Annotated in this window: 34 protein-coding genes and 7 pseudogenes; 18 read left to right on the top strand and 23 right to left on the bottom strand. The window is 68.3% G+C overall.

Annotation, left to right across the window (positions count from 1 at the left end):
• Nucleotides 1-362 precede the first annotated feature (362 nt).
• The 7 genes from tgmC to ACIHCQ_RS41140 form a co-directional block, all read right to left on the bottom strand.
• The gene (gene tgmC / locus ACIHCQ_RS41170) at nt 363-1,511 is read right to left on the bottom strand and encodes an ATP-grasp peptide maturase system methyltransferase (RefSeq protein ID WP_399674123.1); all 1,149 of its coding nucleotides are present in this window, start codon (nt 1,509-1,511) and stop codon (nt 363-365) included.
• A complete protein-coding gene (gene tgmB / locus ACIHCQ_RS41165) occupies nt 1,508-2,482 on the bottom strand; it encodes an ATP-grasp ribosomal peptide maturase (RefSeq protein WP_399674122.1) in 975 nt (324 codons plus the stop codon). The genes tgmC and tgmB overlap by 4 nt, the downstream gene beginning before the upstream one ends.
• Nucleotides 2,482-2,733: a putative ATP-grasp-modified RiPP gene (tgmA, locus tag ACIHCQ_RS41160; RefSeq protein WP_399674121.1), complete on the bottom strand. Its 252-nt coding sequence runs from the start codon at nt 2,731-2,733 to the stop codon at nt 2,482-2,484. The genes tgmB and tgmA overlap by 1 nt, the downstream gene beginning before the upstream one ends.
• Nucleotides 2,734-3,213: 480 nt before the next feature.
• Entirely contained in the window at nt 3,214-3,390 is a 177-nt protein-coding gene (locus tag ACIHCQ_RS41155) for a hypothetical protein (RefSeq protein WP_399674120.1), read from the bottom strand.
• A 9-nt stretch (nt 3,391-3,399) separates the two neighbouring features.
• Nucleotides 3,400-3,675, bottom strand: a complete 276-nt coding sequence (locus tag ACIHCQ_RS41150; protein WP_399674119.1) for a hypothetical protein — start codon at nt 3,673-3,675, stop codon at nt 3,400-3,402.
• A 135-nt stretch (nt 3,676-3,810) separates the two neighbouring features.
• Nucleotides 3,811-4,185, bottom strand: a complete 375-nt coding sequence (locus ACIHCQ_RS41145) for a hypothetical protein (RefSeq protein ID WP_399674118.1) — start codon at nt 4,183-4,185, stop codon at nt 3,811-3,813.
• Between the two features lie 292 nt (nt 4,186-4,477).
• Entirely contained in the window at nt 4,478-4,813 is a 336-nt protein-coding gene (locus ACIHCQ_RS41140; RefSeq protein ID WP_399674117.1) for a hypothetical protein, read from the bottom strand.
• Nucleotides 4,814-4,884: 71 nt separating this feature from the next.
• Here ACIHCQ_RS41140 and ACIHCQ_RS41135 point away from each other — a divergent pair, with 71 nt between their 5' ends.
• A complete protein-coding gene (locus ACIHCQ_RS41135) occupies nt 4,885-5,709 on the top strand; it encodes a VWA domain-containing protein (protein ID WP_399674116.1) in 825 nt (274 codons plus the stop codon).
• Nucleotides 5,710-5,742: 33 nt separating this feature from the next.
• On the opposite strand, the pseudogene ACIHCQ_RS41130 reads toward ACIHCQ_RS41135, so the two are convergent.
• The 8 genes and pseudogenes from ACIHCQ_RS41130 to ACIHCQ_RS41095 form a co-directional block, all read right to left on the bottom strand.
• A pseudogene (locus tag ACIHCQ_RS41130) lies at nt 5,743-6,091 on the bottom strand (hypothetical protein).
• A 65-nt stretch (nt 6,092-6,156) separates the two neighbouring features.
• The gene (locus ACIHCQ_RS41125) at nt 6,157-6,588 is read right to left on the bottom strand and encodes a hypothetical protein (protein WP_399674124.1); all 432 of its coding nucleotides are present in this window, start codon (nt 6,586-6,588) and stop codon (nt 6,157-6,159) included.
• 215 nt (nt 6,589-6,803) lie between these two features.
• Entirely contained in the window at nt 6,804-7,172 is a 369-nt protein-coding gene (locus ACIHCQ_RS41120; protein ID WP_399674115.1) for a RidA family protein, read from the bottom strand.
• Nucleotides 7,173-7,417: 245 nt separating this feature from the next.
• Nucleotides 7,418-8,544: pseudogene (locus tag ACIHCQ_RS41115) on the bottom strand (IS3 family transposase); the annotation flags it as partial.
• Between the two features lie 88 nt (nt 8,545-8,632).
• Nucleotides 8,633-8,926: pseudogene (locus ACIHCQ_RS41110) on the bottom strand (transposase); the annotation flags it as partial.
• Nucleotides 8,927-9,001: 75 nt separating this feature from the next.
• Nucleotides 9,002-9,202, bottom strand: a complete 201-nt coding sequence (locus ACIHCQ_RS41105; RefSeq protein ID WP_399674114.1) for a hypothetical protein — start codon at nt 9,200-9,202, stop codon at nt 9,002-9,004.
• Between the two features lie 274 nt (nt 9,203-9,476).
• Complete coding sequence (locus ACIHCQ_RS41100) at nt 9,477-10,163, bottom strand: hypothetical protein (RefSeq protein WP_399674113.1); 687 nt, start codon at nt 10,161-10,163, stop codon at nt 9,477-9,479.
• A 308-nt stretch (nt 10,164-10,471) separates the two neighbouring features.
• Entirely contained in the window at nt 10,472-14,557 is a 4,086-nt protein-coding gene (locus ACIHCQ_RS41095) for an HPC2 multi-domain protein (RefSeq protein ID WP_399674112.1), read from the bottom strand.
• 1,228 nt (nt 14,558-15,785) lie between these two features.
• On the opposite strand from ACIHCQ_RS41095, the gene ACIHCQ_RS41090 reads away from it, so the two are divergent.
• On the top strand, nt 15,786-16,430 hold the full coding sequence (locus ACIHCQ_RS41090; protein ID WP_399674111.1) for a dihydrofolate reductase family protein: 645 nt from the start codon (nt 15,786-15,788) through the stop codon (nt 16,428-16,430).
• A 100-nt stretch (nt 16,431-16,530) separates the two neighbouring features.
• Here ACIHCQ_RS41090 and ACIHCQ_RS41085 read toward each other — a convergent pair whose 3' ends face one another.
• Together ACIHCQ_RS41085 and ACIHCQ_RS41080 are read right to left on the bottom strand one after the other, a co-directional pair.
• On the bottom strand, nt 16,531-16,815 hold the full coding sequence (locus ACIHCQ_RS41085) for a transposase (protein ID WP_399674110.1): 285 nt from the start codon (nt 16,813-16,815) through the stop codon (nt 16,531-16,533).
• Nucleotides 16,816-17,078: 263 nt separating this feature from the next.
• Entirely contained in the window at nt 17,079-17,465 is a 387-nt protein-coding gene (locus tag ACIHCQ_RS41080) for a VOC family protein (RefSeq protein WP_267720470.1), read from the bottom strand.
• A gap of 63 nt (nt 17,466-17,528) precedes the next feature.
• On the opposite strand from ACIHCQ_RS41080, the gene ACIHCQ_RS41075 reads away from it, so the two are divergent.
• The 3 genes and pseudogenes from ACIHCQ_RS41075 to ACIHCQ_RS41065 form a co-directional block, all read left to right on the top strand.
• Nucleotides 17,529-18,494 (top strand): helix-turn-helix transcriptional regulator, encoded by a 966-nt coding sequence (locus tag ACIHCQ_RS41075; RefSeq protein WP_399674109.1) that lies wholly within the window; start codon nt 17,529-17,531, stop codon nt 18,492-18,494.
• A gap of 110 nt (nt 18,495-18,604) precedes the next feature.
• A complete protein-coding gene (locus tag ACIHCQ_RS41070) occupies nt 18,605-18,913 on the top strand; it encodes a hypothetical protein (protein ID WP_399674108.1) in 309 nt (102 codons plus the stop codon).
• A 121-nt stretch (nt 18,914-19,034) separates the two neighbouring features.
• A pseudogene (locus tag ACIHCQ_RS41065) lies at nt 19,035-19,643 on the top strand (IS6 family transposase); the annotation flags it as partial.
• Nucleotides 19,644-19,739: 96 nt separating this feature from the next.
• On the opposite strand, the pseudogene ACIHCQ_RS41060 reads toward ACIHCQ_RS41065, so the two are convergent.
• The 5 genes and pseudogenes from ACIHCQ_RS41060 to ACIHCQ_RS41040 form a co-directional block, all read right to left on the bottom strand.
• A pseudogene (locus ACIHCQ_RS41060) lies at nt 19,740-20,744 on the bottom strand (IS5 family transposase).
• On the bottom strand, nt 20,741-21,193 hold the full coding sequence (locus ACIHCQ_RS41055) for a CehA/McbA family metallohydrolase (RefSeq protein ID WP_399674107.1): 453 nt from the start codon (nt 21,191-21,193) through the stop codon (nt 20,741-20,743). The pseudogene ACIHCQ_RS41060 and the gene ACIHCQ_RS41055 overlap by 4 nt, the downstream one beginning before the upstream one ends.
• 291 nt (nt 21,194-21,484) lie before the next feature.
• Nucleotides 21,485-21,823: a rodlin gene (locus ACIHCQ_RS41050; protein WP_399674106.1), complete on the bottom strand. Its 339-nt coding sequence runs from the start codon at nt 21,821-21,823 to the stop codon at nt 21,485-21,487.
• A 179-nt stretch (nt 21,824-22,002) separates the two neighbouring features.
• A pseudogene (gene tpg / locus ACIHCQ_RS41045) lies at nt 22,003-22,308 on the bottom strand (telomere-protecting terminal protein Tpg); the annotation flags it as partial.
• A gap of 12 nt (nt 22,309-22,320) precedes the next feature.
• Nucleotides 22,321-22,548 (bottom strand): hypothetical protein, encoded by a 228-nt coding sequence (locus ACIHCQ_RS41040; protein WP_399674105.1) that lies wholly within the window; start codon nt 22,546-22,548, stop codon nt 22,321-22,323.
• Between the two features lie 83 nt (nt 22,549-22,631).
• On the opposite strand from ACIHCQ_RS41040, the gene ACIHCQ_RS41035 reads away from it, so the two are divergent.
• From ACIHCQ_RS41035 to ACIHCQ_RS40975, 13 genes and pseudogenes are all read left to right on the top strand, one after another.
• On the top strand, nt 22,632-22,913 hold the full coding sequence (locus ACIHCQ_RS41035) for a hypothetical protein (RefSeq protein WP_399674104.1): 282 nt from the start codon (nt 22,632-22,634) through the stop codon (nt 22,911-22,913).
• 280 nt (nt 22,914-23,193) lie between these two features.
• Nucleotides 23,194-23,352, top strand: coding sequence for a hypothetical protein (locus tag ACIHCQ_RS41030; RefSeq protein WP_399674103.1), 159 nt, complete (start codon nt 23,194-23,196; stop codon nt 23,350-23,352).
• A gap of 78 nt (nt 23,353-23,430) precedes the next feature.
• Nucleotides 23,431-24,285: an IS5 family transposase gene (locus ACIHCQ_RS41025; RefSeq protein ID WP_399674102.1), complete on the top strand. Its 855-nt coding sequence runs from the start codon at nt 23,431-23,433 to the stop codon at nt 24,283-24,285.
• A gap of 1,149 nt (nt 24,286-25,434) precedes the next feature.
• Nucleotides 25,435-25,674 (top strand): hypothetical protein, encoded by a 240-nt coding sequence (locus tag ACIHCQ_RS41020; protein WP_399674101.1) that lies wholly within the window; start codon nt 25,435-25,437, stop codon nt 25,672-25,674.
• A 204-nt stretch (nt 25,675-25,878) separates the two neighbouring features.
• Nucleotides 25,879-26,739, top strand: coding sequence for a LysR family transcriptional regulator (locus ACIHCQ_RS41015; protein ID WP_399674100.1), 861 nt, complete (start codon nt 25,879-25,881; stop codon nt 26,737-26,739).
• 541 nt (nt 26,740-27,280) lie between these two features.
• Nucleotides 27,281-36,709, top strand: coding sequence for a type I polyketide synthase (locus ACIHCQ_RS41010; RefSeq protein ID WP_399674099.1), 9,429 nt, complete (start codon nt 27,281-27,283; stop codon nt 36,707-36,709).
• Between the two features lie 55 nt (nt 36,710-36,764).
• Nucleotides 36,765-49,964, top strand: a complete 13,200-nt coding sequence (locus ACIHCQ_RS41005) for an amino acid adenylation domain-containing protein (protein WP_399674098.1) — start codon at nt 36,765-36,767, stop codon at nt 49,962-49,964.
• 311 nt (nt 49,965-50,275) lie between these two features.
• Nucleotides 50,276-50,836: an RNA polymerase sigma factor gene (locus ACIHCQ_RS41000; protein WP_399674097.1), complete on the top strand. Its 561-nt coding sequence runs from the start codon at nt 50,276-50,278 to the stop codon at nt 50,834-50,836.
• Nucleotides 50,829-51,140: a hypothetical protein gene (locus ACIHCQ_RS40995; protein WP_399674096.1), complete on the top strand. Its 312-nt coding sequence runs from the start codon at nt 50,829-50,831 to the stop codon at nt 51,138-51,140. Before ACIHCQ_RS41000 ends, ACIHCQ_RS40995 begins: the two co-directional genes overlap by 8 nt.
• Nucleotides 51,141-51,711: 571 nt before the next feature.
• On the top strand, nt 51,712-51,972 hold the full coding sequence (locus ACIHCQ_RS40990; RefSeq protein ID WP_399674095.1) for a DUF2617 family protein: 261 nt from the start codon (nt 51,712-51,714) through the stop codon (nt 51,970-51,972).
• Nucleotides 51,969-52,798, top strand: a pseudogene (locus ACIHCQ_RS40985) (IS5 family transposase). Before ACIHCQ_RS40990 ends, ACIHCQ_RS40985 begins: the two are co-directional and overlap by 4 nt.
• On the top strand, nt 52,795-53,103 hold the full coding sequence (locus tag ACIHCQ_RS40980; RefSeq protein WP_399674094.1) for a hypothetical protein: 309 nt from the start codon (nt 52,795-52,797) through the stop codon (nt 53,101-53,103). The pseudogene ACIHCQ_RS40985 and the gene ACIHCQ_RS40980 overlap by 4 nt, the downstream one beginning before the upstream one ends.
• Before the next feature lie 412 nt (nt 53,104-53,515).
• Nucleotides 53,516-54,355, top strand: coding sequence for an IS5 family transposase (locus ACIHCQ_RS40975; protein ID WP_399674093.1), 840 nt, complete (start codon nt 53,516-53,518; stop codon nt 54,353-54,355).
• A gap of 140 nt (nt 54,356-54,495) precedes the next feature.
• Here the strand turns inward: ACIHCQ_RS40975 and ACIHCQ_RS40970 are convergent, their stop codons facing one another.
• Nucleotides 54,496-55,011, bottom strand: coding sequence for a hypothetical protein (locus ACIHCQ_RS40970; protein WP_399674092.1), 516 nt, complete (start codon nt 55,009-55,011; stop codon nt 54,496-54,498).
• Nucleotides 55,012-55,265 lie beyond the last annotated feature (254 nt).

Here is a 55,265-nt window from a genome sequence, read left to right as displayed (position 1 = left end):
CCCGCCGCCACGGCGTGACCACAGCCCGGAACCGGGCTCCACCACGCCACGACGTGCCATCAGACACCTATCCACCCAACAACGTGACAGCGCCCGTTGGACGGTCAACGGACGGGAGAAGTCGGAGTCCTTCCTCACCAAGGGGCTTGCGGAGCGCTCCCCGCGAAGGCGGGGATGAACCACCGGTGGTGTCGGCGGAATGAGGAGTGCACGGCGCATGCTCCCCCGCGGGCATGGGGAGCAGCGGCTGGAACGCATCGCGTGCTCATACCCGTGTTGCCCGGATCAGCCGGGGCTCTGCCTCTGGGTGGTTCTGTGGCGCGGGGAGGGCCTGCGGCAGGGTTTGTACGCGCTGGCGGGCTTCAGGCGGGGAGTTGCCAGTTCGGTCCGTCCGGGTTGCCGAGCCAGACGGTTTGTGTCTCGTCGGTGACTGTCATGCCGAAGGCGGTCTGGTCGGGTGATCCGGCTGTCTGCCATGTGGTGAGGGCGTCTTCGACTTGGTCCCACAGGCGCAGTGGTCCGTGCTGGTGGACTTCGCCGGAGTTGGTCCATGCCTGGGACCCGGTGGCCACGTCGGCGAGGACGACGTCGCCCTTGTCGCCCGAGTTCCAGAATTCGGCGGACGGTGCGGCAAGCTGTGCGAGGAACAGTCCCGTCCAGTTCTGCAGGAGGCCGGGGTCGATGCGGCTGGCGCGGGCGTGTCCGGGGACGCGGTGGAACATGGGCCTGGGCGGGCGTTCGTGGGGGCGGGCGAGCATGTAGGAGATCTTGTCTCCCTCGAAGCGTCCGGTGGCGGTTCCTTCGTCGTCGAGGGTGAGGCGGATGAGGCCGGAGGCGAGCATCCAGCCGCTGAGGGTGGTGGTGATGGTGCCGCCGTCGCGTACCTGCCACAGCCAGTGGCGGGGGATGTGCCGCACCGCGCAGGTGGCTACGACGGCGTCGTACTCGGCTCCGTCGTGGTGGCCTTGCAGTCCGTCGCCGGTGACCAGGGTGGGGGCGTAGCCCGCGGCCCGCAGATGCTCGGCGGCGCTCGTGGCCAGACTGGGGTCGAACTCGACCGAGGTGACGTTCTTCTCCCCCAGGCGGTGGCACAGAACCGCCGTGGAGTAACCGGTGCCGGTGCCGATTTCCAGCACCCTGTCCCCGTCCTTGAGGCCGGCTACCTCAAGGGTGCGCACCACCAGTGAGGGAAGGGTGGAGGACGACGTGGGGTTGCCGACCAACGGAGCGGTGGCGTCGGTTGCATCGGTGCCGTCCACCTGGGTCACCCAGGTGGTGTCGGAGTAGACCAGGCGCAGCCACTCCTCCTTGCCGATATCGGCGCGGCGCACGGGGTCCCAGCTGGGTCCGAGGGGCCGGTAGAGGGCGGTGTCGACGAAGAGCTCCCGGGGGACGGCTTCGACGGCCGCACCCCATGCGGGGTCGGTCAGGGAGCCGCCGCCGCGGATCTGGTCGGCCAGGGCGCGGCGCAGTGCGGCGGTGTCAGCGGTGTCAGCGGTGTCAGCGGTCATACCGGTATCCCAGGGTGCTGGAGTTGGTCTGCGATGGCGGCGGTGATCTGATCCCTTATCTCATGGGGAAACCAGGCCCACTGGCCGTTCGGATTGCACTCGTAAAACCAGTACCGGCCGTCCACATCGAGCCCGAAGTCGAAGGCCGCGAAGACCAGACCGAAAGCATCCAGGTAGGCCCGGACTCCCTTGGCCACGTCCGGCGGGGTCTCGATCAGCGTGTACGACAGCGCTTCGTAGTCCCGGCGCCAGTCCAGCCCCGGCGCCCCGTCGATCCGCACCGCGAACAAGCGCTCGCCCACGGCGGTCATGCGAACGTCAGCGACTTTGTTCACGCGCTGCTGGAACAAATGAATGGTCTGCGCTACGCCCGCGTCGATGCTCAGCGGCTCCACCTCCTCGACCCATACCGTGAGCGCCCGGGAACCATCGCCGTGAAAGTCGGTGTTCCGTAACGGCTTGTAGACCACGGGGCCGTAGTCCTGGGCGAACTGGCGTGCCTGCTCGGTGTCGTTGGTGAGCAGGGTCGGCGGCACGGCCAGCCCGCACCGGGCGGCCGTGGCGAGCTGGGGCGGCTTGTATTCGGCGTCGCGGTTGCGCCAGGGGTGGTTGACGTAGTGCGCCGAGGGAAGCGCTCCCAGGATGCCGCCGAGCCCGTAGCGGGCCTGGTCCACACACCAGTGCGCGTCCTGTGCGGACAAGCCGTCGGGCGCGGCGTAGGGGCTGGGGCGCCGCCAGTAGACCGAACGAATCCGGGCCAGATCTGCGCGCCGGGTCGCGGTGCACAAGTTCCCGTCGAGTTCGTCGCCGCCCAGGCGCGCGGTCACGGCGACGCTGGCGGGAAAGTCGCCGGGATCCAGTCGCACAACGCAGACCCCACGGCTGTTCAACTCCTCGACGACGAGATCAGCGGTCACGTCATCCACCTTCGTAACGACGAGAACAACAGACTCGCGCCGCGCCTCGCCCATCAGTCGGTGTCCGATTCCTGATCGCTCCCTTCATCCGTATTGCCGTCCAGACTGGTCCTCGGCTTGGTCTCACTGCTGGTCCCGGACTTCTTGTGCTTGTCCATCACGGGCACCAGGACGCCGTCCTCACCGAGCCACCGACCCGTCTGCGTCTCAGGGTCAAGCACGATCGTGAGACCAGGCAGCTGCGGTCCACGAGTGAATGGCTTCATGCGCGTCAGTCCCCACGGCGTCACGGCACGGTCGGACATCTCCGCCTCCTCGTCAGCACACTTGGGAATGAGCAGTGTGGCGCTAACCAGCCCGGCCCGGTAGAGGACCCCGGCTGCTATCAGGGAGCACCCACACCCAGCAGGGGCAATCCTTCGGAAACCCACGCGGTGAATGACGCACCCGCAGTCGACCCCAGACGGACAAAGTAGCCACCGCCGCGCGCAGTCGATGCATCCGTTCCTGCGGCTCGGGCGACGCCGACCCGCGTCGGCGCTCCGCAGCGCACAGTCCGGGCGCCAGGTCCGGTTCTGCGGACATCCCGCAGCGTGGGAAGCAGCTGGCGGGTGCCGGCACGCACGAAGGGACCATCCCCGCGGGCGCGAAAAGCAGTCAGCTTGGAGCGCCGCGCGAGGGTGGACAGAGGGCCCATCCCCGCGGGTGCTGGAAGCAGCGAAAAGGAGGGACCCATGCGAACCGTGCCCGGGACCATCCCCGCGAAGGCGGGGGTGACCCAATCCTCACCGAGCACCGTGCCGAGGTACTGCGGTGGTCCCCGCGAAGGGGGGTGAACCGCCCCGTGGCGCCGTGGGCTTGGCTGCCTCGCGCGCCTGGTGCAGCGCGACCCGGGCCAGGTCGACGCCGGACAGTTCCGGCTCGCCGGTCTGCTGCTCGTTGGGGATGTTCGTTTCGGTCATCACGGCCTCCTACCGGCGTCCGATGGTCATCAGCGAGCTGCCGCCTGCCAATTTGCGTACGTGCTGCACCAGTTCAGCGCCGTAGATCCGCTCAGTGGCAGGGCGCCCGAGCGTGTTGAGCGTCATCACCACGTGCGTGGTGTCGCCCACCATGAACTCGCCCCAGGCTGTGGCGCGCAGCTGCGCGAGCTCCTGCTCGCCCGGGCCCTGCGTGCCGTCCGGGGCAGGCGTCGCGTCGCCCAGGTCCTCGTGCTGCTGTGGCTGGGGCGCGAACGCTTCGGCCACCAGGCGGCGAACCGACTCGCTGCGCGGCGGCGTCCAGTCGCCCTCCCACTCCTGGGGGTATTCACGAGTGGGCCTGATCAGGCATGACTCGCCAGCCTGAAGATCGTTTCCCGTGGAGCGGGTGATCGTTCCCCGTCAGGCCGCGGTTAGCCACCGCGTAGACACCAGTCGTCGAGATCGCGGTAGATGTGCGCCATTCGGCACCCCGCCGCGCGCCTTCCCGATCCCCCCGTCGGCGTCCCGGGCGGCCGCCTTCACCTTGTCCAGGCCGCCGCCGCCCTGAGTGGCGGAGGTCTTCAGCTTCCCGAGCAAGGCGTGCAGCTTGTCGGCGCCGCCCTTCATCTTCGTCAGCGCCGGATCAACCTGCCCGGCGGACGATTTGATTCTTCCCAAGGCGCTATTCGCCCCGCCGGAGGAAACCTCCAGCTTTCTGAATTCAGAACTTGCCTGTCCAAGGCCATTCCGGAATCTTCCTAGACTCCCAGTCACGCCGTCGAAGGATTGCTTCAAGCCCATAATTATCCCACTCCGGAGAAGTTTGATCCAACTGGCAGTACAAGGTCACCCAAGGGCCCTGATCAGTTTGTCGATCCTGCTGTGCAACTCGTTTAGCTCTATTCCGGGCTTTTGCATGCCACCCGAAGGGTCAACGGAGACTCGACTACCCTTCGGTTGATTATTGAGTGAAACCTTGCGCTTTTCCGTCTGCTTCTGTAGGTGCTCAATTTTGTCGCCGTAGTCTCGGAGCTTCTTTTCCACCCTTTCTATCGATTTCAGTTGATCAACTGCTCTTTTTTCTATGTCACCTATTCTCTTGGGGAGTTCCGTGAGAAACTTCTCGCGTTCTTCTCTTTTTGATCTCGTTGTCAACGTCTTTGGAGACCTTTTTCCATAGCCACGACTCTTCCTTTGCCCACGGCCAGGTCCTGGTTTGGATACCGCCAATTGATATCCCCTTCTCATCGATCTTCCACACACTGAGGTCAACCTTGATTATCTGGGCTGTCGCAGCCACGAGGGCCAAGCCAAGCTTCAGGCCGTCCAAGGTGTGGTTGATTCCGGTAAGGGATTTCTTGATGTCCTTTGTTTCTGCATGTGTGAAGTAAAGATTTTGGTCGATGTCAAAATCTTGCATCATTTACCTCTGATTCACCTCGGGTTCGAGGAGGTGCTGTTGACGCACGGGTTGGCGTGTGGAAGATTTGGCGTATGAGTGATAGCGAATTCCGTGATCAATCGCATGCAACTGGGCAACCCCAGGATGCGGTGCCTGCCTCGTTTCGGTATGTGCCCGAATCCATCGACGCGCGAGATGATGTGGCATTAGACAGAATACGCCAACGCGTCGCATGGAATATGAAAAGAAAGTCGATCAGGGAGATGGAGGTGAAGGTTGTTTCTGCATTCTCCGCATTCGATCAGAACTCCTATGAAATGGGTATAATGCGCCAAGCGGCACAGTTGATCTGTGCTATTTCTTTCGAATTTGAAAAGTCTTCGTCACTTGCATCTTGGATATTTGGGAGTCCCCCTATCGGGCTGCCTGAAGTTCGCGCCGGCACCACGCAGAATTGGCTGGACGACTGGTTTACACTCACCGACAAGAAGGGTCTTTTCGAGAGGTCGCTCAGGTTTAATCCGCTCCTGGAGGCGCGAAACTCGGACCTCCTGTTCCGTGGGCCCTGTCTCCTTGCGCCGGTCATGCGAAAAATTCATGAAACTGCAAAAAACTCCGCGTTGCCAACCGTCGCGTTCATCGCATTGGATGGCCTTCCTTGCGACGAAGACGAAATTGCAGACATGATCCTCATGACCAGCGGCGAGCCCATCATCTGGATATTTATCGGAGTCGAGTGGGAGAATGATAAGTACGGGTACTACGGAATTCTGGAGGATTTAATCGACACGAAGAGAGGTCGCGAGCTAAACGCTTGCCTCTTCAAGTCCTCTGGGTCGGTCCCGCAGCGCCGACTCGCAAGACGCATAGTGACCGCCATATCTCGTCGGTCAGCATTGCTGATGCCGGGTCACTGAGCTGAATGCTAGGGAGGCTGTGCGTCGCGGCCTTTAGGCGAAGAAGCGGGTGAGCTGGACGGCGCTGGGGTTCTGCGGGGCCGTTTCGGCAACCGGTGCTTCGGCAGGCGGCGCTTCGGCCGCAGCGGGGTCGGCGCCGGGGCGGGGGTGGGCTGGGGGTAGGCCAGCGGTTCGAAGTCCTCGTCGCGGTTGACGGTGGCGAACATCCAGTTGGATTCAGCCAAATGATCGACCGCGGTGGCGAGGAGGTAGTCCGTCACGGACCAGCCCGCTGCCTCGCCGTGGATCTCGTGCAGGGTCGCGCTGTCGCGTGGCAGGTGCTTGACCAGCACCGCGAGCCGGCGGGAGGTGAGCCGGCCCGGTGCCGGTCGAGCAGATCCACGCCGTAGTGGCGGAGCAGGTCCGCCTCGAGGGCCTCGGCGTGTTCGTCGATGAACGCGCCGAGGCTCAGCCTTCCCCCAGGCCGAGCCCGGTCTCCTTGCCGTAAGCCTCCAAGATGGCCGCGATGTCCTGCATCGTCACCTCGTGGCGGTCGAAGCGGTCGAACTGCCGCTCGCCGAGCAGCAGCCGCAGCAGGCCGTTCGCCCAGAGCGGGGCATGCTGGGCCAGGGCCAGGGATTCCACCCATCCGTCGATGCTGGCGTGCAGGGGTGTCCAGCGTTCGGCATGGATCCCGAACTCGCCTCGCGGTCCGATCATGAATCCATAGGCCATGGACACCCGCTCGTCGCCGGCCGAGAACCACCAGCCTTCGGCAGCGGAGCCTTCGGGCGTGTCTGTATCCAGGATTCGCGGGCCGCCTTCGTATGCGGGGGCCGGTGGCAGAGCGATGCCGCCCCAGCGTTGCTGGAATTCCGTGACACGGTCGATCTCGACCACGGGTATCCCGTGCCTCAGCCACTGTTCCCGGTGAGGCTGGACCTCCAGGCCCGGGACGCGAAGCCCGTGCACGCGAACGAAGCGCTGAGCTCTGCGGCTCAGGCCTTCAGGGGCACGAGGAGGCTGCGATGCATGTGTGGTCACGCAGTGTCCACGGCCCGATCGGATGTGTCCCTCTATCCAATCGGGCCCGAAAGAGGCAGGGAAGTCGACGCTCAGGCCGCCGCGACTGCTTCGATCTCCAGCAACCAGGCCCCGTCGTAGATACCCGTGATGATGACGGTCAGAGCGGGGCTGTGGTCGCCCAGGATTTCATGGCGGATCTGGGCGTTGGCCTCCCGGTAGCGCCGGTCGGACAGGAAGACGGTGACCTTCGCCAAATCGCGCACGGTCATGTCCGCTGCTTCCAGCACAGTCAGTACGTTGCGCCAGGCCAGCCGGCACTGACTGTCGAAGTCATCCGGGACGTGCCCGTCGGTGTCCTCCGGGACCTGGCCGCTGATGAACACCAGCCTCGCGGCGTCGGTGACCACAACGCCCTGGCCGTAGGACCGTTGCTGTGGATCGATCGTGGTGATCTGCATGGCAGGCACGATAAGCGGGTCGGTTGTATGAGTCGAATGGGTTTCCACACGGCCACCCCACGCAACCGAGGGTTCGGTGCTCAACAGAACCGGCAACCCGGTGAACCTTCGCGGTCACAGCACTAGGGCCTGTATCGAGTTGTGATCAAGGGGTGGTCCGGGTGAGGTCTTTGATCCAGATCATCGAGGCGCGCAGGTGAAGGCCGGCGAGGTAGCTGTCCGGGGTCTTGTCATACCGAGTGGCGATGCCTCGCCAGGGCGTTGTAGTAGGTGAGCCACTGGAAGATCTCCAGCCTCGCCTGCCGCATCGTCAAGAACAGCTTCCTGTGCATCGTCTCCCTTTTTAGCCCCTGCCAGAAACTCTCGGCCAGGGCGTTGTCATAGCTCGAGCCGACCCTGCCCATGCTCCTGCGGATGCTGTACCGGTCGCAGACCTGGGCGAACGCGGCCGAGGTGTACTGCGATCCGCGGTCCGCGTGGAAGATCACCCCGGCGACATTTCCGCCATGGGCGGCGACCGCGTTCTGGAGCGCGTCGATGACGAGTTCGGCTCGCATGTGCGGGGCCATCGACCAGCCGAGTACTCGGCGGGAACGGATGTCGATGACGCAGGCGAGGTAGAGCCACGTGGCTCCGACCTGCACGTATGTGATGTCTCCGCACCACTTCTCGTCCAGAGCGTCGGCGGTGAAGTCCCTTTGGACCAGGTCCGGTGCCGGTGGCGAGAGACGGTCCGCGATGGTAGTGCGCTTCTTCTTCCGCAGGTGGCGGCCGACGATGCGATGCTTGCGCATCAGGCGCGCGACCCGCTTGCGGTTGACCGTGTGGCCGAAGCCGCGCAGCTCGGCGTGGACCCGCAACGCGCCGCAGTTCTCGCGATGTTCGGCGTGGATCTCGCGGATCTCCGCGACCAGGGCGTCCTCGGCGGCCTGCCGCTCGGCCCGCGCTTCGGCGCCGGCGATCCACCGGTAGTAGCCCGAGCGGGAGACCTCCAGCACCCGGCATATCCGCTTGATGCCGTACATCTCGGCATGGGCGGAGACGAAGTCCCAAGCAGCGGTCTTCACTTCATCTCCCGGGCGAAATAGGCAGCCGCCCGGCGGAGGATCTCCCGCTCCAGCTGCCATTCCTTCTCGTTCTTCAGAAGCCGGGCGTTCTCTGCCCGCAGCCGGGCCAGCTCGCCCTCCATGCCCTGCGAGGCGCTGTCGAGGGCCGGACTGCCGTCGGCGTCACGCACCCAGGTGCGGAGCGTCTCGGGGTTCACGTTCAGATCGACCGCGACGTCATTGAACGTCCGCCTGCCCGCCGAGGCCCGCCACAACGCGATCGCGTCGGACCGGAACTCCGCACTGTACTTCGAGGGCCGTGCCATGTGGATCTACACCTTCCTGGACCATCAAGATCCATTGTCAGGTGTGTCCACGCCACGGGGATCACCTCAGGCAGCGCCGGCGGCGCAGCCGTAGCCGCCGGCGGAGCTGGTCAAGGATCCGCTTGAGTGCGCCGGCCTTTGCCCAGCGAGCGAAGTATCCGAACACGGTGCGCCACGGGATGCCGAAGTCGGCGGGCAGCGCGCGCCATTTCGCCCCGTTGTCGGTGATGTAGCGGATGGCGTCGACCACGCGGCGCCGAGGCCATTTCTCCGGAGCGCCCCCCTTGGGAGTCTGGCAGGCGGGAGTCGGGAGGAGCGCTTTGAGCAGGGCCCATTCGAGGTCGCTGGTGTCGGAGGGGTAGCGGTAGCGGGGCAGCAACATGACGGTGCCGGGCCGCGACCGGTGGATGGGGCCAACTGCGGGACGGCCGCGGCCCGTTGCCTCTCGTGCTCCGGTTCACTCCAGGCTGGCCAGCAGCTGAAGGGTGGACTCAATCGCACCCATCTGCGCCATGACCGTGCGGATGTAGGGATCGTTCGGGGTCTTCTTCTGGTGCGGGACAAGGGTCCCGGCGATGAAGTTCTCCACCCGGTGGTGGACGGCCTCGAAGAACGCCCGCTCGTAGCCGATCCACACCTCCGGCGCATCGTCCAGCATCCGGTATCCCCATCGTTTGTCCCAGGTCACGGGCGGAAGGCCCTTCGCCGCAGCGACCTTGCGCAGATGAGCAAGCCCGGTATGGACCTGCGCGCGGGTGCGCTCAGTAGGGTCGGGGACTGGAAACGGAGCGGCAGCCACCGCGCCAGTCCCGACCCTACTATGTTCCGGTTTCTGAACCTGGGTGCCATGATCGGGCGCACGTACTTCGGTACGGGCACCCGGTTTTTTGTTCCCTGTGTCCAGCTCGCGGGTGATGCGGGTCAGGCCGTCGTCACGCGATGAACGTCAAGAGTTCTCCACGCTCAGGTTCTTGAAAATGTTGTTCTATCGCCTGCCGAACCCGTTCAGGTGCGACGCCTGCGATGTCGCGAAGGACATGCTTCCGTCGCTCCGATCCAGTGCGTGCCATGACGTAGACCAGCATGCTGATCCATCTGCTGTTCGCGCGCACCAGACCAACCGCGTGAGTCAAGAGCCATTCGGGGTCGTGGTCGCTGAAGGTCAATGGAGTATGGCTGGGGCCGACGCCGGTGAGTGCGAGTTCCTTGGCCACCTCAAGCGCCGTCCGGTCGGCCGGGTTGCCGTTTTCGTCGGTGACCATGAGGCGGCGGTGCAGTAGCAGCGCCGCATGGTTGAGCAATGGGGATGAAGGCCGCTTCGGATCCGGGGTGGCGGTGAGCCACTTCTGACGGGCAGCCACCGATCCGGCCACCTCTTCGACACCCACAGCTTCTCGTTCGTTGCAGAAGAAATGGTACGCACCTTTTACGAGGCGCGGATTCTCGGCACTCAACAGACCGGCGACGGCGCGGCTCACAAGCGCGCGCTCGATGCCGAGGAGGCGGTAAAGCCGGGTGATCCACGCCGCGTTCAGCTCAACACCCGGCGGCTCGAAGGGCGGATCCAGGATCGCGTCGGCGGCCAGCGTGTCCCAGTCGGTGGCAGTGTCGAGCCGCACGCCGTCCAGTGTGGCGGGGAGTGTGAAATCCGGGTGTCCTGCGCAGCCCCACTCCGTGAGAGCCATCGGGTACAGGTCGTCCGACTCCCCACCTATCCGATAGGTCCCCCCCAGATCCTGCTGCCGGCACGCGCAGGCGTAGTGTCGGCGCTCCCCGTCTGCTGGCACCTCGGAACGCACCGGCTCGCCGCAGCGTTCGCAGCGCAGGTTGTTGCAGCCCACGGCGGCAGTCCAGCCGAACTCGAACGGCTCGGGTGGCAGCCAGTAGCGCGTTCCCACAAGCTCCGGAAACCGACGGCAGAACCTGGTCACGGTTTGGCCGCCGTGGTGCCCGGGGTCGGCTCGTCGGGGAACCTGCCGTTCTTGCCGCAGGCTCGCAATGTGGCCTCGTTGAGCGGTTTGACGTTCCGATAGATTTTCTGCCCCCGCGTGAAGTCACACCCGAATGGCTCGGCCGCGACCATGACCTCGATCAGGGTGTGGTGTTGCGCCCCGACCAGGAACGCGATGCACGCGAGGCGGGTGGAATATGTCTCCGCGCCGAGCGCCTCGGCCGCGCTCATCATCGTATTGGTCGTGCCGGACGGCCCGGCGCCGAGCGGGAGGCCGGACTGGAGCTGTTCCCGAACCCATTCGTTGTGTTCCACGATCATCCAGGTCTTCGCACCCGCGACCCACCGTAGTGGCTTGCTTCTGTCCCATTCCGGGGCGAGCTCTTTGTGCATCCGCACCTGGCGAGCGCTGAACCTGAAGCCGGTCTGCTCAAGCGTGAGGCCGAGTTCGCGGCTCTCGCCTTCGGGCCGCTTCTTCCTCGCCGGGTCTTGATGTTTCTCGACGGCGCCGCCCGGTGGAAGCGGCGCGATTGCGCGCGTTACCTGGCGTTGCGGTATATCGCTTTCCGGGTCCAGTCCTTGAGCTCGCATCTCCCCGCGTCGAGCCTCCAGGAAAACCATGTTCAAGTTGGACTGTACGATGTATTGCTCGATCTCGGCTTCCGCGTCTTGGTCCATCAGATCCTTGGCAAGGATGTTGGTGAAGAACTCCACGATATGAACAAACCGCTCGGTAAGGGTGCCCTTATCGAAGACGGCCATCACATCGGTGACCTTCTTCCCAACGTAGCCCGACTTCTTGAAATCGTCCTGGCCGATCTTCGTGAGGATCTCGGCCAGCATCGCATCGGCAGGATCCGGGGCGGTACCCGTCTTTTTGCCTACCTTCGCCCGAAGAATGTAGGCCTTGCGGTCCCATTCACGGCCCACCTTTGCCTGGATGTAGGTCTTCGCCTTCCTCGCCATGGTGGCCAAGGCGGAGTTGGAGGCCCGGTGTGTCGCCGCCTTCGCCGCGAGCTTGCGTTCGAATTCCTTGGCGTCGGCGGTGAAGTTGGGATTGGCGCCCGTCGACTGGTCGCCTTCCGTCCTCGCGTCCGAGTCGCGTGTTCCCTCCGGGTTGATCCGGCCGTACACCGTCCAGTGGTCGCCCTTGGCGACGGGCCGAAGCACGTCCAAGCCGTAGCGGACCCGGATCACCGCGAGCAGCGGTGTCAGGATCTTCCCGGCCACCGGGCGCCCTCGGAACCTATTGACCGCTGCCACCCCTGCCGCCAAGGCGGAGGAAAGCCGCTTACGTTGCCCGACCGGACTGTCGTCGCCACCGCGCAGCCTCGCCTTGGCGCGGGCCAACAAAGGCTTGCGTGGCTTCTTCGGTCCGGGCTTCTTCTTGGTCTTTGGCTTGGGTTTGATTTTGGCCCAGAGTTTTTTGACGAGGCCGGTGATTTTGTCGATGACCCAGTCGATGGCGCGGTTTACAGGGCGGGCGAGTTGCTGGAAGATCTGGCGGACTTTGCCCGCGATGCCGCCGATGCCCAGGATCGCTGCGAGGGCGCCGATGAGGACTGGGATGGCGCGGGCCAGGGCTTGTTCGACCATGGCGGGGACGCCGGCGGCGCCGCGGGCGATGGCGATGACGGCGTCGAGGACGGCGTTGACGAAGTCGATGATCTGGCGTGCCTGGGTGACGATGAACCGGACGATGTCGATGATCATCTTGCAGGCGCGGATGAACGCCGATGCGGGGTTGAGCAGGGACAGGATCCAGGTGATGCCCGCGATGACGATGGTCGGGGTGAGGTATTTGATCAGCCGGTCGACCAGGTCCTTCTTCAGGTCGCCCACACGGCTCTTGAGGTCCTCCCAGGCGCCGGCGACGCCTTGGCGTTTGACCGCGGCGACCAGCGGCACCGCGGTCTCGGCGGCGGTCAGGGCCTGTTCGGGGACCTTGCGTGCGAGGCGGGAGCGGATGTTTGCCCAGCTGATCCCGAGCAGGGAGGCGATCATGAGCAGGATTCCGCGGATGTCGAACTTGGCGGGGATCCGCACCCCGGCGGAGGAGCCGGTGCCCAGCAGCCAGGTCAGCACGCCCTGCTGCATGTGTTTGCCGATGTTCTTCATGAACAGTTTCAGTCCGCCGCCCACGGCGGTGACCAGCTTGCCCAGGAACCCGATCGGGTCGGTCAGGATCATCCCGATCGCCTGTACTGCCTTGCGCAACACGCCCATCAGCAGGTCTTTGAGCTCCATGATGGCCTGGATGGCGCCGGCGATGGCGTCCTTGGCCTTGGAGACCAGCCCCTTGTTCTTCTCCTTCTCCGCGGCGATTTCCTGGTCGACTTCCTTGACCGCGTCGGTATAGCGGGTGGCGAGGGTGTCGACGAGTTCGGTGCCCTTGTCGTTGACGGTGTCGCGCAGCTCGTCGAACCTGTCCGCGAACTCTCCCGCCGCCTGCTGCCCGATGGCCTGGAGGTCTTTGGGCAGCTTGTCCACCGCTGCCGTGAGTTCCTTGCGGCCGGTGGCGATGCGGTCTTTGGCGCGGCGCAGTTCGCGTTCCACGGTGCCGGCGATGTTGGTGATCACCTGCCGCATCGCGGTGAGGTAGTTGGCCTTGGCCCGCTCGTAGATGCGGTTGGCTTCCTCGGGCAGGTCGGCGAACAGGTCCTTGACCCAGCGGGCCTTCCCCGTAACCCCGGAGTAGCGCCGGTCCTTGTAGTCCTCCATCCCCTGGGTGTGCTCGCGGGTGAACTTCTCGCGGGCCAGCTTCTCTTCCCGGGTGAAGTCGGTGTCGACCGTGGTGTCCAGGTCGGTCAGGATCTTTTCGACATCGGCTTTGGTCTTGTCGAACACCTTCTGTAGCAACGCGGTGACCGTGGCCCGCTTCTCCTCGTCGCTGCCCTTGGCCCGCGTTTTGCCCGCGGTCACCTGCTGCCCGGCCGCGATCCGCGTACCGGCCATCGACGTCATGGCCGGTGGCCCGATCGCGGCCGCGTTGTTCTTGACGGACTTGAGTTCCTGGGCCTCGGCCCCGCGCAACGCGCGGGGGGCTGTCGCCGAGTGCTTGTCCATCGTCTTCTTGTCGGCGAGTGCGGCCTTGAACGTCGGCTCGTTGGATTTGGCCAGCTGCTGTTCGGTGACCTTTGCCTGGGACATCTGCTGGTTGACCTGGTCGGGTCCGGCGGACATGTCGGTGGCCGAGGCGGGCAGTGTGTCGGGCACCGCCTGGTTCGCGTTGGGCCCGGCGGGTTTGCCCGGGGGTCGGTCCGGTGCCATCGCCACCACGGTTTTGGCGTCGGGCGCGGGCTGGGGTACTTGGGCGGTGGTGTCGGCGATTGCCTGCGCCGAGGTCTGTTTGCCTTCGCCGACCTTGCCCTGGACTTCTTGTTTGACCTCCTCCGCCTTGCCCGAGTCGCCGAAATGGTCGGCCTCGTCAAGGTTCTTGGGAGCACGGTCGGCGATGGCCTTCTCCACCGCCGCGACGAAGGTCTCTTTGTTGAACTCCTTGGGCTGCGCGGCGTCCATGTCCTCGGCATGCGCCGCCTTGCCCCGCGCCTCCTGGTCATCGGCGGGCGGGACCGCCGCCGCCTGCGCCGCCACCGCCTCCGTGCGGGCGGGCGGATGAGTGGTGCCCACCACCCGCTTCTTGGCGGCCACATCCTTCTTCAACGCCTGAAACTTCGGATCGGCCCCCGGCGACCGACGCCCGCCTGCCTCCGCTTTGCCCTTGCCCTTGGTCTTCTCAGGCTGCTGCTCAGCAGGCTGCTCCGCCCGGCCCTGCTTCTCCACTTCGGGGGCGGGTGCGGCCGGCGCCTTCGCCTTGACCGCACCCGGCCCAGGCGCCGCTGCTGTGGGTCCTTTCGCGCCAGGCACCACCGGCCCCCGAGGCGCGGCGACGGCACCACTCGCGACCGCCGCGTTGCCCACTGTCCCCTGCCCGGCCAGGCCCTGCATGGCCAAGAACCCCTGCCCAGGTAACCCCGGCACACCCGGCACACCCGGCAGACCCGGCGGCAGGCTGTTCAGGGTCGCCGTCGTCGCCGCGTTTCCTGCCAGGGGAAGCACCATGTTCGCCTCTTGGTGCCGCCGCGTGTCCTTCACCGGTAGCGCCATCGCCAGAGCGGGGGGAGATGACAGTGGTCTGGGAGCTTTCGCTGGCAACGGCATCCGACGCTCGCCCTCCTGTCGCCAGGCAGCAACACACAACGTCCGAAGCAGGATGGCATCCGGCGCACCTCTACCGCGTGATCGAGGCGTCACAACCGCGTCACCGGCGGCAGCCTTCAGACCGTGTCCTATGTGGTGAAGCGTTCGATGGACTCGACCTCCTCAGGGGCGATACGCACTCTGCCGCGCTTGCCCCGCCACAGGGCTCGGGCCTCGGCGTTGCGATTGCACGTACCAGACGTCGCTCGCAGGCGACGCCATTCAGCGCCTGATCGACGCGGCCACCACATCCACAGAGACCACCATGGCCGGCCATCCGGAAGACATCCGGCAGCAATGAGTGATGTGCATCGTGAAGTCGCACGTCACGGGTGTGGTGTGAATGACGAGTTGGGCACTCGCGGTCGGCGGCCCATGACCATGGCGTAGGTCATCCGGCAGGATCGGCTCCGGCGGGAAGCCAGGTTGGGCTGCGCCCATGACCGGCCCCCGCCTACGATCCGTCTGCAGGCTGACACGCCATGAGAACGCGGGAGGGCGCGGGGATGCAGGAGCGGCAGTGGATCACCGCCCGCCGGAGCGAACTGGACGCCCTCGCCGAGCAGTTGAACAAGCAGCTTCAGGAGGTCCAGGTCTAGCGGGATGAGTGCTCCCCGCGAAGGCGGGGGTGAACCGTGGATCCTGTCCGCGCAGTCCCGTACCGGCGAGTGCTCCCCGCGAAGGCGGGGGTAAACCGGGATGTGACACTTCGTCAGGCGGGAAGGCGGCGTGCTCCCCGCGGGCGTGGGGAGTAACGGCTGGAGCGCTGTCGCGTGCTCCAGGTGGTGGGGCTCATCCCCCGCGTCGCCTGGATCGGTCGGCGCTCTGCCTCTCAGTGGTTCTGTGGGGCGGCGAGGGCCTGCGGCGGGGTTTGTACGCGGTGGTGATCCTGCTGGCTTATTCGGTCAGAACCCGTCTTTGAACCGCCGAGCCGTCCGCGTCCGTCACGGCCTCACGGCCAGCGGGGCTGCTTCCTGACGTGCCTTGGAAAAAGTTGCGGGCCACTGTCGATCCGGCCACGTCCCGTTCGACGTCATGATGTGCGGCGCCTCGCCACACGATGACGCGACAGGACCTGACGAGGAAACACGTGGATCAACTGCTGAGAGTCATGAACTTCAACGTCTCGAGTGACGGTATCGGTGCCGGTGAGCACCAGAGTCTCGAGCGGCCGTTCGGCCACGACCATCCCGAGAGGCTGTTCGCCTGGGCCGGAGCCACGGCGAGCTGGCCCATGCGCACGGATCCCGGCGGGAGCCGGGGCCTCGACGACTACTTCACGCGAGACTTCGCACGCAACATCGGTGCCGAAATCATGGGCCGCAACAAGTTCGGGCCCCAGCGCGGTCCCTGGCAGGACCATGAGTGGCGCGGCTGGTGGGGGGAGGAGCCCCCGTTCCGCACGCCGGTGTTCGTCATGACCCACCACGAGCGTCCGTCGTTCACGCTCTCCGACACCACGTTCCACTTCGTCGACGGCGGCTCGGCCTCGGTCCTCGAACGGGCGCGGGAAGCGGCGCAGGGCAAGGATGTCCGACTCGGTGGCGGGGTCACCACCATCCGGCAGTTCCTTGATGCTGACCTCGTCGACACCATGCATGTGGCGGTCTCGCCGGTAAAGCTCGGGTCCGGACTACGGCTGTGGGAGTCCCCTGATGAGCTGCTGGACCGGTTCCACCTGGAGGTCGTGCCCAGCCCGAGCGGCGTGACGCACCACCTGTTCTGGCGAAGGTGACGCCAGGGCCCACTCGGGTCGGCTGAAAAGGCTGGCCGGCACTCAACGAGGACCAGCCGTTCAGCTGATTCGCCCTGATCAAGGGTTCAAAGACGGGTTCTCACGCGGCGAGGGAGAGGTCGAGGCGGGCTAGGTGGCTGACGCGGGTGCGGTCGAGCGGGTGGCCGTTCCACCAGGCATCGAGGCGAATGAGGTTGAGCGCAACGGCGGAGAAGACGTGCTCCAGGTGGGTCTTCTGGAGACCGAGGTAGCGGGCACGTCTCATCCCGGTGACCGCGACGGCCTGGTGGATGGTTCCCTCGATGCCTGCGCGGGTTGCGTACTTGGCTCGCCACTGCTCGTCGCCCTGCTGGAGGCGGGCATGGTCGAGGACTTCTTGCGGCACTGCCGCAGTAAATGCGTACACCTCGCCTGCGACGGCCGGAGAAACCGCTGCAGGTCGTGGTGATCACGGTAGGGGCTCCGCCGCAGTAAATCCGGCATTTACTGCGGCGGCAAGCTGCGTCGGAGCCACGGACCGCTGACCAGGGGTTCCTACTCGCTATTGCCTGTTCCGGCCGCACTCCCGCCGCCCTCCTACTGAGGACAACGATGAGTTCGCCACCTTGCGTGGGCGCGCGGCCGTGGTCGTCGGCCGACCGCTGATGCTCAGTCCTGCGTGGAGATGCAGAAGGGGTGGCCTGCGGGGTCCAGCAGGACCCTCCGCTGATCGGGGTGCGGTTGGACAGGGGGTTCCATGGCGCCCAGTGCCAGCATCCGTGCGTGGGCGGCGTCCAGATCGTCGACGCCCAGTTCCATGTGAGCCTGCTTGCCCTGGGACGGGTCCGGCCAGGTCGGACGCCGGTAGTCGGCCACCCGGATGAAGCCCAGTCCAGGTGAACCCTCCCGGCCGAGCAGGATGAAGTCGTCGCTGGAGTAGACGACGGGCAAGCCGAGCGCGTCGCCGTAGAAGCGGGCCAGCTCGGCGGGGTCCGGGCAATCGAAGTCGACGGACAGCAAGCGGATTGCGGGTCCGGATGTGGGTTCGGTACTCATGGGGAGGACGCTATGACGGAACCAGGACAGTTCCGGTCCTGGTCATGGGGAACACTTCGGGATGTGATCAGCACCTCCGCCCGCCTGCTGCGACTGGTCTCGCTGCTGTCCACTCGACCGACGTGGACCTGCCGCGAGCTGGCCGAGCGAATGGCGGTCACCGACCGCACGGTCCGGCGGGACATCGCCCGGCTGAGGGAACTCGGCTACGGCATCGAGTCCGACCCCGGACCCTGGGGCGGCTACCGCCTCGGCGGTGGCACCCGAGTGCCACCGCTGATCCTCGACGACGAGGAGGCGCTTGCCGTGGCCGTCGCGCTGCGAGAGGCCGCGCTCAGCGGCGTCCTGGGCAGCGACCAGGCCGCGCTGTCGGCGCTGTTGAAACTACGGCAGGTCCTACCGCCCCGAATCGCGGACCGGCTGGGGGAGATGGATGCGACCTTCGTACACACTCCCAGGCCCGAGGGACGTCAGATCTCGCCCGGCGTGCTGCTGGAACTGGCCGCCGCCTGCCGTCGTGGCGAGCGCACCCGTCTTTCGTACCGCGACCATGCGGGGAAGGCCACTGTTCGGGACATCGACCCCTACCGCCTGGTACACACAGGCCGCCGCTGGTACTTCGTCGCCCGGGACGTGGCCCGGGACCAGTGGCGGACATTCCGGGCCGACCGGGTGGTACAGGTACAGCCGACCGGACATACCGTCGAACTCGTCGACCCGCCCGACCCGGCGCTCCTCGTCTCTCGATCCATCGCGGGCGTCGTGTACCCGCTCTATGTCACAGTCCGGCTAGCGCACCCCATGGACCAGGCGCTACGGCTGGTCCCGCCCACGATCGGCACCCATCACCCGGACGGCCCCGATGCCACCATCGTCGAAATCGGCGGCAGCAACGCCGACCAGCTCGCCACATACCTCCTCAGCCTGGGCACCACGCTACGGATCCTGTCACCGGACCACGTACGGGAGGCGCTGCTGCGCCGTACCCGAGACCTGTTCGAGGACAATGGGGGCGGTCAGCCCCGGTAGCGGGCGTTGCGCGGGACAGAAGGGTGCCCTTTCCGAGTGGTCTCCCCGAGGCTCCCCGCCCGTACGGGCCCGTGAATCGGTTCCACTTCGACCCGTTGGGGTCCTCCATCGTGCAGTCCTTCATGGGTGGGGTGCCCAGTGCCGTGCCGTCACGGTGGGACATCGAGGTAGAGGGGACGACTGTTGTCTTCCCAGCGGAGGACCTGAGGGTCGGGCTGTCTGAGGACATGGTGGCGTTCGTGGCCGTGACCGAACATCCGTTGTCAGGGACGCTGACGGTGCCCTGGACAGCCACGGCTACGAACATGGACGGAACCGCTCAAGGAACCCTGTCCCTGCCGATCGCCCCAAAGCGGTCGTTGTTCGCTCTAATCGCGGACGTGGACGGCACCGAGGACGGCTACCAAGACGAGGACTGAGCTTTGCCTCGAACCTGATGGACAGCCGCTGGCCGCCTGCTGGCGTACTCCCGCACTGCCAGCAGGTGGGCCGGGCGGCGCAGTTGCTGCAGGGCACTGTCACGTTGGCTGATGGCGTGGGATGATCTTCTGGTTGATCGGGCTGGAGGGGTCATCGTTCGTGGAGAGTGCGCCGCCGTCGTATAGGGGGTACCGACACCCGGCGGAGGTCATCGCGCACTGCGTGTGGCTGTACCACCGGTTCCCGCTGAGCTTCCGCGAGGTCGAGGAGTTGATGCTCGCCCGCGGCATCGCCGTCTCCTACGAGGCGGTGCGGCAGTGGTGTGCGAAGTTCGGCCCGGCCTACGCCGCCGGCCTGCGGCGCCGCCAACCTCGCCCGGGGGACAAGTGGCACCTGGACGAGGTCTTCGTCAAGATCGACGGCGAGCGGCGGTACCTGTGGCGGGCGGTGGACCAGGACGGCAACGTCCTGGACATCCTGGTGCAGAGCAGGCGGGACGCCAAGTCCGCGAAGCGGTTCTTCCGCAAGATTGTGAAGAGGTAGTGCCGAATGCCGCGGGTGCTGGTGACCGACCAGCTGCGCGGCTACGGGGTGGCGCACCGCGAGCTGATGCCCTCGGTGGAGCACCGGCAGTCCCGGTACCTGAACAACCGGGCGGAGAACTCCCACCAGCCCACCCGGCAACGCGAACGCGCTATGAAAGGCTTCCGCTCACCCGGTGCGGCTCAGGGTGAACCGGAGCTCTAGTACTCCAGCCGCCCGGTGAAACCCGCAGGTCAGACTCCGAAATCCTGCTGGAGCATTAGGGCCTGTATCGAGTTGTGATCAAGGGGTGGTCCGGGCGAGGTCTTTGATCCAGATCATCGAGGCGCGCAGGTGAAGGCCGGCGAGGTAGCTGTCCGGGGTCTTGTCATACCGAGTGGCGATGCCTCGCCAGGCCTTGAGCTTGTTGATCAGCCGCTCGACGGTGTTCCGCTCCTTGCAGAGGTCTGCGTCATGGCTGACGGGCCGACCGCCCCTGGAGCCCTTCTTCTTCCGGTTGGCAGCTTGGTCCTTCTTCTCGGGGATGACTGCCTTGATACGGCGTTTGCGCAGGTGGGCCCGGTTGCTGCGGGACGAGTAGGCCTTGTCCCCAGCGACCGCGTCCGGGCGGGTGCGGGGGCGGCCGACGGGCCCGCGGACCCGTATCTTCTTGAGCACGGGGATGAACTGCGGGCTGTCCCGCGGCCTGTCCCGCGGTCAGGACGAACGCCGGCGGGCGGCACTTTCGGTCGGCGACCAGGTGGACCTTGCTGGTCTGCCCACCCCTCGACCGACCGAGCAGGGCGGCCTTCAGCCGGAGTTTCCACCGACGCCGGATGCGTCGTCGCTCTTCCCACTCGGGATCATCTTTGGTGTCCTGCCCGATTTGTTCGTCGCAGCCGCCCCCTTTGACCTGGCCTTCTCCTCCTCTGCGGCAGCCTTCTCCAGGGCGGTGAGGACGTCCTGGTCCAGGTGCATCCCGGCAGCGTCGTGATGGGCCCGCGCGGTGGTGGAGTCGATACTGACCAGGGACAGGTCCACCTCGCCCCGCTTCGCGGCCTGCGCGATCAGCCCCTCCAGCAGTGCCTCGAAGACGCCCGCGTCACGCCACTGCCGGAAGCGGTTGTGGACGGTCGACCAGGCACCGAACTCCCGCGGCATCTCCCGCCACTGCCCGCCCGTCCTGAACCGCCAGATCACACCCTCGAACTGCTGCCGCAGCCGCTCGGGGTACGGGCCGTACTCGCCGATCGGCAGGTACGGCCCGATGAACTCCCACTCCGCATCCGTCAGTTGCACTCGCGTCACACAAGAAGATCTACCGGTCCAGGCCCCGCCGCGAGGGCGATTCCCACAAATTGATCACGACTCGATACAGGCCCTAGATGCCGGTCGACCACGTTGTCTCGCACGCCATAGCGCCAGTCAACTATCTGACCTGGGCGGACCCCCAGCGCGAGCCAGTGTCCGGTCCGCGTGGCGACCTCTTGGCCCAAGATCACCAGCAGATCGTCGCCGATGTGCTGGCTCCAGGCGCCATGCGTCTCGGCAGTGTTGTGCTCCGTGGTCGCAAGGAAGTCAAGTCCTGCCGCACGGGCACCTGCCACAAGCTGTGCCGGCGTCAGCTCGCCGCTGTCTGAGGGCACCGAATGCACATGGCAGTCACCTCGGTACCAACCACGCCCGCGATCGGCCACCCGCGTCGGCGGGAACTGAGACACCTGAAAACCTCTTCCCGCTTTGTCACCCGTATCCATTCCAGCAGCCTAGTTCTGCCAGCGGGCACCTTGGCCACGCGTCCACCACCAGAAGCCGTAACGCCGTGACCTGCAGAAAGAGGATGTGACACAGCTTCTCAGCACCCGCTGACCATCCCACCCGCCGGTGCTGCGGCCCGCCACCACATGGCAGGCCGTAGGACCGGGGCAGCCCGTGGGAGTTGACGCCAACGTCTGGCGCGACGGCGCGAAGCCCCGCCCTCCAGCGTGATCTTGAGTTCTAGCGGTCGTCGCAACACCCCAGCTCAAGGGGTGCGATGGACTTCGAGGTCAGTGGTTGTCCATACCGTTGCCCGACAGGACGGGAATCTGGTCCAAGATGTGCTGGATCGGCTCGTCGTCCTTGGGCGGGAAGGGGTTCTCGGTGCACAGCTGGATCTGCGGAGCCGACAGGATCGGGATGTCCTGGACGGCGATGTTGATGAGGCCGACGAGGGAACCGATGTTGGCCTTGACAGGAACACCGAGACAGGGCTTGTTCAGCGCGTCGTGCTCGGCACGGGTGTCGTTGAGACTCGTTGTGCCGCCGTGCTCGCCGACGGCCATCGCCTGAGGAGCGATGCCCAGGAAGCAGACTGCGAGCACAGTTACGACGATCATTTTCTTCATCATGATCTGTTTAACGCCCTTCCGGGGCCTCCGTCACGGTGGGGCGCGCTGTCCTTGACCATGGTGACCTTCGGTTCCAGGGCCACAACCAGGTCTTGGAACCGAAGGTCACGCGACGTAGCGAATTGACCAACTGCATCGCTTCAATGCCGGGGACGAGGCGTCTGCGCTGATCGGGCCTACAGCTCGATGTCGAGCCATTCCACGTCGGTGAACTCCACCCCGAGGCCGTGCGCGCGGCTGTCGTTGGCGCGGAAGTACATCTGGGCGAGGCCGTCGGCCGCGAGCTGCTGGAGCTGCCGTTCGCCTGCGCCCTGCTCGCGGGCGGTGAACAAGCGGTCGGCCCACTGGGGCGGCAGGGCCTGGGTGATGTCGCGGATCCGGGCGTCGTCGGTCGTGCCCCCGGCGGCTTCGAATCCGAACCGGGCGCGGGTGGAGAGGACCAGGCCGTCCGTGGACGCCGCCTTCTTCCTCGCCTTCGCGCGGGTCTGCGGCTGCTACCGCTTCTTGACCTCGCGCTCCAGGCGGCCGCGCAGCTCCTGACGGGGCCGCTTGAGCTTGCCCGAGACGTACCGCTCCACCGTGCGCTGGGAGATCCCGAGCGCCTGGGCGGCGGCCTTGGTGCCCTTGAGCTGCTTGACCACACATGGATTGGCGGTGAAATGAGGCCGCCCGAGTGTGATGTGGCTGTCGGACGACGTCAGAACGTCAGTGGCTGGCGACACGGAATGAGACGCTGCCGGCATGGTGCGCATGGAAGAGCACCGAGTCGTCGAGGTCGGTGAGGACCGCAAGACTGGGAGACTGAATGATCATCGCCTGGAGCGGTTGGGGTTGGGTGACATTCCCGATCCTCATACTGGGGCTGGTAATCGGCAGCGCAGTTGGCGAGGACCTCGCCAACAACGAGAATCTAGGTGGAGCAGTAGGAGGCTTCGTCTCATGCCTGGTGCTCTGGTTTTGGGGCCGCCACCTCAACAGGTACGGCAGGGAACACACGATGTGGGCCGTGCCAATGCACTGGTGGGGCGTGACTTTCATTCTCTTTGGTGCTGGGACAGGCTTATTGGTCGCGCTGTATCCAACCTGAGCACAGGGAGTCCCGGGTGTCTTCGTCGCCGGGTCAATCGCCTGGGGCATGTCGCCGACGGCCACCGCCCCGACGGCTACGACGTCACCGGCTCCGTCATCTGCCTCATCGGGATGGGCGTCCTCATATACGAGCCCCACAGCCACTGACACTTCCGCTGTCGGAAGCACTGACACTCGCGTGTCGCCCGACATGGAGCTCATCGGCGCGGGCCGCGATCCGGGCGGCTTCGCACAGCTCGGCTTCCCGCGCGACGCCGCGGCCGCCGCCGAACGAGCGGGTGTTCTTCGAGACCGAGCGCCACCGCATCAAGAACTTCATCGAAGGGATCCTCCTCGCGCACCAGAAGAAGACCCCGGACGATCCCTACATCCGTACCGTCATGGCCCAGATCGGTGCGATCGAGTCCACCCCTGGGCTGCTGGCCAACCTGGAGTGAACCCGAAGAGGGAAGGCAACGGGCCGCGACCGCACCGCAGTTGGCTCCTGCCCCACCGGTCGCGGCCCAGACCTCCTCATGCTCCCTTGCTACCGCTACCCCTCCGACACCAGCGACCTGGAATGGTTCCTGCTGACACCGCTGCTGCCCGTTCCCGCATGTCAGACGCCAAAGGGCGGCGCACCCGAGAAGTGGCCCAGGCGTCGTGTGGTCGACGCGATTCGCTACATCACCGATAACGGGGCGAAGTGGCGCGCGCTGCCCGCCGACTTCGGCATCCCCTGGCGCACCTGCTTCGGCTACTTCGCCCGCTGGGCCAAGGCCGGCGCCCTCAAGCGGATCCTGGACCAGCTCCGCCGACGGCTGCGGCTGCGCCGTCGGCGTTGTCCGTGGCCGGTGCGGGTGATCGTGGACTCCCAGTCCGTCAAAGGTACGGAAACAGTGTCGAACGCGACGCGCGGATACGATCCAAATAAGCACATAAATGGGCGGAAACGACATCTGATCGTTGATCAGGACGGCTTGCTCGTCGACCTGCTCGTCACCCCCGCCGACGTCCAGGACCGCGACGCGGCCCGCATCCTGCTCACCCGCCTGAACGCCGAACACCCCGAAATCGTCCTGGTCTGGGCGGACAACGACTACGGCGGCGAGGAGTTCGCCACCTGGGCCCGGGACACCCTGGGCATCACGATCAAGGTCGTTCCCCGTCCCAAGGATGCCAAGGGCTTCGTTCTGTTGCCCAAGAGGTGGGTGGTGGAGCGGAGCAATTCGTGGACGATGCGGGCCCGGCGCAACGCGCGGGACTACGAACGGCTCATGTCCCACGCCGAAGCCCATAGCCAGTGGGCGTTCATCACGCTCATGTCACGCCGCCTGGCCCGGCCCCGACGCCAGGCCGAGACGTTGCCAGCCGCCCTCACTCTCGCCTGAAGACCAGGACGCTGCCCTGCCGTTCGGATGTCCGCCCATCGACGCCCAACCGAACGGCAAACAGGATCACCGCCACGGATCAAGCCCGTGACCTGCAAAAGGAGATGTGACACAGCTTCTGAATTTCGCCGCGTAATGTCGCAGACGAGGGCCGCTGTGAACTGCGGCGACCGGCGCCTGTGGTCCGACACCACGCAAAGATCCTCAGTAGTCCCTTCGGTCTCGCACGAGTAAGAGGCTCCGTACGGTGATCCCCGCGCCTACGGGTTGGTCCCGTGCCGGCGAACGGGTGAGCGCGCCCATATTGTGATCCCCGCGCATGCGGGGTTGATCCCACCCCCGAGCGCCGACCGGGATTCTCACCAGCCGCAGGCCGATCGAGAAGTGTCCGTCGCCGTTCATTCAGGGCGGACCATCGATGCATGATCACCAGCCCACACCACACCCTGACGCCCCGCATAGAACCGAAAGAGTAGCGGGAGGCGTGGGAGTCCCCTGGGACTTCCGGCTGCATCAACGGGCATGAGCGTGAAACACCCGAAAGACCATTCCTGCTGGTCAACGCGGTGCGACCACCCATCGCAGCAGGTTACGGAGCTGCCTGCTCTCTTCCGCGACAAGTGATCCCTGACGGGACGCCTGGTCATTCTGCGCGGTTCCTCACAAGATCCCGCAATAGCGCGGCAAAAGTCTCGACTACATCGGACCATCGAGTGGGCTTCTGATCTGGACCTTGCGGCTACCTGATGACGTATCAAAACGAGCGTCAAATGAGCGTCGCGAGCGTCATTTCAGCGTCAGGATATCGCCCGTAACGCCCACACCGCACATCATGCACACCAGAGAAACCGCAGGTCAGGAGGCCTTTGCGGCAGGCTCAAGGATCGCGATCCCTCGCGGGATTCGAGTCCCTCCCGACCTCGCTGCGGGAACTCGGCCAACGGGTGCCGTGCGTCACGGAGAGTAAAGGACCTGCCGGGCAGCACGACGAAACGGGCGGGCGCAGCGAATGCCGCGCCCGCCCGTGTACGCGGTGCGGCCGGACGAGTTCGTGGCGGCCCGCAAGCCGCGCAGAGGATCGCCGCGCTGCGCCGGCCGACGCTCGCTGCCTGGGTCTCAAACCGGTTCGTCCGTGACCAGCCTGCCGAAGTGCAGCAGCTCCTGGCCCTGGGAGAGACGCTCCGGGAGGCGCGCCGCACTCTCGACGCGGGCAAGATGCGGGAGGCCGGCAGGCAACAGGTGATGGAAGCGACGGACTACTGGCGCGGGGCCTTCTGCCTGCTGGAAGACGACCTGAACGTGACCTGGTCAACGCCGCGCGCCAAGGGCGTGCCCGGCCGCAAGACGGATGTGGCCGGCGCCGCATGGCTGTGCCGCCTGGGCGAATAGTTGGCCGGCCGTCACGGACGCGCCTCGCGGCTTACTGGTGCGCGGACTTGACGCGCTTCTTCCCCTTGTGAGGCTTGCTGTGGTAGAGGCGGATCCGGAACATCTCACCAGTCGTTTGAGCACTCCACGAGTACATCAGCGCTCCCTTGCAGGTGTCCAATACTGATTGGCACTGGATAGCGAGCTTCCCGGTATAGTGCCCGCATGGATCTGCGCCGACTGCGGTATTTCGTCGCGGTGGCCGAGGAGGGCAACGTCGGCCGCGCCGCACGTCGGCTGAACATGTCTCAGCCGCCGCTCAGCCTGCGCATCCGGGAGCTGGAAGTTGAGTTGGACTGCGCGCTCTTCGTCCGCGGCCCGCGGGGCATGCGGCTGACGGGGCCCGGAGAAGTGCTGCTTGAGGAGGCGTACGCGCTGCTCACCGCAGCGGAGCGCGCGCGAGAGCGGGTTCGGGAGGCGGCGGGTGCGCGGAGTCTGCGGGTCGGTCTGCTGGGCCCGGGCGAGGTGGCGCTGTCGGCGTCCGTCGCGGCGGACTTCAGGAATCGCCATCCGGGAGTGACGGTCCACCTGCACCAGGGCAGCCTGGCCGATCCGACGATCGGGCTGGCCGACGGGCTGGTCGACGTGGCGATCACCTGGGCCCCGTTCGACGAGACAGGGCTGTCGACCCGGACCGTGTACGAAGGTCGTTGCATCGCCGCGATGCGGACCACCGACCCGCTGGCGGCGAAGTCGCAGGTGACTCGCGACGACCTGGAAAGCTGCGCTTCCGTTCGGCTGCCGGAGACCGTGGATCCGCTCTGGCGGGCTTTCTGGCAGCCGACCGCTGTCGCCCGCGGCCCAGAGGTGCACTCGCTGGACGAGTGTCTGCATGCGGTGATGTGGCAGGGAGCCATCGCGCTGGTGCCGGGCCGCACTGCCCAGCTGCACGCGATCGACGGGATCACCTACCGGCCGGTTGAAGGCGTGCCACCCACCCGGTTGGTGCTCGCCTGGCGGCGGGGGAACGGTTCGGCGTGGGTGCGGGCCTACGTGGACATGTTCGGCGCGCCGCACTGGACGTAGTGCCGTCAAGCCGTTGATCGGGGCTTGATCCCGGGGCTTGGTCTGAGACAACTTCATATGCAACAGGGGCAGTTCGCCACGAAAGGCGCAATCTTTCGGACACTCAGCGTGACGGTTATATCGTTCTCATATCCTGTCCTGAGGAGATCTCGACAGGAGCGTAGGGGCGGTCGCGACTACGGTCGGCCCGCCCTGCCGAGGGCTGCCGCAACACTCGTGGCGATCGTCCGGGGCGGGCCTCCGGGTCGCCGTCTCCGGGGCGCGTCGCAGCTGTGTGGCCAGCACGTCTCCCCGCTCATCCGGATATCGCGACGACTCCGATATCGACTCTTCCGGAGTGGCTTTCCGCGGGGGGGTCCACATTAAGCGGAATGCGCCCTCCGTGCCGTGCCGAATATCGGGTACCCCTCCGTGAATCGTCGTGCGCGCGCCAAAATCAACGTCACTCGCTGTAATTTTCCTTGAGCAGCCTTCGCTCTGGTGTTAGCGTCCAGCGGACTACTGGGATTTGCTGTTTGATCTCCACGGGGGGCGCTTGATCGTGACCAGTGCTGCGTTGGCGAAGCCATGTCCGGAAAATGTTGATCCCGAATTTGCCGTTGCCGTGATCGGACTCTCTTGCAGATTCCCGAAGGGGGAGAATCCAGGGGAGTTCTGGCGATTGCTGCAAGGCGGCAAAGACGCTATCGGCGCGCCGCCGTCCGATCGCGCAGAGCTTTCACGGCCTTCCGGTGATGTTTCCTTGCGTGGCGGCTTCGTGGAGCGAATAGCCGAATTCGACGCTCCGTTTTTTTCCATCTCGCCCCGCGAGGCGGCGGCGATGGACCCGCAGCAGCGGCTCATGCTGGAACTCGCCTGGGAAGCACTGGAAAAGTCGGCCATTGTGCCGGCCGGCATCCGGGGCAGTCGAACCGGGGTGTTCGTCGGCGCGATTTCGGATGACTACGCGACGCTCACGCACGGACAGGGTCCTGACGTTTTGAGCGGCCACACCGTCACCGGGCTGCACCGGGGTATCATCGCGAATCGGATCTCCTATGCTCTGGGCCTGTCAGGACCCAGCATGGTGGTCGACACCGCTCAGTCATCCGCGCTGGTCGCAGTGCATCTGGCCTGCGAGAGTCTGCGTCGGGGGGAGTCCGTCCTGGCCCTGGCCGGCGGAGTCAATCTGAACCTGGCCGCGGCGAGCACGGATGCCCTGACGGCATTCGGCAGCCTTTCTCCCGACGGTCGATGTTATGCCTTCGATTCCCGGGCCAATGGCTATGTCCGGGGCGAGGGCGGCGGTCTGGTGGCATTGAAACTACTACGCGACGCCATCGCCGACGGTGACCGGGTTCTCTGTCTGATCCGAGGCGGGGCGGTGAACAACGACGGCGCGAGCAAGTCGCTTCCCACGCCCAACGGTGAAGCGCAGGAGCGAGTGATCCGCGAGGCCTTCCAGCAGGCTGAGGTCGCACCGGGAGATGTACAGTACGTCGAAACTCACGGCTCCGGCACCAAAGTGGGCGACCCCATTGAAGCCGCCGCCCTCGGCGCGGTCTTCGCGGAATCCCACACGGCAGGCAACCCACTCCTGATTGGCTCGGTCAAGACCAATATCGGGCATTTGGAGGGCGCGTCGGGTATTGCCGGACTAATCAAAACCGTATTATGTATCAGCGAGCGCGAGCTGGCTCCGAGTCTGAATTTTGATACGCCGAATCCACTCGTACCCTTCGACGAGATGGGACTGGCGGTTCGGACGAGCACCGGCCCCTGGCCCCGGCCCGACCAGTCCCTGATCGCCGGAGTGACCTCCATAGGTATGGGCGGCACCAACTGTCACCTGGTGCTTTCGGAGTGGGCCGACGAGCCCGTCGCGGCGGGAGACGGACCGGACGACGGACCGGACGACCGACCCGGGCCCGTTCCGTGGCTGCTCTCCGCGCGTGATGACGCGGCCCTGCGCGCCCAGGCGGCCCGGCTGTGCGAACACCTGCGGACCCGCCCCGATCTCGGCCTGTCCGCGGTGGGCCGGGCCCTCGCCTCTGACCGTACGGCCTTCGGACGGCGCACGGTCCTGGTGGGCGACGACCGGACCGGGCTGCTGGCCGCGCTGGCCGCGATCGCCGACGGTGGCACCGCCCCCGGCGTGGTGACCGGCGCGCATGCCGGCCCACCCCGCCGAGCGGTCTTCGTCTTCCCCGGCCAGGGCTCGCAGTGGGCGGGAATGGCTGCGGAACTGCTGGACTCCTCGCCGGTCTTCGCCCAGTGGATCGGCGACTGCGACCGTGAACTCCGCCACCACCTGGACTGGTCCGTCATCGAGGTGCTGCGCGGTCACCTGTCGGCCCCCGGCCTGGACCGCGATGAAGTAGTACAGCCGACGCTGTGGGCGGTGATGGTGGCCCTCTCCGAGCTGTGGCGGTCGGTGGGGGTGGAGCCGGCGGCCGTTGTCGGGCACTCCCAGGGTGAGATCGCCGCCGCGACCGTGAGTGGGGCGCTGAGCCTTGCCGACGCCGCCCGGTTGATCGCCCTGCGCGGCCGGACCATGAACCGGCTCGCGGGCCAGGGCGGACTGCTCGCCGTCGCACTGTCCGTGGAACGCGTCCGCCAGGACATCGCCGGGCAGCCGGGGCTGAGCGTCGCGGCCGTCAACTCACCCGAGATGACCGTGGTGGCCGGCGATCCCGAAGCCCTCGACGGACTGGCCGCCCGCTACGGCGAGGCGGTCCGGACCCGCCGGGTGCCGATCGACTACGCCTCGCACAGCCCGCACGTGGACATTGTCCGCGATGAACTGCTCGCGGTCCTGGGCGACATCACGCCGCTGGCCGGTCAGGTGCCCTTCCACTCCACGGTGACCGGCGGTGAGCTGTCCGGCGAGGAACTGGATGCCCCGTACTGGTTCCGCAATCTCAGGGATCCCGTGCGGTTCGAGCCGGCGATCTCGGGCCTGCTCGCCGAGGGGCACGAGGTCTTCATCGAGATGAGCCCGCACCCGGTGCTGGCCTTCGGAGTGCAGCAGACCGCGGAGGCCGCCGGCGTGCCGGCCGCCGCCGTGGGCACCCTGCGGCGCGGCGAAGGCGGCCTGGCCCGGTTCCTGCTCGCCGTCGGTGAGGCGTTCTGCCACGGCGTCGACGTGGACTGGACCGCGGTGCTGCCCGCCGGCCGCGGCCGGGCCGAACTGCCGACCTACCCGTTCCAGCGGCGGCGGCACTGGATCGACGGACAGCGCCGGGGCGCGACGGCGCCGTCCGTTCCCGGGACCGCCCAGCCGGAGCCGGAGCCGGACCCAATGACCGAGCCCGCGCGGTCCGGCGCCCGGCTGACCGGGCCGGCGGCGCTTGAGCTGGTCCTGGCGCACAGCGCCGCCGTGCTCGGCAGCGGTTCGTCCGCCGAGGTCCCGCCGCGACTGACGTTCAAGGATCTCGGATTCGACTCGTTGATGTCCGTCGAACTGCGCAACCGACTGGTCGCGGCGACCGGCCGCCGACTGCCCACCGCCGTGGTGTACAGGCACCCCAGCCCGGCGGAACTGGCCGAGGCGCTGATCGCCCCGGAGCCCGGGCCGGCGATCAGCGCCGGGACCGGATACCGGCACGAGCCGATCGCGATCATCGGGATGGCATGCCGGTTCCCGGGCGGGGTGTCCTCACCGGAGGCGCTGTGGGAGCTGGTCAGCCAGGAGCGGGACGCGATCTCCGCCTTCCCCGCCGACCGCGGCTGGGACCTCGACGGCCTGTACGCCCCGGACGCGACCCGGCCGGGGAGTTCCTACGTCCGTCATGGCGGCTTTCTCCCCGGCGTCGGCGATTTCGATGCCGAGCTGTTCGGGATCTCACCGCGGGAAGCTGTCGCGATGGACCCGCAGCAGCGACTGCTGCTGGAGACGTCCTGGGAAGCCGTCGAGCGGGCCGGGCTGGCCCCCGCCGATTACCGGGACAGCCAGACCGGGGTGTTCGCCGGTGCGATGCCCAGCGACTACGGGCCGCGGCTGCATCAGGCCGGGACGGGTGTCGCGGGCTTCGGACTGACCGGTACCACCTCCAGCGTGATCTCCGGCCGGATCTCCTACGCGCTGGGGCTGCGGGGACCGGCGGTCACGGTCGACACCGCCTGTTCCTCCTCGCTGGTGGCCATGCATCTCGCGGCCCAGGAGCTGCGGTCCGGCGGCTGCGAGCTGGCGCTGGCCGCCGGGGTGGCGGTGATGTCCACTCCCGGGATGTTCGTGGAGTTCTCCCAGCAGAGCGGCCTGGCCCCCGACGGCCGGTGCAAGCCCTTCTCCGCCGCGGCCGACGGCACCGCGTGGTCGGAGGGCGTCGGCGTACTGGTGCTGGAGCGGCTGTCCGACGCCCGGCGCAACGGACACCGAGTACTCGCCACACTGGTCGGCAGCGCGGTGAACTCCGACGGCGCGTCCAACGGACTGACGGCGCCGAACGGCGCGGCGCAGCACCGGGTGATACAGGCCGCGCTGGCTGACGCCGGGCTGCGGCCGGACGAGGTGGACGCGGTCGAGGCGCACGGCACGGGTACGGTGCTGGGCGATCCGATCGAGGCCGAGGCGCTGCTGGCCGCTTACGGCCAGGGGCGGGACGGTGAACCGCTCTGGCTCGGCTCGTTGAAGTCGAACATCGGGCACGCGCAGGCGGCGGCCGGTGTCGGCGGCGTGATCAAGATGGTCATGGCGCTCCGGAACGAAGAGCTGCCCCGTACCCTGCACGTCAGCGAACCGTCCCCCCATGTGGAGTGGTCCGACGGCGCGGTGTCACTGCTGACGGAGGCGCGGCCATGGCCGCGTGGCCGTCGGCCGAGGCGGGCCGGGGTCTCCTCATTCGGGATCAGCGGCACCAACGCGCATGTGCTGATCGAGGAGGCGCCCCCGGTCGAGGAAACCGCTCGGGCCGGAGAGAACGCGCCGGTAGCGGCGGTCGCGGCGGGCCGGGGCGCTCCGCTCTGGGCGCTGTCGGGCCGGACCGAACCGGCGCTGCGGGCCCGGGCGGCAGCGCTGCTCGACGCCCTCGGTGAGGGACAGTCCAGGCGCGGGCTCGCCGACGCGGACACCCGGGACCTCGGCTTCGCGCTCGCCACCACCCGGGCGGCCCTGGACCACCGGGCGGTCGTGCTCGGTGCGGACCGCGAAGACGCCGTCCGGGCGCTGACCGCGCTGACCCGCGGTGAGCCCGACCCGTCGCTGATCGTCGGTCAGGCCCGTGCCCAGGACCAGATGGCCTTCCTGTTCACCGGCCAGGGCAGCCAACGCCTCGGCATGGGCCGGGAGTTGTACGAATCCGAGCCGGTGTTCGCCGCCGCGCTGGATGCGGTAACGGCCGAACTCGACCCGTTGATCGCCGCGGGCCTGGCACCGGCCGAGCACGCCCAGCCGGTGCGGGAGGTGATGTTCGGCGACGCCGAGGCGCTGGATCGTACCCGTTACACCCAGAGCGCCCTGTTCGCCCTGGAGGTCGCGCTGTTCCGGCTGCTGGAGCACCGGGGCCTGATGCCGGACCAGGTGCTCGGGCACTCGATCGGCGAACTGGCCGCCGCGCATGTCGCCGGAGTGCTGGACCTGCCCGACGCCTGCCGACTGGTCTCGGCGCGGGCCCGGCTCATGCAGGCGCTGCCGGGCGGCGGCGCGATGACCGCGATCCAGGCATCCGAGGCCGAGATGGCGCCGCTGCTGGCCGGCCGGGAGCACGAGATGAGTCTCGCGGCCGTCAACGGCCCGGCCGCCGTCGTCATCTCCGGAGACACCGATGCGGTGGCCGAGATCGCCGACCGGTTCGCCGACGCGGGCCGCAAGGTCCGGAAGCTGACGGTCAGCCACGCCTTCCACTCGCACCGGATGGGCGGCATGCTCGCCGAGTTCACGGAGATCGCCGCCGGCCTGCGGCACGCCGAACCCCGGATCGGTCTGGTATCCACGGTGACCGGTCGGCCGATCGAGCCCACGCCGGAGTACTGGGCCCGGCAAGTCAGGCAGGAGGTGCGACTCGCCGACGGCCTGGAGACTCTGTACGCCTTGGGCGTGCGGACTTTCATCGAGCTCGGGCCCGACGGGGTACTGTCCGCGCTCGGCCAGGACTGTCTGGACGACGACTCGGTGGTGTTCCTGCCGGCGCTCCGCCGCGACCGGCCCGAGGAGCGTACGGTGGCCGCCGCGCTGGCCGGGGCGCATGTGCGCGGCGCGACACCGGACTGGACCGCGGTGTTCCCCGGCGGTCGTCCGGTCGAGCTGCCGACGTACCCCTTCCAGCGCCGGCGCCTCTGGCTGCCGAGCCCGCCCGCCGGCGGCGAGGTGTCCCGCCTAGGGCTCGGTGGCACCGGGCATCCGCTGCTCGGGGCGGCCGTGGAGCTGGCCGGGTCGGGCGAGGTGGTGTTCACCGGCCAGGTCTCCCGGAAGTCGCCCGGCTGGCTCGCGGATCACGACGTGCTCGACGGTGTACTGCTGCCGGGCACGGCGTTCCTGGAACTCGCCGGCTGCGCCGGCACACAGGTCGGCTGTCCCGGGATCGAGGAGCTGACCCTCACCGCGCCCTTGCCGCTTCCCGAACACGGAGCGGTCCAGTTGCAGTTGACGGTGGCCGCGCCCGACGACGAGGGCCGCCGGGCACTGACCGTGCACGCCCGGCCGGACGGGGGCGAAGAGCCCTGGACCCAGCACGCCAGGGGCACGCTCCGGGGGCAGGCGGCCCCGGCCGCTCGCGGGCCCGAAACCTGGCCGCCGGCCGGCGCGGAGCCGGTCCCGCTGGACGGCTGGTACCGGAACCTGGCCGACAACGGATACCGGTACGGCCCGGTCTTCCAGAGCCTGCGGGCGCTCTGGCGCCGGGGCGAGGAGATCTTCGCCGAGGTCGCGCTGCCGGAGATCGCCGATGACGCCGGATCGTACGCTCTGCATCCGGCACTGCTGGACGCCGCACTGCACGCGAGCGTGGCCGACACCCTGGCCGAGACCGGCCGGCGGGTGCTGCCGTTCTCCTGGAACGGAGTGTCGGTGTGGCAGCGCGGAGCCCGGGCGGTCCGGGTCGCGGTGTCCCCGCGGGGTCCCGGCGCGATGGCGCTGACCCTCACGGACGAGTTGGGCGGGCCGGTCGCCGAGGTACGGGAGCTGGTGCTGCGGCCGGCGGCGAGCGGCGCGAGCGTGAGCGAGGCGCTGTACCGGCTGGACTGGCTCCCGGCGCCGGCCGGCGAACCGGGCGCCCCGGCACTGGTCGTGGAGCTCGGCGACACGGACCTGGGTCTTGGACCGGGCTACCCGGACCTGACGACCCTGGCCGCGGCACTGGAGGCCGGTGAACCGGCTCCGGACCTCGTGTGCGTACCCATGTGGTCCACCGTACCCATGCGGTCCAACGTACCCATGTCGTCCCAAGGCTCGGCCGTGCACCGGGGACTGGAGCTGTTGCGGGAATTCCTGTCCGACGACCGGCTGGCCGGCTCACGCCTGGTGCTGGTCACCCGGGGGGCGGTCGCCACCACCGCGGATGCCGACGTGTCCGATCCCGCGGAAGCGGCCCTCTGGGGGCTGGCCCGCTCGGCGCAGACGGAGCACCCGGACCGGGTCGCACTGCTCGATGTCGAGTCACCGGCCGACTGTGCCGGGGCACTGGCGCTGGTCGCCGCCGAGCCGCAACTCGCGGTGCGCGGCGGTGAGCCGCTGACGCCTCGGCTGGTTCCGGCCGACACGGCCGGCGAGCTGGTCCCGCCGTCCGGGAGCCGGGCGTGGCGACTGGCGTTCACCGAGCCGGGGACCCCGGCCGAGCTGACCCTCGCGGCCCATGAAGAGTCGCTCGCTCCGCTGACGTATGGCCAGGTCCGGATCTCGGTGCGGGCGGCCGGCGTGAACTCCCGGGACGTACGGAACATCCTCGGGCTGTACCCGGGCGAAGCGGGGGCCCTCGGCGTGGAGGGAGCCGGCGTGATCACCGAGGTCGGGCCCGGGGTTTCCGGCCTGGCGGTCGGAGACCGGGTGATGGGCCTGTTCCCCGGGGCTTTCGGCCCGGTGGCGATCGCGGATCAGCGGCGGGTCGCGGTGATGCCGGCCGGCTGGACGTTCGTCGAGGCGGCCTCGGCACCGCTCGTTTTCCTGACCGCCTACCACGGGTTGGTCGACCTGGCGGAGCTGCGCGCCGGAGAGTCCGTGCTGATCCATGCCGCCGCGGGCGGAGTCGGGATGGCCGCCGTACAGCTGGCCCAATGGCTGGGCGCCGACGTATACGGCACGGCCTCACCCGGCAAGTGGGAGGCGTTGCGCGCCCTGGGCCTGGACCAGGACAAGCTGGCCTCGTCGCGGAACCTGGACTTCGAACCGGCGTTCCGCAGCGCCACCGGGGGCCGGGGGATGGACGTCGTACTCGACTCCCTGGCCGGCGAGTTCGTCGACGCCTCGCTCCGGCTGCTGCCACGCGGTGGCCGCTTCATCGAGATGGGCAGGACCGACCTGCGCGATCCGGGCCGGGTGGCCGACGAGCACCCCGGGGTGGACTACCGGTTCTTCGACCTGCTGGAGGCGCCGTCCGAGCGGATTGCCGACATGCTCACCGAGGTACTCGCCCTGCTGGGCAGTGGTGAGCTGCGACCGCTGCCGGTCACCACGTGGGACGTCGGCCGGGCGGAAGAGGCGTTCCGGTACGTCAGCCAGGCGCGGCACGTGGGCAAGGTGGTGCTGACCCTGCCGACGGCGCTCGACCCGACCCGTACGGTGCTGATCACCGGAGGCACCGGCGGGATCGGCCGGCAGCTGGCCCGGCATCTCGTCACCGCGCACGGCGCCCGGAAGCTCCTGCTGGTCAGTCGGCGCGGTGGCGAGGCGCCGGGTGTGAGCGAACTGGTCGAGGAGCTGAGCGGGCTGGGCGCGGCCGTCACCGTGGCCGCCTGCGATGTCGCCGACCGTGGCAGTCTCGCGGAGCTGCTGGATGGGGTGGACCTCACGGCGGTGGTGCACGCCGCCGGCGTGCTGGACGACGGGGTGGTCACCGCGCTCACCCCGGAGCGGCTGGATGCCGTGCTGCGCCCGAAGATCGCTGCCGCCCGCCATCTGGACGAGCTCACCGCGGACCGGGAGCTGACAGCGTTCGTACTGTTCTCCTCGATCATGGGCGTGGTGGGGGGTGCCGGGCAGGGCAACTACGCGGCGGCCAACGCGTATCTGGACGCTCTCGCCCAGCGGCGGCGGTCCGCCGGGCTGCCGGCGGTCGCCATGGCCTGGGGGCTCTGGGCCGATCAGGACGGCATGGCGGGGACCCTCACCGACGCCGACCGGGCCAGGATGGCCAGGACCGGCCTGGTGCCGTTGTCGATGGAGGACGGTCTGGCGCTGTTCGACCTCGCGCTCTCGGCGAAGCCGGCGATGGTGGTTCCGGCCCGGCTGGACCGTACGGCGCTGCGCGGCCTGGGCACGCGGCTGCCACCGGTCCTCCGGGGGCTGGTCCCGGCCGCGGACGCGCGCGTGACACCCGCGGCGCCGGTCACCGGAGCGGATTCGCTCGCGGCACGGCTCACGGAGCTGACCGGAGGGGAACGGGACCGGGCCCTGCTGGATCTGGTCTGCGGGCACGCGGCGGCGGTGTCCGGGCTCGACGCGGCGGAGGTGGCCCGCTCCGGCCGGACGTTCATGCAACTGGGGTTCGACTCGCTCACCTTGGTCGAGCTGCGCAACCGCCTCAACTCGGCCACCGGGCTACGGCTGTCATCCGCCGTGGTCTTCAACTATCCGACACCGCCGGAAATGGCCGCACACCTGGCGGCGGAGCTCGTACCGTCCGTCCAGCCGGGCCTCGCCGCACTTGATCAGCTGGAGGCGGCGCTGCGCGGCGGGGTCGGCGATGACGACACGACCGGGCAGATCGTGGACCGGCTGCAGGCACTGCTGGGGACCCTGGGCGCGGCCCGTACCCCGGCCCATTCCGCCGACCTGGCGACGCTGGTGGCCTCGGCGTCGGCGGACGAGTTGCTCGACCTCATCGATCAAACGTTCAAGTAAGCCCTGAAGGGCTTACCGCTCACCTACCGATTTCCGAACTCAGGGGGCTGTTTCCGTGGCGCACGACGACAAGCTGGTCGCGTATCTCAAGCGACTGACGGTGGATCTGCACAAGTCCGGTGAGCGGGTACGCGAACTGGAAGAGAGCCGGCGCGAGCCGGTGGCGATTGTGGGGATGGGGTGCCGGTTTCCTGGTGGGGTGTCGTCGCCGGGGGATTTGTGGGATCTGGTGGTTGCGGGTGGGGATGGTGTGGGTGGTTTTCCGGTGGACCGGGGTTGGGATGTGGAGGGTCTGTATGACCCGGATCCGGGGCGGGTGGGCCGGTCGTATGCGCGGGAGGGGGGTTTTCTGGGGGATGCGGCTGGGTTTGATGCGGGGTTCTTCGGGATTTCTCCGCGTGAGGCGTTGGCGATGGATCCGCAGCAGCGGTTGTTGCTGGAGGTTTCGTGGGAGGCGCTGGAGGCGGCGCGGATCGCGCCCGGCGCACTGCGGGGCAGCGACACCGGCGTATTCGCCGGCCTGATGTATCACGACTACGCCACCGGGCCGGTCCCGGCCGAGGTGGAAGGGTACTTCGTCACGGGGAAGGCCGGGAGTGTGCTGTCCGGCCGGATTTCGTACTTCTACGGGTTCGAGGGCCCCGCGATCACCGTGGACACGGCCTGTTCCTCCTCGCTGGTGTCGTTGCATCTGGCGGTGCAGGCGCTGCGGCGGGGCGAATGCTCCCTCGCGCTCGCCGGCGGTGTGACGGTGATGGCCACCCCCACGACGTTCATCGACTTCTCGCGGCAGCGTGGGCTGGCCGCGGATGGCCGGTGCAAGTCGTTCGCGCAGGGTGCCGATGGTACGGGCTGGGCTGAGGGTGTGGGGGTGCTGGTGGTTGAGCGGTTGTCGGACGCGGTGCGGCTGGGGCATCGGGTGCTGGCGGTCGTGCGGGGGTCGGCGGTCAATCAGGATGGTGCGTCCAATGGTTTGACGGCCCCCAGTGGTCTGGCCCAGGAGCGGGTGATTGGGCGGGCGTTGGCGGATGCGGGGTTGTCGGTGGGTGATGTGGATGTGGTGGAGGGACACGGTACGGGGACGTCGTTGGGTGATCCGATCGAGGCCCAGGCGCTGCTGGCCACCTACGGCCGGGGGCGGGAGGGTGAACCGCTCTGGCTCGGCTCGCTGAAGTCGAACATCGGGCATACGCAGGCGGCCGCCGGTGTGGGTGGTGTGATCAAGATGGTGCAGGCGTTGCGGTTCGGGGTGCTGCCGGGGACGTTGCATGTGGATGAGCCGACAAGTCGGGTGGACTGGTCGGCCGGTGGAGTGGAGCTGTTGACGCAGGCACGGTCGTGGCCGCAGGTGGGCCGGCCGTGGCGGGCGGGGGTGTCGTCGTTCGGGATCAGCGGGACCAACGCGCATGTGATCCTTGAACAGGCGCCCGCGGAGCCGGTGCGGGAGGCGGAACCGGTGGTGAGCGGGGCACTGCCGTTGCTGCTCTCGGCCAGCAGCGGACAGGCACTGGCGGAACAGGCGAACCGCCTGCGCACCCACCTCGCGGACGGGTCGGCGGCCGTCCAGGACCTGGCGTACTCGCTGGCGACCACCCGCGAGCACCTGGAGCATCGCGCGGCGCTGGTGTGGCCCGGCCCGGAAGCGGGCCTGGCGGGACTCGCCGCCGGCGGATCCGCCCCCGGGGTCGCGTTGGGCACTCCGGACGGCGGAAAGCTCGCGTTCCTCTTCTCCGGCCAGGGCAGTCAGCGGCCGGGCATGGGCGCGGACCTCCACCGCCGGTATCCCGTGTTCGCCCAAGCGCTGGACGATGTGTGCGCCGAGCTGGACCGGCACCTTCAGACGCCGCTGCGCCAGGTGCTCTTCGCCCCGGCCGGCACGGAGCACGCGGAACTCCTGGACCGGACGGCGTACACCCAGGCCGGCCTGTTCGCGCTGGAGGTGGCGCTGTACCGGTTGCTGGAGCACTGGGGACTGCGGCCCCACGCGCTCGGCGGGCACTCGATCGGCGAGCTGACCGCGGCGTACGTGGCCGGGGTGCTGTCCTTGCCGGATGCCGCCACGCTGGTCGCGGCCCGGGGCGCGCTGATGCAGGCACTGCCCGCCGGCGGGGCGATGCTGGCCGTGCAGGCCTCGGAGGCGGAGGTGGCGGCGCTGCTGGCCGGCCGGGAGGCGGAGCTGGCGGTCGCCGCGGTGAACGGGCCGTCCGCCGTGGTGATCTCCGGCACCGAGGCCGCCGTCGACGAGATCGCGGCGCACTGGGAAGCGGCGGGCCGGAAGGTGAAGCGGCTCCGGGTGAGCCACGCGTTCCACTCGCCGCTGATGGAGCCGATGCTGGCCGAGTTCGGCCGGATCGCCGGTGGACTGACGTACCACCCGCCGCGGATACCGGTCGTGTCGAACCTCACCGGCACGAAGGTGGACGCCTTCGACGCGCGGTACTGGGTGCGGCACGTACGGGAAGCGGTCCGGTTCGCCGAGGGGATCGAGGCACTGGGCGAGCTGGGGGTCACCACCTTCTGTGAACTGGGCCCCGGAACCGTGCTCTCGGCGCTGGGCCCCGACTGCCTGTCGGACGCCGCGTTCGTGCCGCTGCTGCGGGGCGACCGGTCCGAGGACGAGGCCGTCGCCTCGGCCCTGGGCCGACTGCATACGCGCGGGGCGTCGCCGGACTGGGCAGCGGTGTTCGCCGGGACCGGCGCCGTCGCCGTGGACCTGCCCAGCTACGCGTTCCAGCATGAGCGTTTCTGGCTCACCAACAATGACCCGGTCGGGGACATGACAGCGGCGGGCCTGAGCGCGGCTGAGCATCCGCTGCTGGGCGCGGCGGTGTCGCTGGCCGGCGACGACGGATACCTGTTGACCGGGCAGCTGTCGCTGCGGACCCACCCGTGGCTGGCCGACCATGGCGTGGCCGGGGTGGTGCTGCTGCCGGGGACGGCGTTCGTGGAGCTCGCGGTGCGGGCCGCGGACGCGGTGGGCTGCGCCACGGTGGAGGAACTCACCCTGTCGGCCCCGCTGACCCTGACGGCTGAGGACCGGATCCAGCTTCAGGTACGGGTGGGCGGCCCGGACAGCTCGGGCAGGCAGCAGATCTCCATCCACGGCCGGGCCGAGGACGCCGCCGAGGAAGAGGGGTGGACCCAGCATGCCGAAGGGGTGCTGGCTCCCGGGGCGCGGCCGGCCGGGTTCGATCTGAGCGTGTGGCCGCCCCAGGACGCCCAGCCGCTCGACCTCACCGATGCCTACACCAGGCTGGCCGGTCTCGGCTACGAGTACGGGCCCGCCTTCCGGGGGCTGCGGGCCGCCTGGCGGCACGGGGACGAGACATACGCCGAGGTCACGCTCCCCATGAGCGACGGCCCCCAGTACGGCCTGCACCCGGCACTCCTCGACGCGGCGATGCATGCGGCGCTGCTGGACCAGACCGAGACGGTCATTCCCTTCGTATGGCAGAACGTGTCCCTGTACGCGACCGGCGCGTCGACGGTCCGGGTGCGGATGATCCCGCTCGTAACGGGCGGCTTCACCCTGATGGTGGCCGACGGCTCCGGCCGGCCGGCGCTGCTGGTCGAGTCGCTGCGGCCGCGTCCCGTGTCCCCCGGCCGGCTGGAAGCGTCCCGCGGCCACCGCGGCGACGCGCTGTTCCGGGTCGAGTGGCAGCCGGCGGCCGCGGCCGGGCCGGATCGGGCGGTGCGGTGCGCCGTCCTGGGCGGCGACGCGTCCGGCATCGGGGCCGCGCTCGGTGACGTCGCTTCGGCCCATCGGGATCTGACCGGTCTTGGAGAGTCGATCGACTCGGGCGGCGCAGTGCCGGACCTGGTGTTCCTTCCGCTCGATCCGGCGGACCCGGATACGGACGAGGTCCCCGAAGCGGTGCGCCATGCCCTGCGGACGGCGCTCGCCGCCGCACAGGACTGGCTGGCGGACAAGCGGTTCGAGGCCTCCCGGCTGGTGGTGGTGACTCGGGGCGCGTGGTCGGCAGCACCCGACGCCGACCGGGTCCAGTTGGACCACGCCCCGGTCTGGGGCCTGATACGTGCCGCACAGGCGGAGAACCCGGGCCGTCTTGTGCTGGTCGACACCGATACCGCCCCGGAGTCCTACCGCGGGCTGCCGGCGGCGGTGCTGACCGCCGAGCCCGAACTGGCGGTGCGCCGGGGCGAGGTGCTGGTACCCCGCCTGGTACGCGCCGCGGAAGCGGTGGATCCGGACCGTCCGGGGCCGGCTCCCGAGGGGACAGTCCTGGTCACCGGCGGCACCGGCGGCCTGGGGGCCCTGGTGGCCCGGCACCTCGTCGTCGAACACGGCGTCCGTCGGCTGCTCCTGACCAGCCGTCGGGGTCCGGACGCCCCCGGGGCGGCGGAGCTGGAGACCGAGCTGGCCGAGCTGGGGGCCGTCGTCACGGTGGTCGCCTGCGACGTGGCCGACCGGGCGGAAGTACGGCGACTGCTGGCCGAGGTGTCCCCCGAGTACCCGCTCACCGCGGTGGTGCACGCGGCCGGGACGGCGGACAACGGACTGATCGGGACAGTGACACCGGACCGGCTGGACGCGGTCCTGCGGCCGAAGGCCGACGCCGCCTGGCACCTCCACGAGCTGACCCAGGATGCCGGCCTGGCGGCGTTCGTACTGTTCTCGTCAGTGGGCGGTTCCCTTCTGGCGGCAGGCCAGGGCAGCTATGCGGCGGCAAACGTGTTCCTGGACGCGCTTGCGCTCCACCGCCGTGAGCATGGCCTGCCTGCCAGTTCGATGGCCTTCGGGCTGTGGGACGTGACCACAGGACTCAGCGAGCGGCTGACCGAGGCCGACTTGCTGCGGGTACGGCGCCAGGGGCTGCCCGCGCTCTCCGCCGACGAGGGGCTGGCACTCTTCGACGCCGCCTTACGGTCCGGCGAGGCGGCGCCGGTGGCGGCCCGTATCAGTACGTCCGCGCTGCGCGCCCGGGTGGACGACGTCCCGGCACTCGTACGCGCCATGGCCGGGCCGCGCACCCGTCCGACGGCACAGACGGTCGGAACGGTGGACCAGCGCCTGGCCGGACTGCCCGACGGCGCGCGGGACCACGCTCTGGAGGAGCTGGTCCGTACCCTCGCCGCCGAGGCACTGGGGCATGCCTCCAGCGAGCTGGTGGAGCCGGACCGTCCCTTCCAGGAGCTCGGATTCGACTCGCTGATGGCGGTGGAGTTCCGTAACCGGCTGAACGCGGCGACCGGACTGCGGCTGCCCGCCACCCTGGTCTTCGATCATCCGACGTCGCGGGCGGTCGCCCGGCAGATCATGACGACGCTGGCCGGGACGCGGACGCGGACACCGGCGGCCGTCGTGACGCCGGCGCGCGCGGCTGCGGACGACCCGGTGGCGATCGTCGCGATGGCGTGCCGCTACCCGGGCGATGTCACCTCACCGGACGAGTTGTGGCAGTTGCTCGCCAACGAGATCGACGCGGTCTCCGACTTCCCGAAGGACCGTGGCTGGGACTTGGAGGGCATCTACGATCCCGAGCGGGGAAAGCCGGGCAGGACCTACACCCACCAGGGCGGCTTCCTGTACCGGGCCGCGGAGTTCGATCCGGCGTTCTTCGGGATCAGCCCGAACGAGGCGCTGGTCATGGATCCGCAGCAGCGGCTGCTGCTGGAGATCTCCTGGGAGGCCTTCGAGCGGGCCGGGATCGACCCCGGGGCGCTGCGGGGCAGCCGGACCGGCGTGTTCGCCGGGACCATGTACCACGACTACGGGTTCGGCACGCCCCGGGCGACGACCAGCGGGGGCAGTCTGGTGTCGGGCCGGGTCGCCTACACCCTGGGCCTGGAGGGGCCGGCGGTGTCGGTGGACACGGCGTGCTCGTCCTCGCTGGTGGCGCTGCATCTGGCCTGTCAGTCGCTACAGGCCGGCGAGTGCTCGCTGGCGCTCGCCGGCGGAGTCGCGGTGATGTCCACCCCGGAGATGTTCATCGAGTTCAGCCGGCAACTGGGGCTGGCGCCCGACGGGCGGTGCAAGTCCTTCGCGGACTCGGCCGACGGGACGGGCTGGGCCGAGGGCGCCGGTGTCCTCCTGCTGGAACGTCTGTCGGACGCGCGCCGCAACGGCCACCAGGTACTGGCGGTCGTCCGTGGCTCGGCGATCAACCAGGACGGTGCGAGCAACGGCTTCTCCGCTCCGCACGGACCCTCCCAGGAGCGTGTGATCAGGCAGGCCCTGGCAAACGCGGGCCTGGGCACGGACGATGTGGACGCGGTGGAGGCGCACGGCACGGGGACCACGCTGGGTGACCCGATCGAGGCCCAGGCACTGATAGCCACCTACGGGCAGGACCGCCCGCAGGGCCGGCCGCTGTGGCTGGGGTCGATGAAATCAAACATCGGGCACGCACAGGCCGCCGCGGGCGTGGGCGGGATCATCAAGATGGTCGAGGCGATGCGGCACGGAACGCTGCCCCGGACCCTGCACGTGGACCGGCCGACCTCCGAGGTGGACTGGTCGGCCGGGCAGGTCAGGCTACTGACAGAGCCGGTCCCGTGGCCGGAGCGGGACCGGCTCCGACGGGCGGCGGTCTCCTCGTTCGGGGTGAGCGGCACCAACGCCCACGTGATTGTGGAGCAGGGCCCGGAGCAGCCACCGGCGAAGCCTGCCGATGGGCCGGTGCCCTCCGTGCTGCCCTGGCTGCTGTCTGCCAGGACCGCCTCCGCGCTGCCCGACGTAGCGGGCCGGCTGGCCGCGCACCTACGGGCCCACGCCGACCTGCGGGGGCTGGACGTCGCGTACTCGCTGGCGACCGGCCGGGCGGCGTTGAAGCACCGTGCCGTGCTGGTCGCCGGGGAGCGCGAAGAACTCCTCGCCGGCCTGGACGCGATCGCCGACCGGGACGTGGACGCGGCCGTGCACGGCCGGGCCCGGGACACCGGGGCACCCGTCGTCATGGTGTTCCCCGGCCAGGGCTCGCACTGGACCGGGATGGCGACCGAGCTGCTCGACACGTCGCCGGTGTTCGCCCGGCGGCTGCACGAGTGCGCGCGGGCGCTGTCGCCGTACGTGGACTGGTCGTTGACCGACGTACTGCGCGGGGAGCCGACGGCACCCCCGCTGGACCGGGTCGATGTGGTCCAGCCCGCGGTCTGGGCGGTGATGGTGTCGCTGGCCGGGTTGTGGCAGTCCTACGGCGTACGGCCGGCCGCGGTGGTGGGCCATTCGCAGGGTGAGATCGCGGCGGCGGTGGTGGCGGGCGGACTGACCGTGGAGGACGGCGCCCGGGTCGTCGCGCTGCGCAGCAAGGCGCTGCGCGCGCTGGCCGGATCGGGCGCCATGGCCTCGGTGGTGCTGTCCATGGACGAGTTGGCCGTGATCCTGCGGCCGTGGGGCGACCGGCTCTCGATCGCCGCCGTGAACGGGCCGACCAGTACGGTGGTGGCGGGTGAGCCCGCCGCGGTGGACGAGTTGGTCGCCCACTGCGTGGCCCAGAAGATCCGGGCCAGGAAGATCCCGGTCGACTACGCCTCGCACTCGGCTCAGGTGGAGACGATCCGGGAGCGGATACTGGCGGACCTCGCGGGGATCTCACCGCGCTCCGGAACGGTGCCGTTCCACTCCACGGTGACGGGCGGGGAATTCGACACCGCCGGTCTTGACGCGGAGTACTGGTACCGGAACCTGCGCGGCACCGTGCGCCTTGAGGACGTGGTCCGCGGTCTGCTCCGTTCCGGGCACACCGTGTTCGTCGAGGCGAGTCCGCATCCGGTGCTGGCGCTCGCTCTCCAGGAGACGGTGGACACCACCGGTGTGGTCGTCGAGTCGTTGCGCCGGGACCAGGGCGGTCAGCGGCGGTTCCTCAGCTCCCTCGCCGAGGCCTGGGTGCACGGCGTCGGCGTCGGCTGGGACGCGTTCCTCGGCCCGCACGGGCCCGCCAGGGTGGACCTGCCGAGCTACCCCTTCCAGCGGGAGCGCTACTGGCTGGAGCCGAGCGGGCAGTCCCCCGCGACCGCCGGACGGGCGGAGCCGGCCGACGTGCCGCGATCGCTGCTCGGCCGCCGGATCTCGTCCCCGCTGGATCTCGTGCAGTTCGAGGGCCGGCTCAATTCGGAGACGCACCTGTGCCTCGGTGACGGGGTCGTCGGCGGCGTACCCCTGGTCGGAGTCGGGGTGTATCTCGATACGGTGCTGTCGGCCGCCCGCGAGACGGCGGGCGGCGGAAGCGTCGTGATCGAGGAGTTCTCCGCCCCGAAGAGCCTGGTCCTGGAGCCCGGCGAGACGAAGGACGTACAACTCGTCCTCGAACCGGGCGACGGCCGCACCGCGTTCCGTTACTACTGCGCGCATCCGGCCGACAGCGGGCCGCCCCGATGGGTCCTGCACGCCCGCGGCACGGTACGGGTCGACCCTGCCCAGGAAGCCGGGATCGACCTCGACGCCGCCCGTACCGGGCTCGACGGGGCGCTGACAGCGGACGAGTTCTACGGGGAGCTGTGGCGTCGCCGGCTCTACCACGGCCCCTCGACCCGGTGGGTCGAGCAGGCATGGCGGACCCCTGGCGAGGCGCTGGCCCGGCTGCGGGTGCCCCCGCCGGAGCGGGCCGAGCCGTATCTGCTGCACCCCGGTCTCACCGAGGCGATGTTCCACACCGCCCTGGCCTGTCTGCCGGCGGGGCCCCCCGCGCGGTTCACCTATCTGCCCACCGGGATCGACCGGTTCGTGTTCCACGGCCACTCCGGCGCGCAGCCGCTGTACTGCCACGCGAAGCTGATCTCGCACGACTCGGCCGTCGTCGCCGAGATCAGGCTGGTCGACGAGGCCGGCCGGATCGTGGCGGAGGCCGACGGCGCGCTGCTGGAGCGGGCGGAGCCGCTGCGGGCCGCTGTGCTGGAACAGGCGGCGCAGTCGGTCGTGCCGGCCGCGCCGAATGTGCCGGTCCTGCCGGCTGTGCCGGCCGATACGGCGGTGAGCCCGGAGATCATCCAGGACTTCCTGACCCGTACGGTCGCCCGGGCGCTCGGGGCCAGGACCGAGGACATGGACGTGGACGAGCCGCTCACCCAACTGGGCCTGGAATCCCTGATGGCGCTGAGCGTCCGCAAATCCGTGTCGAACAGGTTCGGTATCGCCCTGCCCGTCGTGTCGATTCTCAAGAGCCGGAGCATCTCCTCACTCGGCGCGGAAGTACTGGCCATGCTCGGCGAATCCGCGGCCGGCCGGCCAGGCGAGGCCGGCCAGGACCTGGCTGGCCAGGACCTGCCGGAACTGGTGCCGCACCCTGAGCTGCGGTACGAACCGTTCCCGTTGACCGACCTTCAGCAGGCCTATCTGATCGGGCGGACCGGGGCATTCGAGCTCGGCGACCTCTCGACGTTCTTCTTCATCGAGGTCGACGTCGAGGACGTCGACCTGCGGCGGCTGGGCGAGGCATGGCAGCGGATCATCGACCGCCATGACCAGTTGCGGGCGGTCATCTCTCACGACGGCACTCAGCGGGTGCTCAAGACGGTGCCCGCCTATGAGATCGACAGCGTGGACCTCACCGACTGCGACGAGGAGAGCCGGGCGCTTCGCCTGGAGGAGATCCACCAGGAGTACCGGTACCGGGAGTTCGACATCTCGGTGTGGCCGCTGTTCGACTTCCGTGCCACCCGGACCAGTGACCGCTGGACCCGGCTGCACATTGGCTTCGACGCGCTGATCGCCGACGGCTGGAGCATGGGACGGGTGATCGCCGAGCTGGTGGCGACCTACCACGGCGAGGGCGCCACACTGCCGGAGCTGTCCATCACCTACCGGGACTATGTGGTCGCGGCCCAGGACCTGGAGGGCACACCGGCGCACACAGCCGCGCTGGAGTACTGGAGGAACCGGATCGCCACGCTGCCGGCGTCGCCGGAACTCCCGACCGTCCAGACCGCAGCGACGCCCGCCAAGACCGCTGCGACGCCCGCCAAGCCGGCGTTCTGGCGGCAGGCCAGGCGCATCAGCGCGCAGGACTTGGCCCGGTTCAAGCAGCACGCCGCCACGGCCGGCATCACACCGTCGGCGGCCCTGGCGACGGCCTACGCCCAGGTGCTCGCGGCCTGGAGCAAGTCCAGCCATTTCACCCTCAACGTCATGGTGGCCAATCGGCTGCCGCTGCACCCCGAGGTCGAGAGCCTGGTCGGCAACTTCAGCGGCACCACCTTGCTCGAGGTACGCAGTACGCCGACCGATTCGTTCGCCACCAGGGCGCACCGGATTCAGGAGCAGCTCGGACGCGACCTGGAACACAGCCAGGCCAGCGGTGTCCAGGTGCTGCGGGAGCTGAACCGGGCCCGGGGCAGCTCGGGCGGCGCGACCATGCCGGTCGTGTTCGCCAGCTTCATCAACTTCGCGGCGAAGCAGGACGACAGGGCCGTGACCGGGGTGGTTGAGCAGCTGCTGAAGGTGGGCACATCGGGTCGGGAGGTCTACAGCTCGGTGCGCACCCCCCAGGTGTATCTCGATCACCAAGTGATGGAGGAGGGCGGCGAACTCACCTTGAACTGGGACATCCGCGAGGGGATCTTCCCCGAGGGCATGGTCGACGCGATGTTCGGCGCCTACGTGGAAGTGATCAGCGATCTGTGCCAGGACGAGGACACGTGGCAGCGCCCCGCCCCGACGCTGGTGCCCGGCGCGGACCTGGAGGTCAGGACCGCGGCCAACGCCACAGCGGCGCCGGTCCCCGCCGAACTGCTGCACGAGGCCTTCCTGGCGCGGGCGGCGGACCGCCCGCAGGACCCGGCGGTGATCGCGGCCGGTCGCACGCTCAGTTACGGCGACCTCGACCGGTTGTCCAACCAGCTGGACCGATGGCTGCGGGACCAGGGCGCGGGCCCCGGCTCGCTGGTGGCCGTCGTGATGGAAAAGGGGGCAGAACAGGTCGCCGCTGCCCTGGGCATCCTCAAGTCGGGCGCCGCCTACGTTCCGATCGACGCGGGCGTTCCGCGTGAGCGGCTGAAGGTCCTGCTGGACAGTGCGGGCATCACCGTCGCCCTGACCCAGTCCTGGATCTCGGTCCGGACCGACTGGCCGGAGGGAGTCGTGCGGCTGGCCGTGGACGATCCCGGGGTGGGGAAGCTCGACCAGCGGGCGCTTCCCCCGTCTGGCGCGGTCCCGACGGACCTGGCGTACGTCATCTTCACCTCCGGCTCGACCGGTCTGCCGAAGGGCGTGATGATCGAGCACACCGGGGCGGTCAACACGATCAGGGACATCAACGAGGAGTTCGGAGCCACCCGGCACGACAGGGTACTCGGCCTGTCCGCGATGAACTTCGACCTGTCCGTGTACGACGTGTTCGGCATCCTGGCCGTCGGCGGCGCCCTGGTGCTGCCCGAACCGGACGCGCACCGGGAACCGGCCCGCTGGGCGGAACTGGTCGCTGAACACCGGGTCACGGTATGGAACAGCGTGCCCACCCTGATGGAGATGTTCACCGAGCACACGCTCGCGGCCGGCCTCGGCGCCGGCCTGCCCCTGCGGCTGGTCATGATGAGCGGTGACTGGATCCCGGTCACGCTCCCGGACCGGATCAGGGCGCTCGTACCGGACGCCGTGATCTGGAGCCTGGGCGGTGCGACCGAGGCCTCCATCTGGTCGATCCGCTATCCGATCGAGCGGACCGACCCGGACTGGGCCAGCGTCCCGTACGGGAAGCCGATGCGCGGCCAGCGGTTCCACGTACTGGACGAGGCACTCGCGCCGGCTCCCGTCTGGGTGCCCGGGCAGCTCTACATCGCGGGGGCCGGACTCGCCCGGGGCTACCTCAACGACGAGGCCAAGACCCGGGCCGGCTTCTTCCGCCACCCGGTGACGGGGGAACGCCTCTACCGGACAGGCGACTTGGGCCGGTACCTGCCGGACGGCGACATCGAGTTCCTGGGCCGGGAGGACTTCCAGGTGAAGATCCAGGGGTACCGGATCGAGCTCGGCGAGGTCGAAGCGGCGCTCTTGCAGGTGCCGGGGATCCGGTCCGCCGTCGCCTCGGCTGCCGGGGAACGGCACGGGGCCAAGCGGCTGGTCGGCCATGTGGTGCTCGATCCCGGCAGCGGTCTCGAAGAGTCCGGCATCCATCAGCGGTTGCGGCAGAGCCTGCCGGGCTACCTGGTCCCGCAGTCGATCGCGGTGCTGGATGCGCTGCCGCTCAGCAGCAACGGCAAGGTGGACCGGGCGGCACTGCTCGCCCTGGACGCGCCCGCCGGCGAAGGGGATGCGTTCGTCCCGCCGAGGAACCGGATCGAGGAGCGGCTGGCCGGGATCTGGGCGGAGTTCTTCGAGAGCCGGCAGGTCAGTGTCCGCTCCAGCTTCTTCGGCCTGGGCGGCGATTCGCTGATGGCGGTACGGCTGATGGCGCGCATCCAGAGCGAGCTCGGCTGCGAGCTGCCGCTGGCCACCCTGTTCGCCCGGCCGACGGTCGAAGAACTCGCCGAGGCGATCGGGGACGCCGCCCCGGAGACGGGGCAGCAACGTGCCGCCCTGGTACCGATCCGGACCGGCGGCAGCCGGACCCCGCTGGTCTTCGTGCACCCCGTGGGCGGCGACGTACTGTGCTACGCCGAACTGGCGCGGCTCCTGGGCGACCAGCAGCCGTTCTACGCCCTCCAGACCCCGGATGTGGAACTGGCGGGCATCGAGGAGATGGCGGCGCACTACCTGACGGCGGTGCGTGAGGCGCTCCCCGAGGGCCCGTACCGGCTCGGCGGCTGGTCCATGGGCGGCCTGCTCGCCCTGGAGCTGGCGGACCGGCTCACCCGGGCCGGCGAGAGCGTGGAACTGGTCGCTGTGGTCGACTTGTTCGAGCAGCCGGGACCGGCCGCCGGCCCGCCGGTGACGGACGAGGTACTGCTGTCCTGGCTCGCCCGTGACCTGGCCGGTCTGGCCGGAGTCGACTGGGAGCTGCCGGTGTCGGCCTTCGACGGCCGCCCGCCGGTGGCGGTGCTGCACGCCGAGGCGCAGGCCGCCGGTGTGCTGCCGCCGGACATCGACGCCGGCACCCTGGGCCGGATCGTGGCCCGGTTCCAGCACAACTTCCGCGCGCTGCTGCGTTATGCCCCGTCGGAGTACGGCGGCCGGGTGCGCTCCTTCCGGGCCGCCGACGGCGGTGCCTCGGCGGAGACCGCCGCGGCGTGGATGGCCCTGTTCAACGGGGACGCCAAGCTGATCGACGTTCCCGGCAACCACTACACGGTGATGCGGGGCGAGGCACTGCGCGTCCTGGCCGACGAACTGCGCAGGACACTCGACGAGATCAGTGAGGACTGAATGAAGACCCTCTCCCGGCCGGGATACCGGTCGCGGTGATCGGGGTGGCCGGCGGCCGGTCAGGCCGGACCGGCCGCCGGCCACCCCGCACTCGGGGAAGTGCTCTTTCAGGATCCACTGGTGACAACTCGCGATTCGGGCGGCACGGGGTGAATCCTTTCGCAAAGCTCGCGCCTCTTATATATGTGCCGACAACAAGGTCGGGACATGACGCGTGGAGGTAGTCATGATCGTTGGTATCGCTGTGGCCGTCGGAGTGGTGCTCGTGTGCACGTGCAGTTTCGTCATGCTGCGCAAACGAGGTCGGGCACGTGGCTGACTCGACCTGGCCCGGTGAGCAACTGATCGTCGCCGCGCAGAGGGGGGACGTCGATTCGATCACCGCGCTGGTGTCCGGCTCGCACGCCAACGTGCAGCGATTCGCCCGCTCGCTGTGTGCCTCGCCCGAGGACGCCGAGGACGCGGCTCAGGAAGCGCTGATCATCCTTTACCGCAAGATCGGGATGCTGCGGGCTTCCGGCGCACTGGCGTCGTGGATGTTCCGCATCGTCCGCAACGAGTGCCTGCGGCGCGCGCGGATGATGCTGCGGGACGAGACACCGTTCCACGACACCGCCGTGCTGTCGGCCGAGGACGAGGTGCTGCAACGCCTGGAAGCGAGCCGGGTGGCGGCGGCCGTCGCCGCCCTGCCCGCCGACCAGCGCCATGTGCTGATCATGCGTGACATCCAGGGCTACAGCGGGCGGATGGTCGCAGATGCGCTGGGCCTCAGTACCGCCGCGATGAAATCGCGGCTGCATCGAGCCCGCGCGGCGGTTCAGCACACGCTGCGGGGTGCATCCGACTCAGTTCTTGGAGGGAACGATGACTGACAGTCCCAACTTCGCGAGCACGTCTCTGCCCCGGCACCTGGTACGTGGCGCGGTGGGATTCGGCGCGCTGATCGGTTCGGTCACGCTCATCCCGGCATTCGGACCGGTCACCCTGCTGCTCGCACCGGTCGGTGTGCTCGCGCTGCGCGGGTGCCCGATGTGCTGGACGATCGGCCTGATGCAGACCATTTCGAGGGGCCGGCTGGAGCGCTCCTGCGTCGACGGCCGGTGCGAGCTGACTGTGGCCGACCGCCGGCCGCAGCAGAGCGACGCCAAGCAGCCCAGCGAATCCGTCGCCTCCTAGCTGTGAGGTCCAGTGCGGCACCTCGAAACGGGCGGGCGCAGCGAATGCCGCGCCGCCCGTTTCAGGGGCCGGGATCTCTTGGCCACTCGAGTGCCCTCAAGACCCCGGTGAAAGCTCGATGAGACGTCGCTGATTCTCGGGAGCGACGGTGAAGACATTGATGTACGTGACCAGGTCGCCGCCCGTACTGATCTCGGTCATGCTCAATGTCTCCTCCAGGGCCTGTGAATCATGGTGACTGTCACAGGAGGCAACACGATCGGCACCGCGCTTCTTCCACCGGCCCGCGATCCATGCCAAGCCAGGCCAAGAGCGCTCTGTCCGGGCGTGGGAGGCGCTCTGCCGTTCCCTGGGATCCGGATCACAGCAGGACTCCCCCTCCATATGGCGCATGTGCCCTGTGCCCTACTCAGCGGCGCTTTGCACGTTCCGGATTCGGGGGATCATTGTTGAAGCTGGAGCTTGCCGTCGTCGGCGCCGTACCCGCCATCGACGCCGTCCGTAACCGGACGGATACGCCAATAGAGCGCCGCGTTCCGGGAGCGCCGATCAGCTGTCCGCGCAACGCCACATGAACGGCACAGCACTCACGACCCCGTATCTGGACACCGACGCCGATCAGCTCTCGTTCACGCTCGGCCGTCCCGCTCGCGAGGCACTCGCCGTGCGCGACCTGACGGTCGGCGGCCTCGATGTGCAGCTCAGACTCCTGGGCGCCTCCCATCAGAGGGCGGTATATGAGCACATATGTTTTTTGTCGTCACCTGAATGTGTGGCAGTGCGGCGTCCTGGCCGGTCGGCGGGCATGGGCATGTTGGGCTGGTCGTTGTGAGCGAGCGCAAGTCCTACAAGACCGACCTGAGCGATGAGCAGTGGGCGTTGGTCGAGCCGTTGATCATCGCGTGGAAGGGTGCGCACCCCTCGGTCAGTGGCCATCAGGGCCGGTACGAGATGCGGGAGATCGTCAACGCGCTGCTTTACCAGGGCCGGACCGGTTGTCAGTGGGACTTGCTTCAGCACGACTTTCCGCCGCCCGGCGCGGTGAAGTACTACTTCTACACTTGGCGCGACGACGGCATCGACCAGACCATCCACGATCTGCTGTGCTGGCAGGTGCGGGAACAGACGGGCCGGAAGGCGGACCCGAGCCTGGTGGTGCTTGATACCCAGAGCGTGCACGCGGCGGCCGGAGTGCCCGCTGAGTCAACGGGACGTGACGCGGCAAAAAAGTACCGGGCCGCAAGCGCGGCCTGGCCGTTGACGTGCTGGGGCTGGTGATCGCAGTGGCCGTGGCGGCCGCGTCGGCGCACGAGAACGCCGTCGGGATCGCGCTGCTGGACAAGGTCGCCGCCGACACGGACGCCGTGGAGAAGGCTCTGGTCGACCAGGGCTTCAAGAATGCGGTTGTCGCGCACGGGCAGAAGGTGGGCATCGCGGTGGAGGTAGTGGAGCGCAACCCCGCGCAGACCGGGTTCGTTCCCCAGGCCAAGCGGTGGGTCATGGAGCGCGCCTTTGGGATCTTGGTGTTGTACCGCAGGCTGGTGCGCGACTACGAGCATCTGCCCCGCAGTTCGGAGTCACGGGTCTACTGGGCGATGACCGCGGTGATATTGCGCCGGTTGACCGGGGCGACCACGCCGGCCTGGCGCACCGCATGACCGGCGGGGAGCTGACGCTCGGGGCGGTGCTGGCGCGGCTGGAGGAGCGGGAAGGAGAGATCACCGCGCAGGCCGAGGCGACGGAGGAGCAGATCGCGCAGCTGACCGCACAGCTCAACGAACTCAACCGGGCCGCCGAGGAAGTCCGGATCAACCGCAAGACACTGCTGGAGCTGCCCGACCCGCAACCGTCCGCGCCACCGGCACCGAAACTGCCGGACCATCCGGCCTACCAGCAGATCATGGCGGTGTTCGCCCCGACCATCCACTGCGGGCGCGGCAGGTCTGCGAGGCGATGGACCTGACGGTCGCACCCAACAACATCAACAACATCCGACTGGAGCTCAAGCGGCTGACTGACCGCGGGATCCTGGTGGAGACCGAGCAGGGCTTGTTCACCCAGCCCGGGCCGTAGCCGTCCGGCATCGCCGCGACCTGCCCGCCCACCCTGGACGAAACGAAGAATCGGGCATCAAGTCTCATACGCCCTCTCAGAGGGCGTTTACATAGTTTTGTTACGGTGCGTGACCTTTGTCGTAGCCCTACTTCATCCCGGTTCATTCGCTATGCGAATTACGCCCCCTGCCGGTCAGCCCGGCCAGTCGTCCGTTTCACTCGCTTCTACGCCTCGAAGTCCGTCTGGTTTAAAGATGCGGTAGAAGCGCCGGATCGGTGGCGGAACCTCACGGTCCGCCAGCTCCGTGATCACGCTGGACCGTGAGTCAGCGCAAGCCGTACCCCAGCGACCTGTCCGACGCCCGATGGGCCCTGATCGAGCCGACCCTGACGGCATGGCGGAAAGCCCGCCTCGACCGCCGCCCCACCGGGCAGCCGGCGAAAGTCGAACTCCGTGACGTGTTCAACGCGATCCTCTACATGAACCGCACCGGAATTCCCTGGAAATACGTTCCGCACGACTTCCCGAGCCATGGCACGGTCTACGCCTACTACGCCGCGTGGCGCGACGAGGGAATCTTCGCCCAGCTCAATTACGACCTGACCGCACTGGCCCGTGTGAAAGAGGGACGCAAGCCCGAACCCACAGGCTCCGTCATCGACACCCAGAGTGTGAAGACCTCCACCAACGTGCCCGTGACCAGCCAGGGAACGGACGCCGCGAAGAAGATCGTCGGCCGGAAGCGGGGCATCCTCACCGACACGATCGGCCTGATCCTCGCCGTGACCGTCACCGCCGCGAGTCTCTCCGAAAACGCCCTGGGAATACGCCTCCTCGACCAGGCCAAGAACACCTACCCGACCATCGCCAAGAGCTGGGTCGACACCGGATTCAAGAAGGCCGTCGTCGAGCACGGCGCGAAGCTCGGAATCGACGTCGAAGTCCTCAATAGAAACCCCGGAGTTCGAGGGTTTCACGTCGTGAAAAGGCGCTGGGTAGTGGAACGGAGTATCGGTTGGATCATGATGCATCGCCGTCTCGCCCGCGACTACGAGACCCTCACCGCCAGCTCCGAAGCCATGATCCATGTCGCGTCGATCGACAACCTCGCCAAGCGCATATCGGACGAGACCACACCAACCCGGCGAGGGACCTACTAGGGCATAAGCGGCAATTTGGCTACATCAAACGCCCTCTCAGGAGGATCGGCGGAACTTCACCCCTTTGTGGGGGTGTTGACGAATGACTCTGACCAGTGCGGCTGAGCCGGGTTGGAGATCGCTTCCCGTATCGGCGGAGATCATTTCCAGGACAGTGGGCTGAGGGCCGCCGTGTAGTGCGCGAATGGGTTCGAGAACGAGGTCAGGTCGCTCACGCGGACCAGGCTGAGCTCGCTGGGTTGGATCTCGGAGCCGGACAGGACCACTTCAGTGCTCTCGACGCATCCCCGTGCGACCCAGCAACGGTTGCTGCTGTTGCGCCAGAGTTCGAACGTCATGGGTTTCCCGTCTGTGGTGATGGTGACGGGGTCGGAGGCCGGCAAGCTGGCCGGGGTTTCCGCGCCGGGGTGGTAGTAGGACTCGAAAGCCCGTTCTAGGGCCTCGCTGGCCTCTGCATTGCCGGAGGAGGCGCTGAAGACCGTGACGTGCTCGACCTGGGGGTCGAAGTACGGAGAGCCGAACCACAGGGACACATGGATGTCGCCGGTGGCTCGGTTGTAGCCGTGACCCGTGACCTGCCGTGATTCCGGCCAGTTGGCGTCGACAGCGAAGACGCTGAAGCCTTCTGCCGAGCCGGGGGTGCCTTGATCGTTCATGGGATCTCCCGCGCACTCGTCCGTGATCAGGCATCCTGCCACCGCAAGAGAACCGGCGGGAAGTGGGGTCGGCCTCCACGAGATCGACTCCAGCTCGTGCCTCGTAGAAGCGACGCACCTTGCTGGGCGACACAAAGAAGTTGCGCACCCCAACTCCCCCTGAGAAGCCGTATCTCAACCGAACGTGATCGCTTGATTTCTGCTGGTCAGGCATGGTCTAGCTCGGGATGAGGGAGGCATCCGGCGTCTTGTTT

This window comes from Streptomyces sp. NPDC052236 (assembly GCF_044548015.1).
In the GTDB taxonomy this organism is placed as follows: Bacteria; Actinomycetota; Actinomycetes; order Streptomycetales; family Streptomycetaceae; genus Streptomyces.
Note: the sequence above shows the minus strand (reverse complement) of the source record. Positions and strands in the feature narration are given on the sequence as shown.

Coding starts and splice junctions, on each gene's coding strand:
- tgmC (WP_399674123.1), bottom strand. CDS start 1,511: ATGACCGCTGACACCGCTGACACCGCTGACACCGCCGCACTGCGCCGC.
- tgmB (WP_399674122.1), bottom strand. CDS start 2,482: ATGGGCGAGGCGCGGCGCGAGTCTGTTGTTCTCGTCGTTACGAAGGTG.
- tgmA (WP_399674121.1), bottom strand. CDS start 2,733: ATGTCCGACCGTGCCGTGACGCCGTGGGGACTGACGCGCATGAAGCCA.
- ACIHCQ_RS41155 (WP_399674120.1), bottom strand. CDS start 3,390: ATGACCGAAACGAACATCCCCAACGAGCAGCAGACCGGCGAGCCGGAA.
- ACIHCQ_RS41140 (WP_399674117.1), bottom strand. CDS start 4,813: ATGATGCAAGATTTTGACATCGACCAAAATCTTTACTTCACACATGCA.
- ACIHCQ_RS41135 (WP_399674116.1), top strand. CDS start 4,885: ATGAGTGATAGCGAATTCCGTGATCAATCGCATGCAACTGGGCAACCC.
- ACIHCQ_RS41120 (WP_399674115.1), bottom strand. CDS start 7,172: ATGCAGATCACCACGATCGATCCACAGCAACGGTCCTACGGCCAGGGC.
- ACIHCQ_RS41105 (WP_399674114.1), bottom strand. CDS start 9,202: ATGCTGGACGATGCGCCGGAGGTGTGGATCGGCTACGAGCGGGCGTTC.
- ACIHCQ_RS41095 (WP_399674112.1), bottom strand. CDS start 14,557: ATGGTGCTTCCCCTGGCAGGAAACGCGGCGACGACGGCGACCCTGAAC.
- ACIHCQ_RS41080 (WP_267720470.1), bottom strand. CDS start 17,465: ATGAGTACCGAACCCACATCCGGACCCGCAATCCGCTTGCTGTCCGTC.
- ACIHCQ_RS41055 (WP_399674107.1), bottom strand. CDS start 21,193: ATGGATACGGGTGACAAAGCGGGAAGAGGTTTTCAGGTGTCTCAGTTC.
- ACIHCQ_RS41050 (WP_399674106.1), bottom strand. CDS start 21,823: ATGAAGAAAATGATCGTCGTAACTGTGCTCGCAGTCTGCTTCCTGGGC.
- ACIHCQ_RS41035 (WP_399674104.1), top strand. CDS start 22,632: ATGATCATCGCCTGGAGCGGTTGGGGTTGGGTGACATTCCCGATCCTC.
- ACIHCQ_RS41025 (WP_399674102.1), top strand. CDS start 23,431: ATGCTCCCTTGCTACCGCTACCCCTCCGACACCAGCGACCTGGAATGG.
- ACIHCQ_RS41015 (WP_399674100.1), top strand. CDS start 25,879: ATGGATCTGCGCCGACTGCGGTATTTCGTCGCGGTGGCCGAGGAGGGC.
- ACIHCQ_RS40995 (WP_399674096.1), top strand. CDS start 50,829: ATGACTGACAGTCCCAACTTCGCGAGCACGTCTCTGCCCCGGCACCTG.
- ACIHCQ_RS40990 (WP_399674095.1), top strand. CDS start 51,712: ATGAACGGCACAGCACTCACGACCCCGTATCTGGACACCGACGCCGAT.
- ACIHCQ_RS40980 (WP_399674094.1), top strand. CDS start 52,795: ATGACCGGCGGGGAGCTGACGCTCGGGGCGGTGCTGGCGCGGCTGGAG.
- ACIHCQ_RS40970 (WP_399674092.1), bottom strand. CDS start 55,011: ATGAACGATCAAGGCACCCCCGGCTCGGCAGAAGGCTTCAGCGTCTTC.